Origin of the sequence: Thermosulfurimonas marina, from assembly GCF_012317585.1 — a bacterium.
Classification (GTDB): Bacteria; Desulfobacterota; Thermodesulfobacteria; order Thermodesulfobacteriales; family Thermodesulfobacteriaceae; genus Thermosulfurimonas_A; species Thermosulfurimonas_A marina.
In genome coordinates this window covers 1,325,183-1,380,800 of sequence record NZ_CP042909.1, presented here as the reverse complement: position 1 = coordinate 1,380,800, position 55,618 = coordinate 1,325,183, and the positions used below count along the sequence as shown (strand labels likewise).

53 protein-coding genes, 2 tRNA genes and 1 pseudogene (2 of these 56 cut by a window edge) are annotated in these 55,618 nt (G+C 60.4%); 25 read left to right on the top strand and 31 right to left on the bottom strand.

From position 1 onward, the window contains the following. The 4 genes in view from FVE67_RS07225 to FVE67_RS07210 are tightly spaced (at most 56 nt apart) and all read right to left on the bottom strand, a layout consistent with a single transcriptional unit that may run on beyond the window. On the bottom strand, positions 1–320 hold the start of the coding sequence (locus FVE67_RS07225) for a PD-(D/E)XK nuclease family protein (protein ID WP_168719943.1). 2,500 nt of this gene lie to the left of the window's left edge; only the first 320 of its 2,820 coding nucleotides appear in the window; the start codon lies at positions 318–320; the stop codon falls past the left edge of the window. Next, positions 317–838 carry a PD-(D/E)XK nuclease family protein gene (locus FVE67_RS07220; RefSeq protein WP_168719942.1) on the bottom strand — a complete coding sequence of 174 codons (522 nt, stop codon included), beginning with the start codon at positions 836–838 and terminating at the stop codon, positions 317–319. Before FVE67_RS07220 ends, FVE67_RS07225 begins: the two co-directional genes overlap by 4 nt. Beyond that, on the bottom strand, positions 835–3,345 hold the full coding sequence (locus FVE67_RS07215; protein WP_168719941.1) for a UvrD-helicase domain-containing protein: 2,511 nt from the start codon (positions 3,343–3,345) through the stop codon (positions 835–837). The genes FVE67_RS07220 and FVE67_RS07215 overlap by 4 nt, the downstream gene beginning before the upstream one ends. A gap of 56 nt (positions 3,346–3,401) precedes the next feature. Next, the gene (locus FVE67_RS07210) at positions 3,402–4,658 is read right to left on the bottom strand and encodes a cation:proton antiporter (RefSeq protein WP_168719940.1); all 1,257 of its coding nucleotides are present in this window, start codon (positions 4,656–4,658) and stop codon (positions 3,402–3,404) included. Between the two features lie 80 nt (positions 4,659–4,738). Between FVE67_RS07210 and FVE67_RS07205 the strand changes: the two genes are divergently transcribed. From FVE67_RS07205 to FVE67_RS07195, 3 genes are all read left to right on the top strand, one after another. After that, the gene (locus FVE67_RS07205; RefSeq protein ID WP_168719939.1) at positions 4,739–5,545 is read left to right on the top strand and encodes a hypothetical protein; all 807 of its coding nucleotides are present in this window, start codon (positions 4,739–4,741) and stop codon (positions 5,543–5,545) included. A gap of 57 nt (positions 5,546–5,602) precedes the next feature. Then, positions 5,603–6,256, top strand: a complete 654-nt coding sequence (locus FVE67_RS07200) for a hypothetical protein (RefSeq protein ID WP_168719938.1) — start codon at positions 5,603–5,605, stop codon at positions 6,254–6,256. A 94-nt stretch (positions 6,257–6,350) separates the two neighbouring features. Further along, positions 6,351–6,854 (top strand): rubrerythrin family protein, encoded by a 504-nt coding sequence (locus tag FVE67_RS07195; protein WP_168719937.1) that lies wholly within the window; start codon positions 6,351–6,353, stop codon positions 6,852–6,854. On the opposite strand, the gene FVE67_RS07190 is transcribed toward FVE67_RS07195, so the two are convergent. Further along, entirely contained in the window at positions 6,831–8,258 is a 1,428-nt protein-coding gene (locus FVE67_RS07190; protein ID WP_168719936.1) for a cobyric acid synthase, read from the bottom strand. The two genes, FVE67_RS07195 and FVE67_RS07190, sit on opposite strands and share 24 nt — an antisense overlap. Before the next feature lie 116 nt (positions 8,259–8,374). On the opposite strand from FVE67_RS07190, the gene FVE67_RS07185 reads away from it, so the two are divergent. Together FVE67_RS07185 and FVE67_RS07180 are read left to right on the top strand one after the other, a co-directional pair. Further along, a complete protein-coding gene (locus FVE67_RS07185; protein WP_168719935.1) occupies positions 8,375–10,060 on the top strand; it encodes a phosphoheptose isomerase in 1,686 nt (561 codons plus the stop codon). A gap of 4 nt (positions 10,061–10,064) precedes the next feature. Beyond that, complete coding sequence (locus tag FVE67_RS07180; protein WP_168719934.1) at positions 10,065–11,078, top strand: potassium channel family protein; 1,014 nt, start codon at positions 10,065–10,067, stop codon at positions 11,076–11,078. Here FVE67_RS07180 and FVE67_RS07175 read toward each other — a convergent pair. Then, the gene (locus FVE67_RS07175) at positions 10,960–11,637 is read right to left on the bottom strand and encodes a 5-formyltetrahydrofolate cyclo-ligase (protein WP_168719933.1); all 678 of its coding nucleotides are present in this window, start codon (positions 11,635–11,637) and stop codon (positions 10,960–10,962) included. The two genes, FVE67_RS07180 and FVE67_RS07175, sit on opposite strands and share 119 nt — an antisense overlap. A gap of 55 nt (positions 11,638–11,692) precedes the next feature. On the opposite strand from FVE67_RS07175, the gene argF reads away from it, so the two are divergent. Further along, positions 11,693–12,598 carry an ornithine carbamoyltransferase gene (gene argF, locus FVE67_RS07170; protein WP_168719932.1) on the top strand — a complete coding sequence of 302 codons (906 nt, stop codon included), beginning with the start codon at positions 11,693–11,695 and terminating at the stop codon, positions 12,596–12,598. On the opposite strand, the gene pnp is transcribed toward argF, so the two are convergent. The 13 genes from pnp to FVE67_RS07105 all read right to left on the bottom strand — a co-directional run bounded on the left by pnp (position 12,587) and on the right by FVE67_RS07105 (position 25,005). Continuing rightward, positions 12,587–14,716, bottom strand: coding sequence for a polyribonucleotide nucleotidyltransferase (gene pnp / locus FVE67_RS07165; protein WP_168719931.1), 2,130 nt, complete (start codon positions 14,714–14,716; stop codon positions 12,587–12,589). The genes argF and pnp overlap by 12 nt on opposite strands. Positions 14,717–14,728: 12 nt before the next feature. Further along, a complete protein-coding gene (gene rpsO, locus FVE67_RS07160; protein WP_168719930.1) occupies positions 14,729–14,998 on the bottom strand; it encodes a 30S ribosomal protein S15 in 270 nt (89 codons plus the stop codon). 73 nt (positions 14,999–15,071) lie between these two features. Beyond that, positions 15,072–16,004, bottom strand: coding sequence for a tRNA pseudouridine(55) synthase TruB (gene truB / locus FVE67_RS07155; RefSeq protein ID WP_168719929.1), 933 nt, complete (start codon positions 16,002–16,004; stop codon positions 15,072–15,074). Then, complete coding sequence (locus tag FVE67_RS07150) at positions 16,001–16,987, bottom strand: DHH family phosphoesterase (protein ID WP_168719928.1); 987 nt, start codon at positions 16,985–16,987, stop codon at positions 16,001–16,003. The genes truB and FVE67_RS07150 overlap by 4 nt, the downstream gene beginning before the upstream one ends. Continuing rightward, positions 16,947–17,309 carry a 30S ribosome-binding factor RbfA gene (gene rbfA, locus FVE67_RS07145; RefSeq protein ID WP_168719927.1) on the bottom strand — a complete coding sequence of 121 codons (363 nt, stop codon included), beginning with the start codon at positions 17,307–17,309 and terminating at the stop codon, positions 16,947–16,949. Before rbfA ends, FVE67_RS07150 begins: the two co-directional genes overlap by 41 nt. A 7-nt stretch (positions 17,310–17,316) precedes the next feature. Further along, complete coding sequence (locus tag FVE67_RS07140) at positions 17,317–17,607, bottom strand: DUF503 domain-containing protein (protein ID WP_168719926.1); 291 nt, start codon at positions 17,605–17,607, stop codon at positions 17,317–17,319. A gap of 1 nt (position 17,608) precedes the next feature. Beyond that, positions 17,609–20,167 carry a translation initiation factor IF-2 gene (gene infB / locus FVE67_RS07135; RefSeq protein WP_168719925.1) on the bottom strand — a complete coding sequence of 853 codons (2,559 nt, stop codon included), beginning with the start codon at positions 20,165–20,167 and terminating at the stop codon, positions 17,609–17,611. Further along, positions 20,160–20,456 (bottom strand): YlxR family protein, encoded by a 297-nt coding sequence (locus tag FVE67_RS07130; RefSeq protein WP_210534578.1) that lies wholly within the window; start codon positions 20,454–20,456, stop codon positions 20,160–20,162. The genes infB and FVE67_RS07130 overlap by 8 nt, the downstream gene beginning before the upstream one ends. Continuing rightward, complete coding sequence (gene nusA, locus FVE67_RS07125; RefSeq protein WP_168719924.1) at positions 20,443–21,693, bottom strand: transcription termination factor NusA; 1,251 nt, start codon at positions 21,691–21,693, stop codon at positions 20,443–20,445. Before nusA ends, FVE67_RS07130 begins: the two co-directional genes overlap by 14 nt. Positions 21,694–21,704: 11 nt before the next feature. After that, on the bottom strand, positions 21,705–22,172 hold the full coding sequence (locus FVE67_RS07120; RefSeq protein ID WP_168719923.1) for a ribosome maturation factor RimP: 468 nt from the start codon (positions 22,170–22,172) through the stop codon (positions 21,705–21,707). A 56-nt stretch (positions 22,173–22,228) separates the two neighbouring features. After that, positions 22,229–22,303: transfer RNA gene (locus FVE67_RS07115), tRNA-Gly, on the bottom strand. A gap of 25 nt (positions 22,304–22,328) precedes the next feature. Then, on the bottom strand, positions 22,329–23,480 hold the full coding sequence (gene hemW, locus FVE67_RS07110) for a radical SAM family heme chaperone HemW (RefSeq protein ID WP_168719922.1): 1,152 nt from the start codon (positions 23,478–23,480) through the stop codon (positions 22,329–22,331). Further along, positions 23,458–25,005, bottom strand: a complete 1,548-nt coding sequence (locus FVE67_RS07105; RefSeq protein WP_168719921.1) for a hydantoinase B/oxoprolinase family protein — start codon at positions 25,003–25,005, stop codon at positions 23,458–23,460. Before FVE67_RS07105 ends, hemW begins: the two co-directional genes overlap by 23 nt. Before the next feature lie 16 nt (positions 25,006–25,021). Between FVE67_RS07105 and FVE67_RS07100 the strand changes: the two genes are divergently transcribed. The 12 genes from FVE67_RS07100 to FVE67_RS07045 all read left to right on the top strand — a co-directional run bounded on the left by FVE67_RS07100 (position 25,022) and on the right by FVE67_RS07045 (position 38,185). Beyond that, positions 25,022–26,104: an LptF/LptG family permease gene (locus tag FVE67_RS07100; RefSeq protein WP_168719920.1), complete on the top strand. Its 1,083-nt coding sequence runs from the start codon at positions 25,022–25,024 to the stop codon at positions 26,102–26,104. Then, positions 26,101–27,171 carry an LptF/LptG family permease gene (locus tag FVE67_RS07095; protein ID WP_168719919.1) on the top strand — a complete coding sequence of 357 codons (1,071 nt, stop codon included), beginning with the start codon at positions 26,101–26,103 and terminating at the stop codon, positions 27,169–27,171. The genes FVE67_RS07100 and FVE67_RS07095 overlap by 4 nt, the downstream gene beginning before the upstream one ends. Positions 27,172–27,181: 10 nt before the next feature. Further along, a complete protein-coding gene (locus FVE67_RS07090) occupies positions 27,182–28,768 on the top strand; it encodes an AsmA family protein (protein ID WP_168719918.1) in 1,587 nt (528 codons plus the stop codon). 129 nt (positions 28,769–28,897) lie between these two features. Then, complete coding sequence (gene flgF, locus FVE67_RS07085; protein WP_246167865.1) at positions 28,898–29,665, top strand: flagellar basal-body rod protein FlgF; 768 nt, start codon at positions 28,898–28,900, stop codon at positions 29,663–29,665. 11 nt (positions 29,666–29,676) lie between these two features. Next, entirely contained in the window at positions 29,677–30,459 is a 783-nt protein-coding gene (gene flgG / locus FVE67_RS07080; protein WP_168719916.1) for a flagellar basal-body rod protein FlgG, read from the top strand. 4 nt (positions 30,460–30,463) lie between these two features. Beyond that, positions 30,464–31,210, top strand: coding sequence for a flagellar basal body P-ring formation chaperone FlgA (gene flgA / locus FVE67_RS07075; protein ID WP_168719915.1), 747 nt, complete (start codon positions 30,464–30,466; stop codon positions 31,208–31,210). Beyond that, complete coding sequence (locus FVE67_RS07070; RefSeq protein ID WP_168719914.1) at positions 31,210–31,899, top strand: flagellar basal body L-ring protein FlgH; 690 nt, start codon at positions 31,210–31,212, stop codon at positions 31,897–31,899. The genes flgA and FVE67_RS07070 overlap by 1 nt, the downstream gene beginning before the upstream one ends. 10 nt (positions 31,900–31,909) lie before the next feature. Next, positions 31,910–33,001 (top strand): flagellar basal body P-ring protein FlgI, encoded by a 1,092-nt coding sequence (locus tag FVE67_RS07065; RefSeq protein ID WP_168719913.1) that lies wholly within the window; start codon positions 31,910–31,912, stop codon positions 32,999–33,001. 10 nt (positions 33,002–33,011) lie between these two features. Continuing rightward, on the top strand, positions 33,012–33,356 hold the full coding sequence (locus FVE67_RS07060) for a rod-binding protein (protein WP_168719912.1): 345 nt from the start codon (positions 33,012–33,014) through the stop codon (positions 33,354–33,356). Next, positions 33,349–33,675 carry a hypothetical protein gene (locus tag FVE67_RS07055; protein WP_168719911.1) on the top strand — a complete coding sequence of 109 codons (327 nt, stop codon included), beginning with the start codon at positions 33,349–33,351 and terminating at the stop codon, positions 33,673–33,675. The genes FVE67_RS07060 and FVE67_RS07055 overlap by 8 nt, the downstream gene beginning before the upstream one ends. 3 nt (positions 33,676–33,678) lie before the next feature. After that, a complete protein-coding gene (gene flgK, locus FVE67_RS07050; RefSeq protein ID WP_168719910.1) occupies positions 33,679–37,230 on the top strand; it encodes a flagellar hook-associated protein FlgK in 3,552 nt (1,183 codons plus the stop codon). Between the two features lie 13 nt (positions 37,231–37,243). Then, positions 37,244–38,185, top strand: a complete 942-nt coding sequence (locus FVE67_RS07045) for a flagellin N-terminal helical domain-containing protein (protein WP_168719909.1) — start codon at positions 37,244–37,246, stop codon at positions 38,183–38,185. A 5-nt stretch (positions 38,186–38,190) separates the two neighbouring features. Here FVE67_RS07045 and FVE67_RS07040 read toward each other — a convergent pair whose 3' ends face one another. The 5 genes from FVE67_RS07040 to FVE67_RS07020 all read right to left on the bottom strand — a co-directional run bounded on the left by FVE67_RS07040 (position 38,191) and on the right by FVE67_RS07020 (position 42,497). Then, entirely contained in the window at positions 38,191–38,472 is a 282-nt protein-coding gene (locus FVE67_RS07040) for a hypothetical protein (protein ID WP_168719908.1), read from the bottom strand. After that, on the bottom strand, positions 38,438–38,887 hold the full coding sequence (locus tag FVE67_RS07035) for a flagellar export chaperone FliS (RefSeq protein WP_168719907.1): 450 nt from the start codon (positions 38,885–38,887) through the stop codon (positions 38,438–38,440). Before FVE67_RS07035 ends, FVE67_RS07040 begins: the two co-directional genes overlap by 35 nt. Next, positions 38,884–40,215, bottom strand: coding sequence for a flagellar filament capping protein FliD (fliD, locus tag FVE67_RS07030; protein WP_168719906.1), 1,332 nt, complete (start codon positions 40,213–40,215; stop codon positions 38,884–38,886). The genes FVE67_RS07035 and fliD overlap by 4 nt, the downstream gene beginning before the upstream one ends. Before the next feature lie 135 nt (positions 40,216–40,350). After that, complete coding sequence (locus FVE67_RS07025; protein WP_168719905.1) at positions 40,351–40,761, bottom strand: flagellar protein FlaG; 411 nt, start codon at positions 40,759–40,761, stop codon at positions 40,351–40,353. Positions 40,762–40,826: 65 nt separating this feature from the next. After that, positions 40,827–42,497, bottom strand: a complete 1,671-nt coding sequence (locus FVE67_RS07020; RefSeq protein ID WP_168719904.1) for a flagellin N-terminal helical domain-containing protein — start codon at positions 42,495–42,497, stop codon at positions 40,827–40,829. Between the two features lie 195 nt (positions 42,498–42,692). On the opposite strand from FVE67_RS07020, the gene FVE67_RS07015 reads away from it, so the two are divergent. Further along, positions 42,693–44,837: a methyltransferase domain-containing protein gene (locus FVE67_RS07015; protein WP_246167864.1), complete on the top strand. Its 2,145-nt coding sequence runs from the start codon at positions 42,693–42,695 to the stop codon at positions 44,835–44,837. Between the two features lies 1 nt (position 44,838). Here the strand turns inward: FVE67_RS07015 and FVE67_RS07010 are convergent, their stop codons facing one another. Both FVE67_RS07010 and FVE67_RS07005 read right to left on the bottom strand, forming a co-directional pair. Next, positions 44,839–45,540 carry a SapC family protein gene (locus FVE67_RS07010; RefSeq protein WP_168719903.1) on the bottom strand — a complete coding sequence of 234 codons (702 nt, stop codon included), beginning with the start codon at positions 45,538–45,540 and terminating at the stop codon, positions 44,839–44,841. Between the two features lie 11 nt (positions 45,541–45,551). Next, positions 45,552–46,379, bottom strand: a complete 828-nt coding sequence (locus tag FVE67_RS07005; RefSeq protein WP_168719902.1) for a sulfotransferase domain-containing protein — start codon at positions 46,377–46,379, stop codon at positions 45,552–45,554. Between the two features lie 519 nt (positions 46,380–46,898). On the opposite strand from FVE67_RS07005, the gene FVE67_RS07000 reads away from it, so the two are divergent. Next, positions 46,899–46,993: transfer RNA gene (locus FVE67_RS07000), tRNA-Ser, on the top strand. A gap of 29 nt (positions 46,994–47,022) precedes the next feature. Then, positions 47,023–47,556, top strand: coding sequence for a (Fe-S)-binding protein (locus FVE67_RS06995; RefSeq protein ID WP_168719901.1), 534 nt, complete (start codon positions 47,023–47,025; stop codon positions 47,554–47,556). Here the strand turns inward: FVE67_RS06995 and FVE67_RS06990 are convergent. Beyond that, positions 47,553–47,984: a desulfoferrodoxin family protein gene (locus tag FVE67_RS06990; RefSeq protein ID WP_168719900.1), complete on the bottom strand. Its 432-nt coding sequence runs from the start codon at positions 47,982–47,984 to the stop codon at positions 47,553–47,555. The two genes, FVE67_RS06995 and FVE67_RS06990, sit on opposite strands and share 4 nt — an antisense overlap. A gap of 257 nt (positions 47,985–48,241) precedes the next feature. On the opposite strand from FVE67_RS06990, the gene FVE67_RS06985 reads away from it, so the two are divergent. Then, complete coding sequence (locus FVE67_RS06985) at positions 48,242–49,390, top strand: IS256 family transposase (protein WP_425505381.1); 1,149 nt, start codon at positions 48,242–48,244, stop codon at positions 49,388–49,390. Positions 49,391–49,415: 25 nt separating this feature from the next. Here FVE67_RS06985 and FVE67_RS09625 read toward each other — a convergent pair. Beyond that, positions 49,416–49,805: pseudogene (locus FVE67_RS09625) on the bottom strand (IS256 family transposase); the annotation flags it as partial. Positions 49,806–49,978: 173 nt separating this feature from the next. On the opposite strand from FVE67_RS09625, the gene FVE67_RS06975 reads away from it, so the two are divergent. Further along, positions 49,979–51,016, top strand: coding sequence for a bis-aminopropyl spermidine synthase family protein (locus FVE67_RS06975; protein ID WP_168719898.1), 1,038 nt, complete (start codon positions 49,979–49,981; stop codon positions 51,014–51,016). Here FVE67_RS06975 and hisD read toward each other — a convergent pair. Next, positions 51,003–52,361: a histidinol dehydrogenase gene (hisD, locus tag FVE67_RS06970; protein WP_168719897.1), complete on the bottom strand. Its 1,359-nt coding sequence runs from the start codon at positions 52,359–52,361 to the stop codon at positions 51,003–51,005. The two genes, FVE67_RS06975 and hisD, sit on opposite strands and share 14 nt — an antisense overlap. A gap of 12 nt (positions 52,362–52,373) precedes the next feature. On the opposite strand from hisD, the gene FVE67_RS06965 reads away from it, so the two are divergent. After that, the gene (locus FVE67_RS06965; protein WP_168719896.1) at positions 52,374–53,081 is read left to right on the top strand and encodes a lysophospholipid acyltransferase family protein; all 708 of its coding nucleotides are present in this window, start codon (positions 52,374–52,376) and stop codon (positions 53,079–53,081) included. Here FVE67_RS06965 and FVE67_RS06960 read toward each other — a convergent pair. Both FVE67_RS06960 and FVE67_RS06955 read right to left on the bottom strand, forming a co-directional pair. Further along, positions 53,070–53,984: a D-alanine--D-alanine ligase family protein gene (locus FVE67_RS06960; protein ID WP_168719895.1), complete on the bottom strand. Its 915-nt coding sequence runs from the start codon at positions 53,982–53,984 to the stop codon at positions 53,070–53,072. The two genes, FVE67_RS06965 and FVE67_RS06960, sit on opposite strands and share 12 nt — an antisense overlap. Then, positions 53,960–54,541, bottom strand: coding sequence for an HD domain-containing protein (locus FVE67_RS06955; protein ID WP_168719894.1), 582 nt, complete (start codon positions 54,539–54,541; stop codon positions 53,960–53,962). Before FVE67_RS06955 ends, FVE67_RS06960 begins: the two co-directional genes overlap by 25 nt. 422 nt (positions 54,542–54,963) lie before the next feature. Here FVE67_RS06955 and dnaA point away from each other — a divergent pair, with 422 nt between their 5' ends. Continuing rightward, on the top strand, positions 54,964–55,618 hold the 5' portion of the coding sequence (gene dnaA, locus FVE67_RS06950) for a chromosomal replication initiator protein DnaA (RefSeq protein ID WP_168719893.1). Its footprint extends 719 nt past the window's final position; 655 of the gene's 1,374 nt are visible here — the first part of the coding sequence; the start codon lies at positions 54,964–54,966; its stop codon lies beyond the right edge, outside the window.

Genomic DNA, 55,618 nt, shown 5'->3' with positions numbered 1-55,618 from the left:
TCCGGGGTCACCTTCTCGAAACCGGGACGCCCCCGCAGAATACGGAAAAGATGCCAGGCCCTCTCGGCGGCCGGAGCTAGGGGCCGGGGCTCAAGGGCTACCGCCAGCTCCGCCACCAGATCCGCAAGAGTAAGCAGGCGGGGAGGAAAAAGTATGCGGCCCCCGGATTCCTGATGGAGATAGTAGCGCAGGAATTGCACCGCCCGACGGGTGGGCAAAAGGACCGTGACCCGGAAAAGATCCTCCCCGTGGCGGGCCAGGAGAAGCCGGGCCAGGGTGCGCAGAAAACCCGCCTGGGGCGGAATAAGGCCGGCCCTCAAGGAGACACCTCCTCCACCTCCGGAGGCTCGAGAAAAACGAGAACCCCCCGCACCCGGCCCGGAAAGACCTCCCTTAAGCCCTCAAGATATTCCTTAAGTTGCTTCTGGTAGTCTTCGTAAAGCCTTTTTTCTTTCGGGCGGTGGAGCTTGTATTCCAGGACCAGAACCTCGTCTTTTTTTAGAAGGATCCGGTCGGGCCGAAGGCTCTCGAGCCCTTTCTTTCCCTTTTTCAGAAACTCCCGCTCCCGGAGGTCCTCCCCCTCGGAGGAAAAGTATTCGGCCATTCGGGGATGGGAAAGGGCCCGGGAGAGGACCTCCCGCAGGCGAGAACGCAAGGCTTCTCTTTCCGGAAAGGGCTCGGGGTAAAGGGCCAGGGCCCGGGAGAGGGGGCCTTCCAGATCCCGGGGGTCTTTCAGGAAATAGAGGGTGAGGTGGGCCAGCTCCCCGAGGAGGGTCTCCCGATCGCGCTCCCCGAGGAGTCTGAGCGGACGCCGCAGTTGCCGCAAACGGATCTTCATTCCGAAAGCCCCTCCAGGATCTGGGTCACCGCAAGGTCTTGGAGCACGGAGGCCACGGTGTAATACCTGGTCTTTTTCGGGACAAAGAGATGGAGTTCTTCCCGGGCCCGGGTGAGGGCCACATAGAGGAGGTTGAGGCTCTCGAAGACCTCCCGGGCCTTTTCCTCCAAATAGATCCGGCGCAGATCCTCCGGGGCCTCCTTGCGCACCCGGAGGAGCCCCTCCTCTCCGGCTACCAGCTCCACCCTCCCTCGGGGACCCCAGGTGAGAAGGGGCAAGACCACGGCGTCAAACTCCAGGCCCTTGGCCGCATGGATGGTAAAGACCCGCACCGCCTGGATCTCCCGGGGAAGCCCCACCTTCTCCTCTACCCCCAACTCCTCCCAGCGGGCCAAGAATTCCGAAAGGGAAAGGGCTTCTTCCTCGTAAGCCAAGACCGCCGAAAGAAAGCGCATAAGATAAAGACGGGCCTCCGGAAAACGCTCAAAGAGCCCGAATTTCTTCACTGCGGCCTGCACCGTCTCGTAGAGGGTGCGCCGGTGGAGATTTTCGGAAAGCTCGGAGAGTTTTCTATGGAGTCCGGGGGCCTCGGAAGAAAGAAACTCCGCCAGAGAAGGGCCGGCCCCCTGCCGGAGATAGCGCTGCAGGATCTCCGGCCCGGAGGAGGTAAGGGGGCTTGCCAGAAAACCGGCCAGCGCCGTCTCATCCCCGGGATAGTCCAGATAACGCAGGAGAGAAAGAAGGCCCTTGATCAGGGGGGAGTTTTCCAGACGCAGGGCCCGCTCCGTGAGTGCCGGAAGACCCATGCCAAAAAGAAAGGCCGCCAATTCTTCGGCCTCGCGATTTTCCCGCACCAGGAGAGCCAGGGTCCGCCCCCCTTCTACGAACCGCCGGTAAAGGCCGGGCATCAGCTCCCGAAGCCCCTGGAAGACCTCCTCCCGAAAGGCCTCCTTGTCCTGATCCGAAGAAGAGATTTCCCTCAAATAGACCCCGCCCTCCGGGGCCCCTTCCTCCGGGACCTGCTCCACCTCCTCATAGACCTCGCGCAGCCGGGCGCAGAGGGCCTCCGTGACCTCACAGTCTCGAAGCCGCAAGGCCTCCGTGCGACCATGAAGGAGGCGGGCCACGATCTGAGGGAGGTTTTCCCGGAGGCGGGAAAAAAGAAGGTTGTTAAAGGTAACAATCCTCCGGGCGGAGCGGCGGTTCCAGGGAAGACTTTCGGCCTGAAGTTCGGCCGGAAGCTGGGTGAGCACTTCGAAGAAGAGTTCCGGATCTCCGCCCCGCCACATATAGATGGCCTGTTTGACGTCCCCCACATAGAAAAAGGAGCCTCCGGTGGCCACCACCTCCTCCACCAGGGGCTGTAAAGCCTCCCACTGGCGCCGGTCGGTGTCCTGGAATTCGTCGATGAGAAAATGCCGCAGGCGGGTGCCCAGTTTGAGGTAAATCAGGGGAAGGTACTGCCGGGCGTAAAGGGCCAGAAGCTCGGTCCAGCTTCCGGCCTGAAGCACTCCCTCTTCCTCCCGCACCTCCGAAAGCTCGCGGACGATCTCCGCAAAGAGTCTTTCGTAGGGAGCTACCTCGGCCCGGGCCTTAAGGCGCAGGTAGAGACCCAGTCTTTCCCGAAGACGAAGATAGAGATCTTCCGGAAGCTCGACCCCTCGGGGAAGGCTCCCTTTACGGACCAGTTGCCGGAGGCTTTCTTTCTGGAAGACCTTGCTCCAGACATAACGCAAGGGGTCCCGCAGGTATTCCTCCCAGCGGGGGTAGGCTGGCTCCGCCCCCAAATCCTCAAAGAGTCTTCGGGAAAGTTCCTCTCCCAGGGAGCGCAGCTCTTCCTCCAGGGCCGCAAGGGCCTCCCGGGAAGGAGGCGGGCCGTTTTTTCCTGGAGTCAGGCGCCGCAGGAGGCGATGCAGGGCCACCATGCGCCTTCGAAAATGGGGCTCAGGGTTGAACCCTCCACGGGCCTCAAGTTCAAGGAAGGTCTCCAGGGCCTCCTCAAAGAGGCCCCTTAAGCGAGGATCTTCGCGCAGACGAAAAAGCAGCCGGTCAAAGGCCTGATTGAGAAAGTGTTCCTCCCGGATCTCCGCCGAAAGGTCCGGTCGCAGGCCCAGTTCCCAGGCCAGACCCCGAATGAGGGTGAAAAGGAGGCTATCGATGGTGCGCACTTGAAAGGCCTGATAGGCCGAAAAGATGGTCTCCAGCCAGCCCTCGGCCTCCCGAGGGCTAAGGCCGGTCTCCTCCGAAAGCCTGCGTCCGGTCTCCGTGGAAAGGGCAATGTGTTTTAGAAAGAGGAGGATGCGCTCCCGCATTTCGGCGGCGGCCTGGTTGGTGAAGGTAAGGGCCACCACCGAGGCCAGGTGGGCCTCCTGCGGTGGGCCCAAGGAGGCCAGGACCCGCAAAAACTGCACCGCCAGGCGATAGGTCTTCCCGGCGCCGGCCGAGGCCGAGACCTGGATAACCCCCCGGGGCTCGGACCAAAAGTTCAGACGGAGTTGATCGGCCACGCCTCTATTTTATCCCGAGGAAGGAGCCACGAGCACCCGGAAATTTCCCCCTAAATCTAACCCGGAATGGGCTTCTTTTGGGCTCGGGCCAGGGCCTCGCAAAGGGAGGTGTAGGCTTCCCCGGTGCAGGCCCTGAAGGCGAAGTAACGCAGGAGGACGGGGGCCAGAAGGGTGGTCACGAAGGCCATGACCACCAGGGCCGAAAACTGTTCCTGAGTAAGGAGGGGGGCCATAAGCCTTCCTTGAGAGAGGAGATCCCGGCTCAGGTTCATCACTACTGCGGCCACCACCAGTTCCACCGCTCCGCGACCGTTCATCCCCGCTCCCACCACCAGGGCCTCGCCCCAGGAAAAACCGAAGGGCTTAAGCCCGGCTCCGGCCCCGAAGAGCTTTCCTACCACCGCCGCCAGGGTAAGGGCCCCACAAAAGAGGAGAAAGGAGGGCTCCAAAGAAAAATGGAGGTGAAAGGCCAGGGTGACGAAGAAAACCGGAAGGAGAAAGCCGTAACTCAAGCCGTAAAAGCGGTCGGAGAGGGCCTCATAGACCTCCTCGGTGAACACCTCCCGGCGCACGAACTGGCCGGCCAGAAAGGCTCCGATTACATGATGGAGTCCCGCCTCTTCGGCCAGCCAGGCCATGGCCAGAGCCATCACCAGGGCGAAGGTCACGGCCTTGCCCCCCTCGTCAGTGATCCGGTGAGCAAAGCGCGGGAGGACCAGCTCCCCCACTAGGATGGTGAACCCGAAAAAGAGCCCCACCTTAAGGAGGATAAGGCCCAGGGTGAAGGGCTGAAAATGCCCTTCCCGCACCAGACCCAGAAGGATGGAAAGGGCGATCAGGGCCAGGATGTCGTCCACCAAGGCCGCGGCCATAAGGATGTGTCCCACCTCGGTGCGGTGGATACGCAGGCTCTGAAGGACCACAGCCTGGATAGCGATGGCCGTAATGGAGCAGCCCAGGCCTACAAAAAGGGATTGATAGAGGGTCCCCCCGAAAAGGTGGGTTACCAGGACCCCCAAGAAAAAGGGCAGGAGAAAGCCCCCCAGGGCCACGGCCAGGGCCGGCCAAAAGTGCTCCACCAGCTCCCGGGGATCCATCTCCAGGCCGGCATAGAACATGGCAAAGAAGATCCCCAGTTCAGCCAGAAGGGCCAGGGCCTCGGAGGGATGGATCAGGCCCAGCACGGGCCCCAGAAGGATCCCGGCCGCAAGTTCTCCCAGCATCACCGGAAGGCCCATCCTCTGAGCCCCGTAGCCCAGAAGCCAGGCCGCGGTAAGGATGGCCAGAAGTTGCAAGAGAAAACCCGTACTCATGGCCCTTTTATACCCCAAGGTCTCCCGGGATTACAAACCCTCTTGGGGAAGGAACGGGTTTGGGTTATCCTGGGAGGGCTATGGAGGCCCTTCTTTACCCCCAGACCTATCTCCGCCGGGATCTGGCGGAACGGGCCTTGCAGGTGGTGGAAAGGTTGGTCCTTCTGCGCCCGGCGGAATATCCTCCGGAAGGAATCGCGGCGGATCTTTCCCGGGAAGGCCGGGTGCGCTTCCTTTATCCGCCCCCGCTGGGCGAGCGCCTTCAGGCCTTTGTTGACCTGGTCTCCGGCTACGAGGAATGGGGGCAGTGGATGCGTGATCCGGAAAATCTTTCTCTTCTCAAGGGGCTTCCGGAGTTCGCCGAAGAGAGTGTTTTGGAGATCAAGCGGGCCCTGGTGGGAGAAGAGGGGGGCCGCCAGGAAGATCCGGTCCTCAAGGCCCGGGTCCTTCTGGCCCTGGCCGAAAGGCTGGATGCCCGGCTGGAGGCCCTGGACGAGGAGAGCTCCCGGCTGGAGGCCCGCAGCCGGGAGCTCTCCTTCCACATTTTAGGGGACGCCATCGGGGTGCGCTTTCCCCGCTGGGTGGCCGAGATTCGAGAGGTCTCCCCGGAACTCCCGGGCTTGAAGGTGCGCCTTCTGGCCTGGGCCCGCCTAGCCCCTCTTCTTTCCGAAATCCCGGAGATCTTCCTTACCGATCAGGCTCCTCTTTTTGAGGAATGGCGGGATGTGCCCTCCGAGGAGCTTTCCGAAAGATCCTTTTCGGGTTTCCGGGTGCAGGAGGTCCTTTATCGGACAGGCCCCCGAAGCCTCCTTTCCCTAGGCGAAGACCCCCGCGCCCCCCTCCTTCCGGGATCTACCCGGGTAGTCTTTCTTCTTCCGGGAAAGTAACCCTCTGCTTTTCTTTCCCTTTTGGTCAAGCTATACTGGAAAAGCAGGAGAAAACTCATGGAGCGTCTCGAAAGGCTCGAAAAGCTGGTAAAGGAGCTCTATCCCGAATGCCAATGGGCCAAAAGCGACCTGGAGCTCCTTAAGGATATCACCTCGGATCTGGTCATGAGTGCCCTTGAGGATCGACAAAATCTGAAGGAATTGCACGCCGCTCTGGATCGTCCGGAAAAAATGATGGAGGAAGACCGGCGGAGGGCGGAAAAGGATCGGGAGTGGATGCGGAAAAAGTGGGGGGAGATGGCCCAAAGGCTCGGAACCCTTACCGAAGACATCTTCGCCCCGGGAATCCCCTATCTGGTAAAACGCCTGGGATACAAGATCAAAAAGAGAATGCTCGATGTAGAGTACAAAAAAGACGGCCGCTGCAACCAGTATGACGCCATCGTGGTGGCCGAGGATAAGGCCGGAAAAGAGGTGGTCTTCGTGGCCGAGGTAAAGAGTCAGCTCCGGGCAGGCCACTTTGAAGAATTCCGGAAAAAACTAAAAAACCTCCCCTTCTATGAGCCGGAGTATGCGGGAAAGATCGTCCCGGTCCTGGCGGCCTTTAAGATCCCGGAAAGCCTCATCGCCCCGGCCAACCGGCGAGGGGTCCTTTTGGTCCGCATGGGTGGCGAGTACCTGGAGCCCTTAAATCCGGAAGTCCTGAAATAGTCCTCCCCCCAGAGATTGATCCTTCATGAAAGGCTTGACAGGTGGCTTTTAAATTTTAAAATTAATCTACAAAATCAAGAAAAGGAGGAAGGGTATGGGTCAGACCAAGGAGAAATTGCAGGAAGCCTTTGCCGGAGAGTCTCAGGCCAATCGGCGCTACCTGGCCTTTGCCAAAAAGGCTGAAGAGGAGGGCTTTCCGGGAGTAGCCCGGCTTTTCAGGGCTGCAGCCGAGGCCGAAACCATCCACGCCCTCAATCACCTCCGGGCCATGGGGGGCATCGGCTCCACCGTGGAAAACGTTCAGGCCGCCATTCATGGAGAGACCTATGAATTCAAGACCATGTATCCGGAGATGATCGAGATCGCCGAAAAGGAAGGGGAGACCGAGGCCAAGCAGAGTTTCTTTTTCGCCAACGAGGCCGAAAAGATGCATGCGGCCATCTTCGAGCGGGCCCTCATGTACGTGAAAGAGGGTAAGGATGTGCCGGTGGACAGGCTCTATGTCTGTCCGGTCTGCGGCTACACCCTGGAGGGTGAACGTCCGGACAAGTGCCGGGTCTGCGGCACCGAGGGGTCAAAATTTATCGAGATCACCTAAGGCCTCAAAGAAGGCGGAAAAGGCCGGGTGCTCCAGGACTCGGTCCAGGGCCCCGGCCACCTTCTCCTGGTAAGCTTGCGGGGGTTGGGGAGCTAAACCCCGTCTTTCCCTGAGGAAGTTCAGAAAGGCGGTACGGAAGGCGTCGTCAAAGAAGACTCCGTGGAGATAGGTCCCCAGGACCTCTCCTTGGGCCAGGCTCAGGATCTCTTCTCCGGCCCAAAAGCTCCGTCCGTAACGGATCTCAAAGCCGGAAAGGGGTCCTTTCCAGAAGGGAAAATCCGGCCGGTCCTGAAGAGGGCCCCTTCTTTTGGGCCTGCGGAAAAGGGTCTCGTGGGGGAGAAGGCCCAGCCCCTCCACCTCCCCTCCGAACTCCAGCCCCTCCGGGTCCCGAAGGGTCCTTCCCAGGAGCTGAAAGCCTCCGCAGAGTCCGAAAAGGACCTTTTTCCCCGCCAATTTTTTTAAGGTTTCCGCCAGACCCCTTTCCCTGAGCCAGGCCATACTCCGGGCTACATTCCTTGAGCCCGGCAGAATCACCGCCTCGGCCTCCTCCAGGGCCCGGGGATCCTGGGTGAAGATCAACTCCACGTCCTCTTCGTGGCGCAAGGGATCCAGATCGAGAAAATTGGAAAGATAAGGATAGGCCAAGACGGCCACCTTAAGGGGTCGCTCGGTGACAAAGCCCGAAAACCGCACCAGCGAGGCGCTGTCTTCCTCCAAAAAATGGACCTCCTGGTAGGGTAAAAGCCCCAAAAGGGGCTTTCCCGAGCGCGCCGAAAGGATGCGGCCCCCCTCCTCGAAGAGTTCCACCGCCCCCCGGAATTTGTTGACCACCAGGCCCACGCAGAGATCCCGGATCTCGGGAAGAAGCTCCAGGGTCCCCAGAAGCTGGGCAAAGACCCCGCCCCGGTCGATATCTCCGATGAGGACAAAGGGAAGGCGAAAGGTCCGGAGGAGTTCGTAGTTGGCCAGATCTCCCTCAAGGAGGTTCAGCTCGGCAAGCCCTCCCGCCCCCTCTACGATCACCAGATCGTTTTCCGCAAGGACCTCTTCCAAGACCGCAAAGACCCTCTGCCGATAGGCCCGACGGAATTCCCGAAAGCGGCCGGCCGGAAGCACCCCCTCGGGATTTCCTAAAAAGATGATCTCCGCCTGATGCTCGGCCAGAGGTTTCAGAAGCAGGGGATTCATGCGCACCGAGGGCTTACGCCCCGCAACCAGGGCCTGATAGGCCTGGGCCCAGGCCATCTCCCCCTCCTCCGTGGCCAGGGCGTTGAGGCTCATGTTTTGGGCCTTGAAGGGAAAGACCCGCAGGCCCTTTTTGGCAAACCAACGGCAGGCCAGGGCCGCAAGGAAGGTCTTGCCCACTGAAGACATACTTCCCATAAAGGCCAGCGCCCGCCCCATGGCTTCTCACCATACCTTCTCCGAAAAATCTTTCCAAGAGAGGCCTCGGGCATAGCCCTTTGGACAACTCTGTGTTAGGTAATTAGGAAAAAAGCTTCTCCCGAAAGGAGGCCCTCATGAAAAAACCCCCTCTGCGGCGGCCCACTTCCCTGAGTCCTGAGGAAAAACAGGCCCTGGTGGCTGGCCTTTTCGCTCAGGATCCCTCCATCTTCACCCCGGAGCCCGAAATCCAGGCCCGGATTGCCCAGCGCTTGGGCTGGATCAAGGCCGTGGAGCGCATGGAGCCCAAACTTCCGGAGCTCAAGGCCTTTGCCGAAGAGGTGCGCGGGGAATTTGAAGAGGTCCTCTGGTGCGGAATGGGGGGCTCGAGTCTCTTTCCCCTGGCCCTGTCCCTCATCTTCGGCCCCCAGGAAGGCTACCCCCGTTTCACCGTGCTGGACACCAACGATCCGGAGACCATCGCCGAACTTGAGGCCCATCTTCCCTGGGAAAAGACTCTGTTTGTCATCGCTAGCAAATCCGGCACCACTGTGGAGACCCTGGCCCACTACCGCTATTTCTGGAAGGCCCTGGAGGATCGGGGGCTTTCCCCAGGGCCCCGGTTCGTGGCCCTCACCGACCCGGGCTCCCCGCTGGAGGCCGAGGCCAAGGAGAAGGGTTTTCGCCGGGTCTTTCATCATCCCCAAGACGTGGGGGGACGTTACGCGGCCCTCACCGAGGTGGGTTTTCTCCCGGCGGCCCTCATGGGACTTGATCTTGAACGGGCGCTGGGGGCCGCCCGGGAAATGTTTGAGGCCTCCTCTCCGGAGCTTCCCTGGGAGTACAATCTCTCCGCCTGGCTGGCCCAGTACATGGTGGAGCATTTCGTCCATGGCAAAGACAAGCTCACCATCCTCACCGATCCCCTGCTGCGTCCCTTTGCCTGGTGGTTGGAACAGCTCATAGCCGAAAGCCTGGGCAAAAACTTCACCGGGATCATTCCCATTGTGGGAGAGGCTCCGGGCTCTCCCACCGTCTACGGCCCGGATCGCTATTTCGTCTATCTGGGGCTCCGGGGGCGAGAAAATCTCTACCGCCGGCTATTTTCCGACCTGCGGGAGGCGGACTTCGAGCTCAAGACCTATTTCTTGGAGGACCGCTACGAGATCTTTGCCGAATGTGTGCGTTGGGAAATCGCCGTAGCCCTCTCCGGGGCCCTCATGGGGCTCAACCCCTTTGATGAGCCGGATGTGGTCCGCACCAAGCAGAAGACCCGGGAACTAGTAGAAAAATTCCGGCGCACCGGAGAGTTCCCGGTGGAATTCTACCTGGATGAGGACACGGGAATCGGTTTTCTTTACGCGGAAACCGCCAAGGTGGAGTATCCCCGCCTCAAGGCCCTGATCAAAAAATTCTTCCAGGAGATGTCCCCTTGGGGATATCTGGGACTTCTGGCCTATCTGCCGCCAGAGCCGGAGATCGAAGAGATCTTTCGGGACCTGCGGACCCTCATCCGCGGCCGACGTCAGTGCAGCACCGTCTTCGGCTTTGGGCCCCGCTATCTCCACTCCACCGGACAGCTTTTCAAGGGGGGAACCATCTCCGGACGCTTCATCATCTTTACCCGTCGAGGGCGCCGACCGGAGCAGGTCATCCCCGGAGAGGGAATCACCTTCTGGGATCTCCAGTTTGCCCAGGCTTACGGAGACTTTCGCGCCCTGGAGGAGGCCGGCCGGCCGGTGATCCACCTCCATCTCACCGAAGACTACCGGGAAGACCTGCGCAAACTCTACCAGATCTTCGAAGAAGCCCTGAGACTTTAAGGCCATGCCCTACTTGAGGCGCCTGGCCCTCGGCTTTGGGATCCTTACCACCCTCATAGGGGCAGGAGTTCTGGGCTTTGCTTTCCTGGAACACCTGCCCCTTTTTGAGGCCTTCTACCTTACCGCCGCCACCATCACCACCGTGGGCTACGGGGATATAGTGCCGCACACCACGGCCGGAAGGCTGTTGGCCATCCTCATTGCCTTCGGAGGGGCGGGCCTTTTCTTTTACGCCATAGGCCTGGTGAGTGAACTGATCCTTTCCGAGACTTTTCCCCATCTTTTTGGGAGGAGACAGATGGAGGACAGCATATCCAAACTGCGCCAGCATTACATCATCTGCGGCTACGGCCGCATCGGCAAACACATCTGCCGCCTGATTGTCCGGGAAGTCCCCTTTGTGGTTATCGAAAACGACCCGGAGGTCATCCCCGAGCTGGAAAAGGAGGGCTATCTCTTCCTGGAAGGGGATGCCACCAACGAGGAGGTCCTGCTCAAGGCCGGGGTGGAGCGGGCCCGGGGGCTGGTGACCGTGCTGCGCTCCGATGCGGACAACGTCTATATCACCCTTACCGCCCGCAGCCTCAATCCCCGGATCTTCATCATGGCCCGGGCCGATGACGAACGAGTGGTCAAGCGTCTGCGCCAGGCCGGGGCCAATCAGGTCTTCTCCCCCTACCTCATCGGGGCTCGACGAATGGCCCTGGCCATCCTGCGCCCGGCGGTCACGGACTTCCTAGAACTCACCACCCCGGAGGCCAACCTCGAGCTCCAGCTTGAGGAGGTCCGCCTCCGGCCCGACTCTCCCCTGGTGGGCCGCGACCTCCTTTCCAGCCGCATCCGGGAGGTCTCCGGGGCCATTGTGCTTGCGGTCAAAAAGCTGGCCGGGGAGATGATCTTCAATCCCCCTCCCAGCTATCGTCTGGAGGCCGGAGACGTCCTGGTGGTTCTGGGAGAGAGAAAGGGCCTGGCCCGCCTTGAGGAATTGGCTTCCGGAAAAAAGGCCGAGTCTTCCTGAGACCTTTTTCGGTAAGGATGGCCTCCACCCGGAGGTCGTGGGCCTCGGTGGGCACCCTCTCCACTATCTGACATTCAAAGGCTAGGGCCAGCCGGAAGCCTTGGGTCCGGGAAAGTAAGCGGTCGTAAAATCCCCCACCGTAACCCAGGCGCCTTCCCTGGGGATCGAAGGCCAGGCCCGGCACCAGAACGAGCTGGGCAGCCTCTGGAGGGATTTCCGGATTTTCGGCCGGGGGCTCGAGAATCCCGAAGGGCCCGGGGACCAGCTCCCCCAAGGTGTAAAGCCGATGAAAGCTCAGGGTCCGCTCGCGAAGATGGGTCCGGGGCAAAGCCACCACCTTTCCCTCAAGAAGGGCCCGGCCCAGGGCCTCCCAGGTCTCCACCTCGTCCCCGAAGGAGGCAAAAAAGAAGATCACCCGGGCCTGGCGAAAGAGCTCTAGCTCCAGGAGTCTTTCGGTGATCTTCCGGGAGAGGTGCCGCCGGAGGTCCGGAGAAAGCCCGGCCCGTCTGGCCCGCATCTCCGCCCGCAATCGGGCCTTTTCCTCCCCTATGCTTGACATTTTCTTTCTCCGGAGATTAGCTTCTTAGACTATAATCCTTTTCAGGAGAGTGCTCATGCGGCACTTGCGAAGAATTTTCGATCTGGAGCCGGAGGAGGCCCGCTTCCTCGTCCAGCGGGGCCTGGAGATCAAACGCCGTCTTAAAAGCGGAATCCCGCATCAACCCCTTCTCGGCCGCATCCTGGGCCTCATCTTTGAAAAACCCTCCACCCGCACCCGGGTCTCTTTTGAGGCGGCCATGCTGCGCTTAGGCGGCCAGACCATCTTCCTTTCCTCCCGGGATCTACAACTTTCCCGGGGCGAGCCCCTCAAGGATACCGCCCGGGTACTTTCGCGCTATGTGGACGGACTGGTGGTGCGCACCTTTGGCCAGGAGGTGGTGGAGGAGCTGGCGGCCCACGCCACGGTACCGGTGATCAACGGCCTTTCGGACAAGTTTCACCCCTGCCAGGTGCTTTCCGATGTCCTGACCGTGGTAGAGACCGGGCGCCCCCTTGAAGGCCTTAAAGTGGCCTGGGTGGGGGACGGAAACAATATGGCCAATTCCTGGATCGAGGCCGCGGCCCTTTTCGGGTTTGAATTGCGTCTGGCCTGTCCCGAGGGCTACGATCCTGCCGAAGATGTCCTTTCCGAGGCCCGCTCCCGGGGGGCCAAGATCATCCTTACCCGGGACCCGGTGGAGGCCGTAAGCGGGGCCGAGGTGGTCAACACCGACGTCTGGGCCAGCATGGGGCAGGAAGAAGAAGCCGAGGAAAGGCGGCGGGTCTTCCAGCCCTACCAGGTGAACGCCGAGCTTTTAAAACACGCGGCCCCGGAGGCCATCGTGCTTCACTGTCTTCCCGCCCACCGGGGGGAAGAGATCACGGAGGAGGTGCTGGAAGGACCGCGTTCCGTGGTCTGGGAACAGTCGGAAAACAAGATGTGGCTGCATGCCGCGGTCCTGGAGTGGTTACTGGCCTGAAGACTCTCCGGTATCCTCCTCCACCTCCCGCACGGATTCCTCCAGGGCGGCCTTGCGGGAGAGTTTGATGCGCCCGGCCTTGTCGATATCGATGACCTTGACCAGGACCTCGTCCCCCTCCTGGAGGACATCGGTCACCTTGCGCACCCGGCGGTGATCCAGCTGGGAGATATGGATGAGCCCCACCGTGCCCGGAAAGAGCTCCACGAAGGCCCCGAAGTCCGTGACCCGGGTGACCTTGCCCAGATAGACCTTGCCCACCTCGGCCTCCTGGGCCAGCTCCTCAATCATCTTGGCCGCCTTCTCCGCGGCCTCCAGGTTGGAGGAGTAGATGCGCACCAGGCCGGTCTGGTCCTCAATGTCGATCTTGACCTCTCCTCCACAGGCGGCGATGATTCCTTTGATGGTCTTGCCGCCGGGACCAATGATCTGGCCCACCTTGTCCGGACTGATCTCCAGGGTGATCACCCTGGGGGCGTAAACCGAAAGGGTCTCCCGGGGTCGGTCGATGGTCTGGCGCATGATCTCCAGGATCTTCAGCCGGGCCTTGCGGGCCTGGTCTAAAGCTCGGGCCATAATCTCCCGCGTAATCCCGGCCACCTTTACATCCATCTGAAAGGCGGTGACCCCCTTTTCCGTGCCCGCCACCTTGAAATCCATGTCCCCCATACGGTCCTCATCGCCCAGAATGTCCGTAAGCACCACCACCCGCTCGCCCTCTTTCACCAACCCCATGGCGATCCCGGCCACCATGTCCCGGATGGGGACCCCGGCGTCCATGAGCGAGAGCGTGGCCCCGCAGACCGTGGCCATGGAGGAGGAACCGTTAGACTCAAGCACGTCCGAGACCACCCGGATGGTGTAGGGAAATTCCTCTTCCCCGGGAATGACCGGGGTGAGGGCCCTTTCGGCCAGCATCCCGTGTCCAATCTCCCGGCGCGAAGGCCCACGCAGGGGTTTCACCTCTCCCACACAGAAGGGAGGGAAGTTGTAATGAAGCATGAAATGTTTAAAGATCTCTTCTCCCGGAAGGTCCAGCCGCTGCTCCTCTTCGGAGCTTCCCAGGGTGGTTACCACCAGGACCTGGGTCTCCCCCCGGGTGAAAAGGGCCGAGCCGTGGGTCCGGGGAAGGACGGAGACCTCACAGGAGATGGGCCGGAGGTCTTCCGGGCCGCGGCCGTCGATGCGCCGCCCCTCAGAAAGGACCATCTCCCGCATGCGGGTCCTTTCCAGTTCGTCCAGATACTCCCGTACCTCGGCCTCCCGTCCCGAAGCTTCCTCACCTAGGGCCGCCAGGACTTCCTGAAACAAGGCCTTGCGCCGACGGTTTCTTTCCACTTTGGCCGGAGTCTCCAGGATTTCGCGCACTCCGGCCTCGGCCAGCTCGAAGACCCGGGCCCGCAGGGCCTCGTCTACTGGAGGCTCCTCAAAGGCCATCTTGGGCCGGCCGGCCTTCTCTCGCAACTCCCGTTGCAGGGCCAGGAGGGGTTTCAGGCCCTCGTGGGCGAAAAAGAGGGCCTCCTCCATCACCGCCTCCGGGATCTCCCGGGCCAGGCCCTCTACCATCACGATGGCCTCCTCGCTGCCGGCCACCACCAGGTTGAGGTCGCTTTCCCGAAGCTCGGAGGCCGTGGGATTGAGGACAAACTGGCCGTTCACCCTTCCCACGCGCACCGCGGCAATAGGGCCCTTAAAGGGAAGATGAGAGAGCTCCAGGGCCGCCGAGGCCCCGGTGATGGCCAGGATGTCCGAGTCTACCTCCGGGTCCAGGGAGAGTACGGTGGCGATCACCTGGGTTTCGTAACGCCACTTCTTGGGAAAAAGCGGCCGAATAGGCCGGTCGATGAGCCGGGCGGTAATGACCTCCTTTTCGCTGGGACGGCCCAACTCCCTCCGGAAATAGCCCCCGGGGATGCGCCCGGCGGCGTAATACATCTCGTGATATTCCACGGTCAGGGGTAAAAAGTCCAGATCCCGCTTTTCCTCCGAGGCCACCACCGTGACCAGAACCACGGTGTCCCCGTGACTGACTAGAACGGCCCCATGGGCCTGCCGGGCCACCCGTCCGGTCTCCAGCACAAAGGGGCGGCCCCCGATCTCTGTCTCTACACGATACATCCGGCCCTCCTCTTAGCCCCGCAATCCCAGGGCCCGAATCAGGTTCTGGTAACGCTGGAAATCCGTGCGTCGTAGATAGTTGAGGAGCTTGCGGCGCTGCCCTACCAGCTTGAGAAGCCCTCGCCGGGAGTGATGGTCCTTTTTGTGGACCTTGAAATGCTCCTCGAGTTGCTTGATGCGGGCCGTAAGAAGGGCAATCTGGACCTCCGGCGAGCCCGTGTCGTTCTCGTGACGCTGAAACTTCTTGATGATCTCGGTCTTGATCTCCGGATCAAGCGGCATCTTCCCTCCTCCTTAATATGAATTAAGCCCCCGGGCGGTCTAGACCAACCCCGGAGCTTGCCCTTATCTAACCTCAGGATACGAAAACCCGCAACATTTCCGCCCAGCCTTCTCCGGAAAAACGCTCCGGATAGTAGGTCACCGCCACCAGATCCCCGTCTTCGCTCAGAATACGCAGCCAAGGCACCCGCGGTCGCCGCGCCACCTTCTGAAGCCGCACCAGGCTCCCCAGAACGCTCACCGAAAAGGGGCGTCCCTGCCGGATGCGCCGGGCCATCTCCCGAGAGACGGTAATGGCCGGAATAAAAGAAAGGGCCTCCTCTACCGAAAGGATCTTCTCTTCCAGACGCCCCTCCGCCTGAAGCCTTTCTACTTCTTCCAGGGTGAGGGCCTCCTCGAGGGTAAAAGGCCCCTTGCGCAAACGACGCAGGGCCACCAGGGTGGCCCCGCAGCCTAGCCGAAGCCCCACCTCATGCACCAGGGAACGCACATAGGTCCCCTTGCTGCAATAGACCTCGAATTCCACCCGGGGAAGCTCCACCGCGAGCACCCGAAACTCCAGGACCTCCACCCGCTTGGGCTCCTTTTCCACCTTGACCCCCTTGCGGGCCCAACGATAAAGGGGCTGGCCCCGATACTTGGCCGCGGAATAAGGTGGGGGGACCTGTTCGATCTCTCCCACGAAACCCTGCATGACCTCCTGGATCTCTTCGGCGGAAAGCTCCGGCACCGGACGCCTTTCCACCACCTCTCCCGTAAGATCGTAGGTATCGGTGATGATCCCCAGCTCGAAGGTCCCCTGATAAACCTTGTCGCCCTCCAAGATGAATTGCGCGATTTTGGTGGCCCTTCCCAGGCAAATGGGAAGGACGCCGGTGGCAAAGGGATCCAGAGTTCCTCCGTGGCCGGCCTTGCGGACCCGGAGAAGTCTTTTGATCTTCTCCACGGCCTCGGTGGAACTCAGGTCCTTGGGTTTGTCGAGTACCAGCACCCCTTCGACTTTCATGCCCTCACCTCCAGGACGGACGAAAGAAGGCCTCTGACCAGATCCAGCACCTCCGGCAGGGTTTTTTCCCTCTGGCGAAAGCCCGCGGCCCGCACGTGTCCCCCTCCGCCCTGGGAGGCCGCAATCCGGGCCACATCCACCTCTCCCCGGCTGCGCAGGCTTACCCCAATCTCCCCGGGCTTAAGCTCCTTCACCAGGGCGGAGACCTTCACCCCCCGCATGCTCCGCAGGAAGGTGGCAAAATCCTCGGCCTCTCCCGGACGGGCTCCCACCTCCTCAAAGTCCTTGAGGGTGAGCCAGGAGACCACGGCCCGCCCTCCGGCAAAGACCTCCCTCCTTTCGAGCACCCGGCTCAAGAGCTCAAAGCGGGCCGGAGGGTAGTTTTCAAGAAGCCTCTCCCCCACCCAGGCCGGCCGGGCCCCGGCCCGCACCAGGTCCGCCGCGGCCAGGAAGGCCTCCTCCCGGGTATTTTCAAAACGAAACCCTCCGGTATCGCTATAAAGCCCTACATAAAGGTTTTCGGCCACCTCCGGGAGAAGCCCTCCCAGGTCCCGCAGGATTTGATAGACCAGAAAGGCCGTGGCCGGGGCCCGGGGATCCTGGAGTAGAAGGCCGGAAAGAGCCTGGCCGCTTACCGCATGGTGATCCAGGATCACCCGCTCGCGGGCGGCCAGGACCAGCTCCGCAAGCCCTCCCAGCCTCTGGGCCTCGGAAAGGTCAAAGACCAGGGCCACACACTCCTGCGGCCTTCGCGGAAGGGCCTCGGGGCGCAGAAGATCCCCGAAGCCGTGAAGAAAGTCCAAAAATTCGGGGGGATCGTCTTCTATCAAGGGGTAGCTTTCCACCCCCCGGGCCTTGAAAAAGAGATGCACCGCCAGCACACAACTCAGGCCGTCGGCATCGGGCTGAACGTGAGTGGCCAGGAGGAAGGGCCCGGGCCCTTCAAAGATTTCCCGAATCTTTTCCCTGCTTGAGTCTTTCAAAAAGCTCCTCCAGCCTTTCGGTCTCCTCGGGCCGGTGGTCCGGGTGAAATTCCAGTTCCGGAATGTACTTGAGATAGACGTGTTCGGCCAGAAGGGACCGGATGTAACCCCGGGCCCGGCGAAAGCCCCGTTCCGCCCGGGCCCAGTCCTCGGCCTCTCCGTGGACCCGATAATACACCCGGGCCCGGCGGAGGTCCGGGCTGACCTCCACCTCGGAGACGGTGATAAAACCCTGGAGATCCGGGTCGCGCACCTCCTCGGAAAGGATGACCGCCAGGGCCTCCCGGATGAGTTCCGCCACCCGGAGATGTCGGTAGTGCATGAGAACCTCAAAAGGAAAGAAATTCGATCTCCGCCGAAATAAGCTCCATCCCGTCCAGGTCCTCCACGAAGGAGAGGACCTGGTTGAGATAGCGATCGGCCACCTTTTGATCGGAGGCCACGGTGGAGACCCCGATCACCGCCCGCTGCCAGAGGTCCTGATCTCCCACCTCGGCCACGGAGAGCTTCTTAAAGCGGGCCTCCAGCCGGTGGATAAGACTCTTTACCCGCTGACGTTTGCCCTTGAGCGAGCCGTTTCCCGGAAGATAAAACTCCATGCGGGCGATGCCCACCACCATCTCAAACTTCCCGGCGGATCTCCACCATCTCGAAGGCCTCGATCACATCCCCTTCTTTGATGTCCTGGAAGTTCTCCAGGCCCACGCCGCACTCGTAGCCCGCGGCCACTTCTTTAACGTCCTCCTTGAAACGCTTGAGGGAGACGATCTTTCCGTTATAGACTACCACGCCCTCCCGCAGGAGGCGCACGCTCCCTCCGCGCACCAGCTTGCCCTCCTTCACGTAACAGCCCGCCACGGTGCCCACCCGCGGCACCCGGAAGGTGGCCCGCACCTCGGCCACCCCCACGATGCGCTCCTCATACTCCGGCTCAAGCATTCCGGAGAGGGCCTTTTTCACTTCGTCGATGGCCTGATAGATTACGTCATAAAACCGGATATCCACCTTTTCCTGTTTGGCAATCTCCTTGGCCTTACCTGTGGGACGCACGTTAAAGCCGATAACCACCGCATCCGAAGCCGCGGCCAGCATGACGTCGCTTTCACTGATGGCCCCGATTCCGGCCCGGATGATATTCACCCGCACCTCGTCGGTGGAAAGCTTTTGCAGGGCGTCCCGCAGGGCCTCGAGAGTCCCCTGCACATCGGCCTTGAGCACGATCTTGAGCTCCTTGACCTCGCCCTCCTTGAGTTTTTCAAAGACCCTCTCCAGGGAAAGCCGGGCCTCGCGGGCGGCCTCGGCCTCCCGGGCCTTGCGCTGCCGGTATTCGGCCACCCGCCGGGCGGCGGTCTCGTCGGGCATGACGATGAAATCGTCTCCGGCCTGAGGCACCTCCTCAAAGCCTAGGACCTCCACCGGGGTGGCCGGAGGGGCCTCCTTGAGGCGCTCGCCCCGCTCGTTGAGCATGGCCCGCACCCGACCAAAGGTCATCCCGGCCACGAAGGGATCCCCTTCACGCAGGGTTCCCTCCTGAACGATGACCGTGGCCACCGGCCCCTTTCCCTTGTCCAGCCGGCTTTCGATGATCCGGCCTCGGGCCGGCCGATCCGGAGCGGCCTTGAGATCCAGCATCTCCGCCTGAAGCAGCACCAGCTCCAAAAGGTCTTCGATCCCTTGGCGTTTCTTGGCCGAGACCTCCGCCATCAGGGTCTCCCCACCCCAGTCCTCAGGGACCAGACCCAGCTCCGCCAGCTCACTCTTGACCCTTTCCGGATTGGCGTCCGGTTTGTCGATCTTGTTAATGGCCACCACGATGGGCACTCCGGCGGCCCGGGCGTGGTCGATGGCCTCCCGGGTCTGATCCATGACCCCGTCGTCGGCGGCCACCACCAGGATCACCAGGTCGGTAACCTGAGCCCCCCGGGCCCGCATGGAGGTAAAGGCCTCGTGCCCCGGGGTATCAATGAAGGTGATCTCCCGACCATCGGGAAGGCGCACCTTGTAGGCTCCGATATGCTGGGTAATGCCTCCGGCCTCGCGCGCGGCCACATCGGTGTGCCGAATGGCGTCCAGGAGGGTGGTCTTTCCGTGATCCACGTGTCCCATCACGGTCACGATGGGCGGCCGGGGCTTGAGTTCCTCCGGGGAGGGGGGCACATACTCCAGCAGGGCCTCCTCCTCCACCGTGGCCGCTTCTACCTCGTAGCCGAACTCTGAGGCCACGATGGCCGCGGTCTCCGCATCGATGGACTGGTTAATGGTCACCATGGTCCCCATTTCCATAAACTTGCGGATGACGTCCGCGGCCTTAACCCCCATCTCCTTGGCCAGCTCGCCCACCTGGATGGTCCCATGGATCTTGATCTTTTTCTTCTTGGGAGGAAGGGTAGGTGGCCTTTCCGGCGCCTTTTCCTTGGCCTGAGGCTTGCGAGAAGGAACCTTTTCGGCCTCTTCTTCCCCTTCCGGAAGCATCTCCAGCCCCTCGGGGCCCTTTTCCAGCTCCTCCATCAACTCCAGTTCCTCGAGGATCTCCTCCCGCTCGCTCTTGGGCCCGGCGGCCACCTTCTTCTTGCCCTTCTTGGGCTTTTCCTCGGTCTCCGGGCGTTCCTTCTTCTTTTTGGCGACCTTCTTTTCCTCTTTGGGTTCTGGAGGAGGCGGAGGAGCCGGAGCCGCCCGCCGGGGTTTGAAATCTTTGACCACCCGTTTTTTGGGCTTGGGAGAAATAGCCTCGGTGTCTACCCGGGTGATGATCCGGGCCTTGAGTTCCAGGGCCTCCTCCGGCTTCTCTTCGGTGGGAGTCTCCGCAGAGGGAGCCTCCGGCGGGACCTCCGCCTTGGGAGGCCCTTCCTCCAGAGGCTTAGCCTCCTCCGGCTTCTCCTCGGTCTCCTTTTCCGGTTTAGGACGCCGGATCTTGAGCTTGATGCGTTTGGGACGGGCCTCTTTTTCCTCCCGGCGCCGGAAAATTACCGCCTGGGGTTCCTCGGAGGGCCCCTTTTCCGCAGAAGTTTCCTCCGTCGGCCTTTCCTGAGCCAGGGACTGGCGCACCCGTTCCGCTTCCTCCTCAGAGATGGTGGAGGAATGCGATTTGATCTCGATCCCCATGGCCTTTACCTTTTCGGCCAGTTCCTTGGGACCGAGGTCCAGTTCTTTGGCCAGGTCATAAATACGGATCTTACTCATGACCCTTCAAGCCTCCTCGCTTTGCCAGATTGTCCAGGAGATCCGGGGAGATTTCCCGGGCCCGTCCCCGAAAGGCCGAGATAAGCCGCCGTCTCCCCTTGAGGGTAAGGGCCCGGCGGAAACAGGCCTCCTCGCCACAGAGATAGGCCCCCCGTCCGGGACGCCTCTGCTCCGGATCGGCCACCACCCGCCCGGCCTCGTCCAGGGCCAGCCGCAAAAGGGCCCCCTTAGGAAGACGCCTTCCGCAAAAGATACACATCCGGATCGGAACATGCTTACCTCGGCTCACCTTCTCCGGAGCTAAGTTTTTCTCGGGCCCGGGCCACCACCTCTTCGGCCTCCGAAAGCTTGAGGCGGGCGATCTCGGCCACCTTTTCCGGCTCCGTCGAAGCCAGGGCCTCCACGCTCTTGATTCCCTGATCGTAAAGCCTTCCGGCAGCTTCCTCCGAAAGCCCCTCTATCTCCAGCATCTTGAGAAATTCCGGATCCTGACGCCGGGCCCACTGGCTCTCGCTATAAACATCGATGCGCCAGCCGAGAAGCTTGGAGGCCAGACGCACATTCTGCCCCTCGCGCCCGATGGCCAACGAGAGTTGATCGTCCGGGACGATGACCTCCAGGGTCTTGGTCTCCTCGTCCACGATGACCTGCGTGCATTCCGCCGGGGAAAGGGCGTGATAGACCAGTTTGGCCGGATCCGGATCCCAGGGAATGATGTCGATCTTTTCCCCTTTGAGCTCCTGGACCACCACCTGCACCCGGGATCCCCGGAGCCCCACACAGGCCCCCACGGGATCCACCTCCGGATCCTTGGAGACTACAGCCATCTTGGCCCTTCGTCCGGGCTCCCGGGCTACGGCCACGATCTTCACGATCCCCTCCCGGATCTCCGGCACCTCGCGCTCGAAGAGTTTTTTCAGAAACTCCGGATGGGTGCGGGAGACCACCAACTGGGGATCCCCGCTCTTGCGTACTTCAATGAGAAGGGCCCGCAGACGCTCTCCCCGGCGATATCTCTCCGTGGGGATCTGTTCCCTTTCCGGAAGCAGGGCCTCGGCCCGCCCCAGAGAAAGGATGACGTCCCGTCGCTGAAAGCGGTGTACAAAACCGCTCACAATCTCCCCGATCTTGTTCTTGTACTCCTCGTAAATGATCTCCCGTTCGGCCCCGCGAATCTTCTGGGTGAGGATCTGCTTGGTGAGCTGGGCGGCGATGCGTCCCAGCCCCCGCACATCCACCGGCTCTCCGATCACGTCCCCCACCCGGGCCGCGGGATTCTTCTTGCGGGCCTCAGAAAGGGCTATCTCCTTTTGGGGATTGCGGACCTCCTCTACCACCTCAAAAAGGCGATAGACCTCAATTTCGCCCTTTTCTTCGTTGTAAACCGCCTCCACCTCCGCCTCGGGCCCCAGGCGCTTCTGGGCCGCGGTCCGCATCCCCTCCACCAGGGCTGAGACAATGACCTCCTTGGGAAGCCCCTTTTCTTTGCTCATCAACTCTACAATCTTGCGTACATCCTCCGCCATGGCGCTCTCCCTCAGAAGGATATTTCAGGCTTGAGATGCGCCTTCTTGATCCCTGCGTAAGGCAACCGCACCTCGCCCTCCTCCAGCTCTACCACCACCTGGTCCCCCTCCAGGCCCCGGAGAATTCCGGTAAAGGTCCTGCGCCCCGAAAAGGGCTCCCGCAGGACGATACGCACCCGATCCCCGGCAAACCGCTCGAAATCCTCCCGCTTGCGCAAGGGACGCTCCAGCCCCGGGGAGGAGACCTCCAGGTGGTAGGAATGGTGAATGAGATCCCGGGCATCCAGGAGATCTCCCACCACCTCGCTCACCTTCACGCAATCTCCCAGGGTGACCCCTCCGGGCTTGTCAATGTAGATCCGGAGGACCCAGCCCCGGGGCTCGCGCTGCCACTCCACCTCCACGAGCTCCAGCCCCCGGGCCAGCACCACCGGCTCCACCAACTCCCACACTTCCTTTATGAGTCTTTCCCTTTCCATGGCCCCATAACAAAAAAGTGGGCGCTCAGGCCCACTTTTACGGCCCTATTTATATTTGGAGCGGGCAACGGGATTCGAACCCGCGACCCTCAGCTTGGGAAGCTGATGCTCTACCCCTGAGCTATGCCCGCTCTTGGGAAAGAATATATACCTGCCTCAAAGAAAATGCAACTGCACCTGATTGGCCAGAAGCACCCCTTTGGGAGTCAATTTGAGGCGCCCTTTTTCCAGGGTCACCAATCCCAGATCCCTCAGGCGGGCGATCTCGGAGGCGAAAAGGCGGGCTGGGTCTCGGCCGAACCTCCGGGAAAGCTCCTCAAGGTCCACCCCTTCCAGGAGACGGAGTCCTACGAAAAGGGCCTCCCTCAGGGCCTCCTCCCCCTCCAGGACCTCTTCCACCACCGTAGGAAGCCTTCCCTCCCGGAGGGCGCGGAGGTATTCTTCCAGGTCCTCCGGATTGCGCAGCCGTTTTCTCTCCCAAAAAGAGGCCGCGGCCGGCCCCAGACCCAGATAGGGCTTAAGGCGCCAGTAGAGTAGATTGTGCCGGCAGAGTCGTCCCCGGTGGGCGTAATTGGAGATCTCGTAGCGTTTAAGTCCTCGGGCTTCAAGCACCTCCGGGACCGTCTCGTGCATGGCCACCAGGAGGTCTTCGGAAGGAAGCGCAAGGCGCCCTTCCTGAAGGAGGCGGTAGAAAGGGGTGCCCTTTTCCACGGTGAGTTCGTAACAGGAAAGATGTTCCGGGGAGAGGGCCAGCGCCGCAGAAAGGTCCTCCTGGAGGTCGGAAAGGCTCTGGCCGGGCCAGCCAAAGATAAGGTCCAGGGAGAGATTTTCAAAGCCGGCCCGACGAGCGGCCTCCACCGCCTGTCGGGTGTCCTCCGGGCCGTGCCTCCGGCCCAGGGCCGAAAGGCCCTTCTCGGAAAAGCTCTGGGCCCCTATACTTAAACGATTGAAACCTATCCCCCGCAGGGCCCGAAGATATTCCAGGCCAAGACCCTCAGGGTTGGCCTCGAGGGTAAGTTCCTCCGGGGCCAGGGGAAGGGCCTCGGCGAGCCCCTCCAGCAACCTTTCGTAAAACCGAGGGGAAAGAAGGGAAGGGGTCCCGCCCCCTACGTAAAGGGTCTCTAAAGGAAGGTCCCGAGGCCAGAACTCGCTCCAGAGTTTGGCCTCGGTAAGGAGGGCGGAAAGGAAGGAATCCTCCTCCAGGGGATGGGTTACCGAATAAAAGTCGCAGTAAGGACACTTGGCCCGGCAGAAGGGAATGTGGATATAGAGCCCGGCCCGGGCCTCAGGGTTTGCCGTAGCCCCCACCTCCAGGCGTGCGTATTTCCAGGACCTCCCCGGCCCCGATTTCCCAGACTCCCTTCCCCGGAAGACACCGTCGGCGGCCCTCCCGGTCGAAAAGCAAGTTGAGCCCCCGCTTTCCGGGCTCTCCCCCGAAGAGCCCGTAGGGACAAAGGCGGCGTCTTTCGGTAAGGAGGCTTACGGTCACCGGCGCCAGAAACCGGAAACGCCGCACCAGACCGTCTCCCCCTCGAAACCGCCCCCGGCCCCCGGAGCCGGCCCGCAGGCTGTAGCGCTCCACCACTACGGGATAGGCCAGCTCCAGGGCCTCCACCGGGGTGTTCAGGGTATTGGTCATATGGGTATGGACTCCGGAAAGCCCTGGAGCCCCGGCCCGTCCCCCCATACCCCCTCCCATGGTCTCGTAGTAGGCGAAATCCTTCCCTCCGAAGGCCAAATTGTTCATGGATCCGCAGGAGGCGGCGGGGATCTTTTCCGGAAGGGCCTGGGCCAGGGCTCCAAGGACAGCGTCCACAATGCGCTGCGAGGTCTCCACATTGCCTCCGGCCACCGGAGCGGGCCAGCGGGCGTCCACTACCGTGTGGGGCTCGGTGAGGATCTTGAGAGGCCGAAAGGCCCCCTGATTAGGTGGGACCAATCCCCCGGCCAGCGACAAAAACACGTAAAAGACGGCGGCCCGGGTCACGGAGCGCACGGCGTTGAGCCCGGTAGGAAGTTCCGGGGCCGAACCGCGAAAGTCCACCCTCACCCGGTCTCCTTCGGCCACAAGCCGCACCCGGATGGGGACCGGCTCTTCCGAAAGCCCGTCATCGTCCAGATAATCCTCAAAGAAGTATTCCCCCTGAGGGATCTCGCGCAGAATCTCCCGCATATAGGCCTCGGAGTAGGCCTGAAGCTCCGCGGCCTTTTCCTCGAGCACGGAAAGCCCGTAACGCTTTACCAACTCCCGAAGGCGGGCCTCTCCCCGGGAAAGGGCCGCCAGCTGGGCCCGCAGGTCCCCCTCCCTTTCGGCCCGTCCCCTTACCCGGGAAAGGAAGTCCTCCCAGAATTCCCGGTCGAAACGGCCTTCAGAGACCAATTTACGCGGAGGAATAAGGATTCCCTCTTCCTCGATATGGCGAGCCAGTCCCATGGAGCCGGGATACTTCCCTCCCACATCGGAGTGATGGGCCCTCACGGCCAGCAAAAAGGCCCTTCTTTCCCCCACAAAGACCGGGGCCACTAGGGTAAGGTCCGGAAGATGGGTCCCCCCGCGATAGGGATCATTAGTAAGGACCACATCCCCCGGATGAAGATCCAGCTCTTCCAGGACGGCAGCCACCGTGTCCGGAAGGGCCCCCAGGTGGACCGGAATGTGGGCCGCCTGAGCCAGAAGACGCCCCTGGCTGTCGAAAAGGGCGCAGGAGAAGTCGCGCCTTTCTTTAATGTTGGGAGAGAAGGCCGAGCGCTGGAGCACCACCCCCATCTCCTCGGCCACCGAGGAAAAGAGGCGGTAAAAGACGGATATTTCCGTGGCAGTGAAGGCTCCCATGGGCTAAAATGCAGACGTGCTCACAAGATACCTCCTGCGGGAGATCCTTTCAAACCTCCTCTGGGTCCTTTCTCTGGGCCTCCTTCTCCTCTATCTGGCCCGTATGGCGGATTTTGGCCCGGAGATCTTCGCCCGGGGAGGACAGGTTGCGGATCTTCTGCGCTTTTCCGGCTACCTCCTCCTCTTTCTTTTGCCCTTTGCCCTGCCACTGGCCGGCTTGGCCGGGGTACTTCTGGCCTTCATACGTCTGGCCCACGATCGCGAGATCCTGGCCCTGGCCTCCCTGGGCATCTCTCCTTTACGGCTGACCAGGGCCGTGGCCCTCACCGCCGCGGGGCTCTTTGCCCTGGCCCTGCTTCTGACCCTCCTTCTGGTCCCCCAGGCCAAACGCCGCATGCGGGATACCCTCTGGCAACTGGCGGTCAAGCGCCTGGAAAGGGGGCTTCCGGAAAAGACTCCGGTGGACTGGTTCCCGGGCACCCTGCTTTATGCCCGGAGGGTCAAAGAGGGCTTTCGGCTGAAGGATGTTTACATCCTCCGGGAAGGCCCCGGAGGCAAGAAGGGTTTTCTTTATGCTCGGAGGGGACGGCTGACCCTCTTTCCCGGAGGGGCAGAACTCCTTCTGGAGAAGGGAGAGGGGCACTTCTTTTCTTCCGATCTTCAAAGGGTGGAAAACCTCTACTTTGAAAGTTACCGTTATCGCTTTCCCTTGAGCCCCCCGGAGGAACGGGAGCTTAAGCGAGGGGAGATGGGGCTTTTCGAGCTTCTTTCCCGGGCCCGCTCCTCCAAACTTCCGCCCCACAAGCGCCGGAAATATCTCGCGGAGTTCTACCAGAGGTTTTTCTACCCCCTGGCCGCCCTGGTGCTTCCCTTTCTGGGGCTTCCTCTAGGCTTGAGTCTCAAGGCCTCGGGGCGGGCCCCGGCCCTCATCCTGGGGCTCCTCCTCCATCTCTTCTATTACCTCCTCTTTTCCCTGGGAAGCACCCTGGCGGAGGAAGGGAAACTGGCCCCGCCCCTGGCCCTGGGACTGGCCCCGGCCCTTTTCCTGGCCCTCGGGCTGGTCCTCTGGCGCTTTAGTCTTCGGAGGGAGGGGCTGTGAGGCTCTACCAGCGCTATCTCCTTGGGCCTCTGGCCTTTTTCCTGCCGCTTTTTCTCCTGGCCCTCTCCGGGGTCTATCTCCTGGTGGAGTTCTTTGAGAGACTGGAGGACCTTCTTTCCGCAGGCGGACCTCCGGGGCTTTTCTTTCTTTATCTCCTCTATCGGCTTCCGGAGATCCTCTTTCAGGTCTGGCCCGCCGCGGCGGCCCTGGCAGCCCTGGCCTCTCTGGCCTTCCTTTCCCGGGGAAACGAACTCCTGGCCCTGCGGGCCCTGGGTTTTTCGCCCTGGCGCCTGGTCAAACCCTATCTGGTGACCCTGCTGGCCCTCTCCTTTCTGGTTTCCGGTCTTTTGGCCCTGACCCTTCCGCGGAGCACCTATCAGGCCCTTTACACCTGGGAGGTGAGGATCAAAAGGGCCCAGCCGGCCACCCTCCTGGCCTCGGGACGGCTCTTTTTCTCCGGGCCGGACTTCCTCCTCTGGGCCCGGCCTCTGGAGCCGGGGGGCGAACTCCTGGCCGACCTCCTCCTTATCCGAAAAAAGGGGGATGAGCCTGCGGCTTACCTCTACGCCCGCCGGGCCTGGTTTCTTAAGGGAACCTGGTGGAGGCTAGAGGGCGCCCTTTTTGCGGAAAAAAAGGGAGATTTTGCCCCTCAAAGGATGGAAAATCGGGGTTTTGATCTGGGGTTTTCTCCGGAAATCCTCCTTTCGGTGAAAAGGCCGCTTAAGGCCTTGAGTCTACGGGAACTGCTCGCCCGTTATCGGTTTCTTGAGGCCTCGGGATTCTCTCCGGTGGCCCCGCTCACGGAGATCCTTTACCGCTTCCTTTACCCCTTCCTGAGTCCGCTCCTTGCGGCCCCGGCCCTTCTCGCCTTTCTCACCTTCCGGGGCAAACGGGCCCTGGCCAAGGGCCTTTCGGTGGGCCTCCTCCTTACGGCCTTCTTCTACGGCCTGGTGGTCCTTCTCAGGGTCCTGGCCCTGGGGGGACACCTTCCCGTAGGGCTGGCCCTTTTCCTCCTTTGGACAGGGCCGATCGGTTCGGCTATCCTTTTCCTGAAAAAGACCTATTGAGGAGGAGACCATGCGCCTTATCTATAAGATCCTCATCGGGGTGGGTATCCTTCTGGTCCTGGCGGTGGTGGCCCTTTCCCTTCTGGTAAGGGCCTATCTCAAGCCGGAAAGGATTCGTCCCCTGGTGGTGGAAAGGGTCGAAAAGGCCCTGGGACGGAAGGTGGAGCTAGCCCGGGTGGAGGTGGGGCTTTTCAAAGGGATTCGCCTGGAGGGCCTTTCCGTAAAGGAGGCCGACGGGAAGACCGACTTCGTGCGGGTGAAAGGGCTCCGGGTGAAGTTTGCCCTCTGGCCCCTTCTCCAGAAAAAGGTAGTCCTTACCCGGGCGGAGATCTCCGGTCCCTATCTGCACCTGGTGCGGGACCGCAAGGGGCATTTCAATTGGGAGAGCCTGGGCCCCCCCAAGCCCTCTGCGAAGAAGCCCTCGGCAGAAAAGCCCTCGGCCCAGGGCGGAGCGCCCTTTCTTCTGGTGGTCCCCAAGTTCGAAATCAAAGAAGGACTTCTGGTCTTTGAGGATCAGCTGGGGGAGCTTCCCTCCCTCAAGATCCCCTTCCAGCTTGCGGCCTCCCTTACCGAGGCCGAGGCCCGAGCCCGACTTTCCTTCAGGGTCTTCGACTCTCCCTGGCAGGCCGAAGCCCGGGTAGCGCACTGGACCTCTGCCCCGGACCTCTTTCTTTCCCTTTCCGGAGAGACCCTGGACCTCAATCCTTTCCTCAAAGAGGGCCCTCAGGCCGGGGAAAAACCCTCGCCTTCTTCGGGGGTGAAAAGAAGGGGGGCTGAAAAGGAAGTCAAGCTCCCCGCCCTCCCCTTCCGGCGGGCTCAAGCCCGGGTGAACATCAAAAAGATCCTTTACCGCAAGCTTGCCGTCTCGGCCCTGGCCCTCAAAGCCTCTTACGCAAAGGGACACCTCACCTCCGAGCTCACCTGTGAGGTGGCCCGCGGAAAGGTAAAGGACCGGATCGAGGCCGAACTCCTCTCGCACCCCCCACACTGGAAGGTCCGGGAGACCGGGGAGGGGGTGGAAATCGCCGAACTTTTGAGTGGCCTCTGGCCGGATCTTCCCGGGCGCCTCCGGGGTCGGGCCTCCTATGACGGCAATTTCACCGCCTCCGGCCTGAGTTTGGCAAAGATGATGGATACCCTTTCGGGCTCCGGGGTCTTTCGCCTCGCACCCCTAGAGCTTTCCGATCTTCCGGCCACCCGGAAACTGGCCTCCCTTCTCGGCCTTCCGGAACTCTCCACTCTTCTTTTTGACCGGGCCTCCGGAATATTCCAGATCGCCCAGAGGAGGGCCACCCTTTCCGCGGCCCTTTCTGGAAAGACGCTTTCGGCCCGCATCGCCCAGGGGGTGGTCACCCTGGACGGGATACTGGATCTTCCCGTGGATCTGGTCTTTTCCCCCGAACTTTCCAAAAAATTGACGGGAAAGTGGCCCCCGGCCCGACACCTGGTAAACGAAAAGGGCGAGGTGGAGCTCACTCTGGAACTCAAAGGGCCCTACCGCAAGCCCCGGGTAATACTCCGCTCCCGCGCGGTGGAAAGAACCATCAAAGAGAAGGTCCAAGAGCAACTCCAGAAGTGGCTCCCCTTCGGTAAGTAGGAAAAATTTTCCGCCCCCGGCGGGAAAGATCTTTCCCACCCCCCTCCCTCTCCGAAGGAGGGGGCCTCTTTTTTCCCCTTCTCAAGGCCTCTTCAGGGTGGCATGGGGCTTGCATTTACTTCCGGTGCTATGGCGGGAATCAAGGTCAATCCGCAGCTGGGAGTGCTCGAGGCCCTGGAGGCCGGGCAACTTCTGGAGAGACGTCTTGCAGTGACCACCCACAACCTGGCCAACGTGGACACCCCGGGCTACAAGCGCGACCGGCTCTCCTTCCGGGAATATCTCCTGCCCAAGATCGGGCCCAACTACCGGCGCATCTTCAAGGAGATCCGCCAGTACACGGATTTCGAGCAGGGGGAGATCCGGCCCACCGGAAACCCCCTGGATCTGGCCCTGGTGGGAGAGGGTTTTTTCAAGGTCCTCACCCCGGAGGGGGTGGCCTACACCCGGGCCGGGAACTTCACCCTGGACCGGGAGGGCCGCCTGGTGACTCCTCAGGGCTGGCCGGTCCTGGCCGACGGGGCCCCGGTGATCCTGGACCCCGGTCTGGCCCGGGGAGGGCTCATCACCCTTCCCCGGGAGCGCATCCTCATTCACGACGACGGGACCATCTCCGTAGACGGAACCACCGTGGCCCGCCTAGACGTGGTGACCTTCGACGACCTCTCCAAGCTTAAAAAGGTGGGACAGAACCTCTTCCGGGCCGAAGGGGCCCAGGAACGGCCGGCGGAAAATTTCCAGGTTCGCCAGGGTTATCTGGAGGGCTCCAATGTCAATCCCCTGACGGAAGTGGTGCACCTCATCGAGATCCATCGGGAATTTGAGGCGGTGCAGAAGGCCATCCGCAGCGCGGACGAGGCCACGGGCCGCCTCATCGAGACCACCGGAAGGGTCTAAAGGAGGGAAAAATGATCCGAGGACTCTGGAGTGCAGCCACGGGCATGCAGGGCCAGCAGTTACAACTGGACACCATCGCCAACAATCTGGCCAACGTGAACACCCCGGGGTTTAAGAAGTCGCGGGTGGACTTCGAGGACCTCTTTTATCAGAAGCTCAAGATGGCCGGGGCCCAGACCGCGGAGGGCACCCAGGTGCCGGTGGGCATGGAGATCGGTCTGGGGGTGCGTCCGGTGGCCATCCACAAGCTCTTCACCCAGGGGGAGTACCAGCAGACTAACCAGGAGCTGGACTGGGCCATTGAGGGCCGGGGGTTCTTCAAGGTCCTGGTAAACGGGGAGGAACTTTACACCCGGGCGGGGAACTTCAAGATCGATCGCGACGGCTATATCGTCACCGCCAACGGGGCGCGGCTGCAGCCGGAATTCGTGGTTCCCACCGGGACGGTGCGCATCGAGGTTACCCCGGACGGGATGATCTCCGCCCTGGACGCCAACGGGAACGTCCTGGCCCAGACCCAGCTTCTCATCTACGACTTTCCCAACCCCGCGGGGCTCGACGCCATCGGACGTAATCTCTACCGGGCCACGGATGCCGCCGGCGACCCCATCGAGGGTAATCCCGGAAGTCAGGGCCTGGGGACCATCGCTCAGGGGTATCTCGAGATGTCCAATGTGGACGTGGTGGAGGAGATGGTCAAGATGATCATTACCCAGCGGGCCTACGAGGCCAATTCCAAGGGGATTCTCACCGCGGACCAAATGCTGGAGCTAGCCAACAACCTCAAGAGGTAGGCTTATGGGCGGGCCTAGGGACGTTAAAGAATGGCTGGAGATCCTTGCCTTCTTAGGACTCCTTTTCCTCTGGACCTTTCTGGCCCTCTTCTGGACCGGGAGCCTGGCCCGGGCCCGAACCATCACCGAGGAGCACCTGCGGGAGGTCTTCCGAAAAGAGATAGTCTCGACGCTTCCCTGGCCGGAGGAAGCGGTGGAAATCACCCGCTTTTCCGCCGAGCCCCTGCCCCTCGAGGTCCCGGAGGGGGCGGTGGAGCGGGTGCGGATCTCCGGGGCCCCTCATCCGGGCTCCAACACCCTCCTGGTGGACTATCTGCTTAAAGGGCGTCTCCTAGCCCGGGTGCGGGTCCTGGGGTTCGTGGAGGTGTGGGTGCCGGTGGCCGTCCTCAAAAGGCCCCTTCCGCGGGGAGCCGTACTTTCGGCCACGGATCTGACCCTGGAAAGGCGCCCCCTTACCCGACTCCCCCAGGACGCCCTCTTTGACCTAAAAGAGGCCGTGGGGAAGGAGCTCCGGGTGGGCCTTCCCGCAGGGCGCGTCCTGCGCCGCTCCCAGATAAGGGCTCCGGCCCTGGTGCACCGCAACCAGATCGTGCGCATCGTGGCCCGCAGTGCCCATCTTACGGTCACCGCCCGGGGCCAGGCCCGACAGGACGGCCGCCCCGGAGAGATCATCCGGGTGCGCAATCTTTCGAGCAAAAAGGAAATCTATGCCCGGGTCACGGGCCCGGGGGTGGTGGAGGTGACCTTCTGATGCGGTGGGTGCTTCCGCTCGGCCTTCTGGTCCTGCTTTCGGCCTGCGCCTATCGGCAGCCCGAGGCCATCGTACCTCCTCCGCCGCCGGAGATCAAAGAGGTGGCCAGCGGCCCCACCAAGCCCCTTTCGGAGGGCTCGCTCTTTTCTGGCGGAGGCGTCTATTTCTTTGAGGATCATCGGGCCCGGCGGGTGGGAGACCTGGTGACCATCAAGATCGTAGAAGCCTATCAGAGCAGCCAACAGGTGGCCAATCAGGGGGCCCGTTCCAGCGGCCTCAAGGCCGGGATCGGGAAACTCCTGGGCTTTGAAAAATACGCCGAGGAACACAACCCCCGCTTTTCGGCAAGCCAGATGTTCGATTCCTCCTACCAATACAATCTCAACGCCCAGAGCCAGCAGAGCCGCAAGACGGACATCAAGGCCACCATCACCGCCCGGGTGGTGAAGGTCCTTCCCAACGGGAACCTGGTGGTGCAGGCCAAGCGGGTGGTCAAACAGGACGCGGACCTGGAATACATCGTCCTTACAGGAATCGTGCGCCCGGAGGACATAGATACGGACAACACCGTGCTCTCCACCCAGCTCTCGGACGTGACCCTGGAGTACAGCGGCCGCGGCCCCAACAAGGAGATCATTCGGGGGCCGGGCTGGGTGGCCCAAATCCTCCACTGGATCTGGCTCTTCTGAGGAGGGAGGCATGAAACGCACGGCGGCGATCCTGATCCTCCTCCTTTTCCTTTCCGGGGGCTTAAAGGCCGCCCGTCTCAAGGATCTGGTAAGCGTGGAGGGCGTAAGGGCCAACCAGCTTGTGGGTTACGGGCTGGTGGTGGGCCTCAAGGGCACCGGAGACGGCGACCAGACCAAGTTCACCGTGCAGTCCGTGGTCAACATGCTCCAGCGCTTTGGCATCCAAGTGCCCCGGGCCCAGGTCAAACTCAAGAACGTGGCCGCGGTCATGGTGACCGCCGAGCTTCCGCCCTTTGTTAAGCCCGGACAGCGTCTGGATGTCCTGGTCTCTTCCATCGGGGACGCCAAGAGCCTCCAGGGGGGGACCCTCCTCCTTACGCCCCTCCAGGGGCCGGACGGAAAGGTTTACGCCCTGGCCCAGGGACCGGTCTCCATCGGGGGCTTCGGGGCCGCCGGGGCCGGGGCCGCGGTGCAGGTCAATCATCCCACCGTGGGCCGGGTGCCGGGAGGAGCGGTGGTGGAGCGGGCCGTACCCGTGGACCTCAACGGCCGGGACCATCTCCTGCTTTCCTTCCGGGAGACGGACTTTACCACCGTGGCCCGGGCCGTGGAGGCCATTAACGCCGCCCTCCACGGGCCTTACGCCCAGGCCCTGGACGGCCGCACCCTCAAACTGGTAGTCCCCAAGAGCTATCAGGGCCGGGCCGTGGAGCTCCTGGCCCGGGTGGGAGAGCTGGAGATCGAGCCCGATGTCCCGGCCCGGGTGGTCATCGACGAGCGCACCGGCACGGTGGTCATGGGAGAAAACGTGCGCATCTCCCGGGTGGCCATAGCCCACGGCAATCTCTCCGTGGAGATCACCGAAAGGCCTCAGGTAGTTCAGCCCCAGCCCTTCGCCGGAGGGGAGACCGTGGTGGTGCCGCGCACGGAGATTCGGGCCAAGGAGGAAAAGGCCCGCATCGTGGTGCTGGAGGAGGGAGCCAGTATCGGGGAGCTGGTGAGGGCCCTTAACGCCGTGGGGGCCACTCCGCGGGACCTCATCGCCGTGCTCCAGGCCATCAAGGCCGCCGGAGCCCTGCAGGCCGAACTGGTGATCCTGTGAGGGGGTGGAGATGAAGGTTCGGGGAAGCGGATTCACGGATCTTTACCGGCTGGAGGCCCTGGCCCACAAGGACCCCCGCCGGGCCCTGCGGGAGGCCTGCCGCGAATTCGAGGCCGTCTTTCTGGAGACCGTCCTACGGGGCCTTGACCGCACGGTCCTACGCAGCGGCCTTTTCCCCGAGTCCCTGGAGACCCGTCTTTACCGGGACCTCTACTATCAGGAGCTGGCCCGGGAGCTTTCGGGAAAGGGGCTGGGTCTTTCCGAACTCCTCTACCGAAGGCTCTCCCAGAGTCTGCCCCAGACCCTAAAGGATTCCCAAATTTCTACCGAAAAAGGAGGTAGGAGAAATGGCTAAAAAGAACCTGCTGGAGCTCAAAAAGGCGCTCGAGGAGGAGCGGGAGGCCCTGCTCAAGGGAGCCATTGAAAGCGTCCTCAAGACCGCCTCCTACAAGGCCCGTCTGGTGGAAAAGATCCGCGAAGAGGGTCTTTCCGAGGAAGACCGGGAGCTTCTTGAGGAGGTCCTGCGGCTCAACGAGCGCAACAAGGCCCTGATCGAGGCCGGGCTTTCCTTTGTGGAGGAGGCCTTTCATATCCTTTCCCGGGCCATGCGTCCGGAGACCACCTACGGAGGGGAGGCCCCGGAGGGGGCCCGTTTAATCTCCCGGGAGGCCTGATCGGTGGCCGGAATCTCCAGCGCCCTCAACATCGCCAAAAACGCCCTTCTGGCCTTCCAGACCCAGGTCCATGTAACCAGTCATAATGTGGCCAACGTGGACACCGAGGGCTACAGCCGCCAGAGGGCCATCCTCTCCCCCTTTCCCCCCTCTCCCTCGCCGGTGGGTCCCATAGGAAGCGGGGTCAAAATTGAGGAAATCAAGCGCTATTTTGACGCCTTCCTTGAGGCCAGTCTCAACCTCAAACGCTCGGAACTGGGACTCTTTTCCGCGGAGGAGACCGGACTCAAGCTGGTGGAAAATATCTTCAACGAAACCCAGGACACTGGCCTTTCACGCCTTCTCAACGACTTCTTTTCCGCCTGGCAGACCCTCTCCAACCGGGCCGAAGGTTTTTCGGAAAGGCGCTTGGTGGTGGAAAAGGGGAAGTTGCTCGCCGAAAACCTGCGCACCAAGTTTCAGGCTTTACGGGACCTTGAAAGCAACATCGCCCTCAAGCTCAAAGGGGTGGTGGACCGCATCAACGACCTGGCCCGGGAGATCGCCGAACTCAACCTCCAGATCACGGCCACGGAGACCGGGGGCTTTAAGGCCAACGACCTCCGGGACCAGCGCGACCGCCTCATTGCCGAACTCTCCAAGCTGGCCCCTATCCGCTACTTCGAAAACAAGGACGGGGCCTACAACGTGGTCCTGGGGCGGGGGTTCAACCTGGTGGACGTGGACCGGGCCTGGGAGCTCGAGTTGGCCGGCACCCGGGTCTACTGGGTGGGACACCAGGGAGAGCGGGCCCGCCTTACCGGGCAGGAGGTGGCCGGAGGGGAGCTCGGGGGCTGGCTGCGCCTGATAGAACAAATCTCCGACGAATGGAACCACGAATATGTCTCCGGGACCCGCACGGTAATTCGCCCCGACGGAAAACCCCTTACGGAGGACACCACCTTCGGGGATCTCAATATTCCCACGGGCACGGAATTTCGCTTCCAGGGCCGGGACCATTTCGGAAACCAGGTAAGCGGGGTCTTCCAGGTCACCGACCCCACCACCCAGAACATCCGGAATCTCCTGGACGAGATCGAACGCACCTTCGGCTTCACGGTCACGGCCCAGATCGAAGACGGCCGCCTGGTCCTCATCGATCAGTACCGGGGGCCCGGGGAACTTTCCTTTCAATTTACGCAGAGCGCCCTCGATTTCGGGCGCTTTGACGACCCCACGCAGAATTATCGGGTAGAGGAACTCAATTTGGTGGGGAAACTCTCCCTCTTTGCCGAAGAGCTAATCCGCACCATGAATCAGATCCACTCCCAGGGAGTGGGCCTCAAATTTTTCTCCGGAGAGCTTGAAGGGCTTTATCAGACCGACCGCTACCTCAAGAATCTCCCCTTTTTCCGCGACCTCAACCGCACGGGGAGCCTTTTCCTTTGGGTAAAGGACCCCGAGGGGAAAATCACCCCGGTGAGGGTGGAATTCAATCTTACCGCAGACGCCACCCTGGAGGAGGTAGCCGAGACCATAAATCAGGCCCTTCAAGCCCGGGGCTTTGATACGGCAAGCAGCGTCCGGGCCCTGGTGCGCGAGGGCCGACTGGTCTTTCGGTCCGCCGAGGGCTGGTCCTTTGCCTTCTCCAACGACACCTCGGGTATCCTGGTCTCCGCCGGGATCAATACCTTCTTTTCCGGGCTGGATGCGGCAAGTATTGAGGTCCATCCCCTCCTTTCGGTCCACCCGGAGTATGTGGCCGCGGCCCGGCTGGATCGAGAGGCCTGGCGCAGCGCCCCGGATCTTTTCCGGACCTATCGCAGTCGGGATGCGGTCTCCGCTGCGGATCCGGTGGGGGATTCCGCGGACTACGAGCTTTACGTGCGGTTTTACGACCGCCGGGGACAGATGGTGGAGGAGCAGTCGGTGACCGTGACCTCTAGCGACACCCTGGGGGAGGTAATCTCCAAGCTTGATCAGCTCGAGGGTCTGCGGGCCTATATTGACGGCTCAGGCCATCTGGTCCTAGCGATCGATCCCAACACCTCCAAACCTTACGCCCATTTCGAGCTGGGGGTGACCGATCCCCAAACGCAGGGGACCTTTCTGGCCTACCTGCGGGACCATGGCCTCTGGGCCCCGCAGTACGTAAAAAAGGGGAGCCAGATCTTCTCTGGACTTGAGCCGCTGGTGAAACCCACCCAGTATGTGGCCGATCTGGGAGGACGCGATCCCACCGCCCTTACCTTCTCCGGGACCCTCACCGTGCGCTTTTTCGACCCCGAGGGGAATCCCTTAGGGAGCCAGAGCTTCATCCCCACGGATACCAACGGAAACGGTCGAATAGACTTGGAAGATCTGGTGACCGCTCTCGACGGCTCCTCCAAGTTAAAAGCCTACACCGATAACGGAAAGCTGGTTATCGCCCTGGAAAATCCCCCGACGGGTACGGCCTATTTCGTTCTGGAGGAAGACGATAAAGCGCGCTCCTGGGGGCGGATCTCTCTTGACGACGGGGGTAGCCCCTACGAACTGACCTTCACCGCGGGGACTCTGGAAAATTGGCTCTACGATAAGATCGGAAATCCCCTGGATACCGATCCTCATAACGCCGTGGTGGATCCCTTTCGGGTGGAACTCACCACCGACCAGGGCCTGATCCAGCTGGTCAAGAAGTACAATGCCGTTGAAAACCAGAAATACGGCCTTTCTGCGGAGATCGACACCAACGGACGCCTTCTGGTAAAGACTACCGGACTTTACGATACCGCAAGTTTCGTCCTCACCGAGGCTGGGCCCCAGGCCTTTGCGACAGAAATCTCCTCTGACCGCTACGATCCGGAGTCCGGAACCTTCTTCTTTATCACCGATCTTCCGGTCTCGGGAACGGACACCTTCGACACGCAGACCCTCACCGTGACCTATCGTCGGGCCGACGGCACGGTCCTGACCACCCAGACCATTAACCTCAATGCCGGAGACACCCTCAACGATTTGCTCGCAGCCCTAAACGCACTTGACGCCGATGGAGACGGGGTTTCCGACTTTTCCGCAGGCCTTGATGACTCCGGCCGCTTTTATCTAACCATCAAGGATCCCGATCAGGACGGAGACGGGGCCCCGGACCTTCTGCGCTTCAGCCTCACCTCGGATCTTACCTCCGAAGAAGGAAACCCCGTGGCTTATCTCGGGCAGCGGCGCCTCGCTCCGGCCGGAGGGCTTTTGAACGCCCTTCAGGGTTTCGATCTCCAGCCCGGAGACAACCGCAACGCCCTGCGACTGGCCGATCTCTCTCAGCGCCGGCTGGACTACCTGGGGGAGGCCAGCCTTCCGGACTACTACGCCTCGGTGGTGGCCGAGGTGGGGGTGGCCGGAAAGCGGGTCTCGGAATCCAAGAGCTTTCTCGAAGACCTCCTCAAACAGCTCCAGCTCCTGCGGGATTCGGTCTCCGCGGTCTCGCTGGACGAGGAGATGGCCAACCTCATGAAGTACCAGCAGGCCTTCGCCGCGGCGGCCAAGGTCCTTACGGCCTCGGATGAGATGCTTCACACCCTGATCGAGGCCAAACGTTAGGAGGTGATGCCCCATGCGTCTTAGCCTGCGCACCCTTTACGGGGGGCTCCTTTCGGATCTCGAAAAGCTCACCGATTCCCTTTACCGCTATCAGACCCAGATCGCCACCGGCAAGAAATATCAACTCCCTTCCGAGGCCCCCATCGAACTCAACTACGCCCTGGGTTATCGCCGGGCCCTGGCGGACATCGACCGCTACCGGGAATCCATCCGGGAGACCCGGAGCTTTCTCAAGACCACCGAAGGGGCCCTTGAGGGTTTCAAAAAACTCCTCGAAAGGGCCAAGACCCTGGCCATCCAGGGGGCCAACGACATCCAGAACCCCTCCACCCGTCAGGCCATCGCCCGGGAACTCGAGGGACTCCTTGAGGAGGCCCTGGCCCTGGCCAACACCCAGCACGGAGACCGCTACGTCTTTGCCGGAAACCGTCCCACAGGCTACGCCGAGGGCGAAAAACCCTTCATGCTGGAAAAGGAGACCCTTCCGGACGGCCAGGTGGTGGAAAGGGTGGTCTATCACGGGGGCCAGGAGAACCTTTACACCGGCTACGCCGAAGGGGCCCGCATCCTTGAGGCCCGCAACGGGGAGGAGGCCCTCATGGCCTCGGATCTTTTCGGGGCCCTCATCGCCCTCAAAAACACCCTTGCCCACAACAATGTGGCCGACCCGGCCAAGGAGGTGGAGGACATTCAGACCCAAATCGGGCGCCTGGACCGGGTCCTGAACCACATCCTTGAGGAGCGTTCGGACCTGGGGGCCCGCCTCAACCACCTGGATCTCAAAGACCAACTCTATCAGGACCTCCACACCACCCTCATTGGCAACCTGGGCGAGGTGGAAGAGGTGGACTATCTGGAGGCCGTGACCCGGCTTTCGGCCCGGCGCACAGCCTACGAAGCCGCCCTCAAGGCCGCCACCCAGACCATGGGCCTGAGTCTGGTGAACTTCCTCTAAACCGGCTAACCGAAACGCAGAAGGAGATAGCGGAGCTGGTGGAGAAAGGGCCGCAGGGTCCTTTGGATCTCCTCCACCCCGGAAAGGCCCCGGGCACAGGCCTCCTTCAAGGCCGCGGCCTCGGCCACCAATTCCTCAAGGAGGGTCAGGACCTCCCAGGCCTCGTCCAGGGTAAGCTCCTCCGGGCGCAAGCGGGAGACCCTTTCAAAATCCCGGGAAAGGGCCTCAAAGTCCCGACGGGCCAGGTCCTCCTTACAGCGTAGCAGTAAGGCCCGCAGATCTTCCACCGGACCGCCCTTCCGGGGCGAGTTTCCCCTCTTTCTTCAGGTTGACCTCGGCCTCGGCCCAGGCCTCCCGCAGGTCGGAGAGCACCTTCACCATCCGGCGCACGGTCTCCGGGTCGTCCTGGGCGGTAACCCGCAGGAGTTCGGCCGAAAGGGCCTCGTAGATCTCCCGGAGATTGCGGGCAATCTCGCCCCCGCGATCAAGATCCAGCGTGCCCTCGAGCACGGCCAGGATCTCCCCCGCCCGCCCCAGGGCCTCATACTTGCGGTTGATCTCTTCCGGGGAGGGCTCGGGCTTTTCCATAATCTCCGCCGCCAGCTTCAGGCTGGCCACGGCCTTGTCATAAAGAAGGATCACCAGCCGCAGGGTATTGGCCGTAGAGACCAGATTTTCCAGATAACGTTCACGGTTGATCATTTTTTCCCTCCGTACATTTCCGAAAGGGTTACGATATAGTCCTGAAGCCGCTTGATGGTGTTCTGGGCCTGGTTCATGAAGGCCTCGATCTTGGAATAGGTATAAAGAAGGGCCTGTCTTTCCTGGGCCAGGCGCTCTTCCATCTCCCGGGCCCGCTCGGTGAGATCGTCCAGGTGCTCCTGATACTCGTTGGAAAGCCCCTGAAGAAAGGTGCTCTCCTGAGAAAGATAGCGGGTATAGCCCTGAGTAAGGGTGGAAAGGGCACTTTGGACCTCGGAGGGATCTTCCTCGAGGAGGCGATTGAGGGTCTCGGTGTTTACGGAAATGTGCCCGGCGTCCGGGTCGTAGGTCACCAGACCCTTTTCCCGCAGGGGTTCCAGGAGATCGAAAAGGGTCCCCTCCAGGGTATTCACAAAGCCTTCCCCGAGGAGGATTCCCTTATCCACATCCGTGACCTCCCGGATCTTGTCCATGAGGGCGTTGAAGTTCTGGGCGAAATTGTTGAGGAAAGAGGTCACCTGGTCATAGTCCTCGGTGATCTCCACCCGGGCCGTGCCCGGGGCCTTGGCCGTAAGATCCACCCCGGTCATGAGGTTGGTGAAGGTGTTGGTGGGGCTATAGACCGGGGAGCCGGAGCCGATCTGGATTTCGGCGTTGCGGCCTTCCTGAAGCACGGCGGTATCCAGGGCCCCGAGCTCTGCGGGAAGACTCCCGGAGGCGATCTCTATGGCGTAAGTTCCACCCACGGTGTCGGTCTCCACCGTAGAGGCCCCTTCGTCGGTCTCGGAAAGAAGAAGCCGATAAGAGGATCCATCGTAGTAGACGCTGGCCGTAACCCGGCTCTGAGCAGAATTAATGGCCGCCACCAGATCCTCCAGCGTCCCCCCGCCGAAATCGATGGTGTAGTCCTCGTAGGAGGTGTCGCTCAGGTGGTAGCGCAGGGTGAAGGTGGCCGCGGAAAGGGGAGTGGAAAGGTCGGAGACCCCGGCGGTGGTAAGACGCATCTCCTTGGCCGCCAGGCGGTTGACCGTGACCTCGAAGGACACCTCCGGGGCCTCCTCGGTCACCGAAAGGGTCACCACATCCGGATCGGAGGAGACCCCCTCCCGTCCGGCAAAGAGATCGGGTATGGTCACCCCCTCAAGGCTCCCCTCAAAGGAGTCCACCGCGGAAAGGAGACCATCCACGGCCTCCTTTTGGGCCTGATAGATGGTCTCTTCGTCGGCCAGGGGCTTCAGGGCCTGGGCCTTGAGTTGCATGATGCGGTCCACGAAGGCCGCGGCGTCGAACTGCCCGGTGAGGTTGCTCAGGGTGATTTCTCCGGCCATCTTGCCCCCGCTTCCCTGGTCTCTTTTTTTAATCGGAAGTTCCGGGAAAAACTTTAATCCCCGAGCCCAAAATAAAAAGGAGGGGGCAAGCCCCCTCCAGGGTTTCTCTCATCTCAAGCCCCCGTCCCCTTTCTTCTACACCCTTTCGTTCACCAGGATCCCCGAGAGAAACCGCTCCAGGTTCTTCCAGAGCTTGACCAGGTATTCCGGAGGTATCTGCCGGATGACCTGGTTGGTCTCCTTGTCCACGATCTTGACCACCGGGATATCCAGATCCTGGTCGATCTCAATCTTGAGGTACTTGCTGAAGGGATCCAGGCGCCGCGAAAGCTCCTCCAGGATGCGCTTGAGTTCTTCCGGAGAGGGAGAGCGGGACCGGTTTTCGCCCTCGGCCTCCCTCTGATAGGCCGAAATGATCCGGGAAAGGCCTTTGGGGCTCGTCAGCCAGGCCGTCTGCGCCGCTTCCGGAGCAATCCGCTCGGCCGAAGAGGAGTGGGCTTTCTCGTTCTGGGGGAGAAGGACCCGGATCTCATTAGCCACCCTCATCGTCTAGCCCCCTTCTCTTATTTCCAGGGGGCCCCCTCTTGCGGAGAGGGCCCCCTTGGCCCGGTTTATCGGAGGAGCTGCAGCACCAACTGCGGCAGCTGGTTGGCCTGGGCCAGCATGGCGATACCGCTCTGCATCCGGATCTGGAAGGTAGTGAAGCGGCTCATCTCCTCGGCGTAGTCCACGTTCCGGATGACGTTTTCGGCCTCCTTGGTGTTGTCGTAGGCCGTCTTCTGGGCATCGTAAATGGACTGGAGGTTGTTCATCACCGCCCCGATCTGGGAGCGGGCCTTATCCACCTGCTGTATGGCCTTTTTCACGATGAGGAGAGCCTCTTCCGCGCCCTCATTGGTGGAGACATCAATGGTGTAGAGGTTACTGAAGGTAGCACTAGCCGCGGTGGAAGAAACATCGAGATTCAGACCTTCTGCCGCGGAGGCGGTGGTATCGCTGACCCCGTTGAAGTTTACCTGGAAGGTTTCCACACCCGCAATGCTCAGGGCCCCCACCTTAATAGCCGAGTAGGTGGCTGTCCCGGAAGTGGAGGAAGTAGCGGTTGTAGAAACAGTACCCGTACCAGAGAAGCTCGAAGCACTGCCGATTATCTGATCCAAATTGACCGTATAGTTAAGAGTAGCAGAATAAGTTCCAGTAGCAGAGGAAGCTGAGAGGGACCAATTTACTTCGGCCTGTACAGCGATGGTTTCTCCATGGGAGGTCTTGAGGACCAAGTGCCCGTTATCTGCACTGGCGGTAATAGGAGCACCTACTGCAGCGGCCTGACTGTTGATCTGATTGACCAGGTCCGCGAGGGTGATATTGGGGGAAAGACCGGTAAGGGAGAAGGTGGGTGAGGAAACAGACCGGAGATCATTTTGATCTCCAACAAAGAATTTGAGATCCACGGTAATTGAATCGCTGTAAGTCCCTGAACCACTAGTAGCAACACTACTAGTCACCAGGCCGGTGTAAGTATCTCCGGTGCTGCTGTTGGTGGCCGTGGCCTCGATTCCCGCATTCTGAAGGGTACTATTGGTGTTGATTTGATGGGCAATGTAGGCTGCATCCACCAGATAAGCCGTGGAGCTCGTGTTGCTCAAAACGGTCTGGCCCGCCACACTGAAAGAATCCCCGCTGTCCACGGTAAAATTTGTTCCGGTAAAGTTAGTGCTGGAAAGAGCCCCCGTGTTCGAAGTAACGGCTCCGCTTCCGCTAAGGGTATAAGCCCCCAAGCTTTCGGCCCGCAGGTCGCTTATGGTCACTGTGACCACCTGGTCCTTCCGGGCTCCGTAGTGGATATATTTGTTCTTAAAGGTCCCATCCAAAAGCTTAATCCCGTTATACTCCGTATCCGTGGCGATCTTCTTGATGGCGTCAATGAAGTTGGTGATCTCCTGCTGGAGAGAGGAGCGGGCGTTGGGGTCGTTGATGTCGTTGGCCGCGCTCTCGGCCCGGGTGTAGATGGCCTGAAGCTTGGAAAAGATCTGCCCCGCACTGTTTTCCGCAATGCGCAGGGCCGAAAGACCCGTCTGGATGTTCTGGTTGCCCTGGTAGAGCCCGGCCCCCACCACCGAAAGCTGGTCGGCGATGAAAAGGCCGGCCGCGTCGTCCTGCGCCGAAAGGATGCGCAATCCCGTGGAAAGGCGCAGGAGCGACTGATTCATGAGCCGCTCGTTGGCCTTCAGCGCGGTGTGTGTAGCCGCGCTTTCGTAGTTGAAGTTAATCCTCAGGGCCATGGCTAACCTCCTTTGACCTTATTTTCATTTTCTACTATCCTTATCGGCCCCTGGTTCGAAAACTTTAACCTCCATAAAATGGCACTCCTGTCAATTTGTTGACCTAAAAGGCCCGTCCCTCCGCCTCTTCTCCGGGCTAAAAGAACGGCACGCAACCTGCTATAAATTAAGGAGAGATCCTATAAGGAGGATGCGGTGCAGGTAAGGAAGGCCACGGCTACCTTTTCCATGGACTTTAACGACTACCACCTGGTGCTCCGGGAGGGAGAAAAACTCCTTTTTGCCGACGATGTCTTCGCCCTGGTCCCTCCGGAATACCAGAAGCTTCTGGCCCCGGTCAAGGCCGAACTCCCGCCCTTTTACCGGGGGGAGGACCTGCGGGGGAAGACCCTCCTGGTGGTGGCTCAGGCAGCCATCGGGGATGCCCTTTGCATGACCCCGGCCCTGCGCGAGGTCAAGCGCCGTTTCCCCGACCTGCGCCTCTGGGTGTCTGTCTCCGGAAGGGCCCGTCCGGTGCTGGAAGGCCTTCCTTACATCGATGAGCTCCTTCCCATGCCCGTGCCCTATGCCAAGGTAAAAAAGGCCGACTACCTGGTCAAGTGCATCGAGATGGTGGGAAAACCCCAGTTCGACCAGCTCAATCTGGTGGAATACTTTCTGTGGAAGCTCTACCTTCCCCGGGCCGAGGACGAGACCCCGGATGTACGGGTGGACGAGGAGCCCCTGGCGGAGCTACGCCCGGTCTTTGAGGAAATCCGGCGCCTGGCTCCCGGGAAAAAGGTCCTCCTTTTCCACTACCTGGCCAGCTCCGTCCACCGCACGCTCCCTCCGAAGCTTCTCGCCGAGATAGAAAAACTCACCGCCGAAGAGTATGTCCCCGTGATCTGCTCCCTGCCCCAGGAAGACCTCACTGTAGAGGTCTCCCTGGATGTCTATGGAGTGCGGGCGGCCAATCTGTCTTCTCTTATGAAAGATGTGCGCTATCTCGTGGCCGCAGTCTCTCTGGCCGACGCGGTGATCACCGCCGATACCGCCACCCTGCACATCGCCGCCGGCCTCAAAAAGCCCACGGTGCTGGTCTCCGGCCCTATTAATCCCGAGTTCACCTCCCGAACTTACCCTACGGTGGTTCCAGCCCGGGCTCACTACCGCGGGGAGACCTGCATGGCCCCCTGCGGCCAGCACGCCACCGGTCAGCCCTGCTCCGAGGCCCTCAAAAAGGGCCAGTATTACAGCCCCTGCCTCGAGAGTCTTCCCCCGGAGGTCATCGTTCAGGCCCTGCGGGACGCCTGGAGCCTAGCTCAGGGGGACTATCAAAAACCCTCCAGATGTCCGGTCTGCGAAGGGCCGGGGCCTTTTTCTCTCTTTGAACACCTCAACGGCTTTCCGATCTACGAATGCCCGGCCTGCGGGCTGCAATTCGCCTGGCCTATGAGGTCTGAGGATTACGAAAGAATTTACTCGCAGAGAAAAGCGGGGAATCTTCTAGACTTCGGTGAAACACCTTATGAATCCTATCTTAAGGTGGAAAAAGATCCGGAAAACGAGATTGCCCGCTGGGAAAAAGTGCCCCGACTTAAAGTCCTCCAGCCCCTTTTCAGGGAAATCCCTCCGGGAAAACACCTGGATGTGGGGTGCGGCACGGGGTTCCTCCTCCTCATGACCCAGAAGTTCGGCTTTGAAGCGTATGGTATGGAGGCCTCGGAGGAGGCGGTAAAAATCGCCCGGGAGCACTTTGGACTTCGGGTGGCTCAAGCCTTAACCTTTGAGGAATTGCCTCCCGAATTTCGGGGTCCCTATCGGTTGATAACCGCTCTCGAGGTCCTGGAACATGTGGAAGACCCCCGGGCCTTTCTTTCCGGAATATACGAACTCCTGGAAAAGGACGGTATCCTCATCCTCAGCTGCCCCCCTTTTTACAAGTTTGAAAATTTGAGCTACGGATACAGAAAATACAAATGGTGGGGCAACGACTACCCCCCTAATCACCTCACCCGTTGGAAACCCTGGACACTTTATTACGCCCTCCGAAGGACTGGATTTTCCGAAATCCACCTCTTTACTGAACCTTTCATTCCCGGAACCCTCCTTGAGGGGGCCCGGCCCATTACCCTTAATTTGGAACTTCCCCACGGGGGAAAGGTCACTATCCCCACTGCGGTTTCGGCAAGGATACTGATCGAAAGCCTGCGCTCCCTTTACCTAAACGCCCCCACTTTAGGAAACTTCCAGTATGCCTTGGCCGTAAAAGAAAAAAACCCAGGCCTAGACTTTCGGGAACTTATTTTGAGGGCCATCCGCTTTGCCGGGGCCGAAATAGTCTGGGGGCCTGGAGATTGATCTAGAAAGGAATCTGGCCCTGGTATTCTTTGAAGATCTCAAAAAGGGCAAAATTCCTCAAGCTAAAATTTTGAGTAAAAAGCAAAGGCAAATATCCCTTGGTATTAAAATAATAAAGCTTCTCCGGCTTAATTTTTATAAAAGCATGCATATTGGTTGTCAAAGCATTTTTGAGGTCTAGACTACCGAAAGTGAAGGAATGCTTAACACTAAGAAGGGTAAGCAGCCCTTCTTCAGCCACCTCTTTGAGCATACTTTCTGCCCGGTGTAGATCCTGGGCTATACGGGTTAGTTCGGTTTTGATGTTTTCCAAGTAAGGGGAGGGCTGACCTTTTTCTTCAAAAAGAGGTTCCCCCTTCTCCTCCGTAAGGGCCGACTCGTCCACCAGAATGGTAAAATCTCCCTCCGGAGTGGGGCTGAGAGAAAAAGGATAAGCCCTGACTAGTGAGGGTATAATTCCCGTCTTCCAGGTTCCGTCGGGATTTACGAAGATGTTAGTGTTTCCCGCCCCAAGCATGGCAAAAACCCCATAACGTTCTTCTCGTCGGGCAAAAAAGACCGGATACCACATGCTACAGGGCACAATTTCCGAAAATCCTATAGGAATCAATTCCCAACTCTGGGCGAAGTCATAACCAGAAGGACGCAAAATTCTTTTATGGGCATGGCGTTCGGGATCTAAAGGAACCATATTCGCAAACATTACTGGGCCTCCTACTTTAAGAGATAAGGTTCATAACCCAGGGTTTTCATGAGGGGGAGGTTCAATTCTTCTATGATTTTGATGGCCTGGGGAGTGAGTTCCTTTTTCCATTCCTCAAGGCCCCCCCGACGGAAAAAGCGTCCGTCCTTAAATTTTTCAAAGGCCGTTTTCTGTATGACCTTTTTAACTATTCCGGGACCCGCATCCACTTCCAGGAACTCAAAAAGACGTGCATAGTGGTTTTCGGGATCTTGGCGCAAATCTTCATAGCGTATAATTAAGACCCTTTCGGGATATTTTTTTTGTAAAGAAAGGATAGCCTCAACGTCTCTCTTCCAGATAGCTCCAGAGTCGGCAGCCCAAAGCTCAATGGTTTTCCCCCGGGTTTGACGAAAGTTAGGGTTGATCCGCATATTGAAGTGCCACCCGGAAACTACCACACTACGCGGATCCCTTACCGGAGAAATTATGCGGGCTTCGGGAAACCATTTTTCCACTAAAGGAAGCCAAAAAACGAAGTGGTTGTCTTTAAGACCGTAGCGTTTTACGGAACGCCCTCTGGCTCCCTTAAGAGCTGCTCTTTTAACGGCCACGCTAAAAAGGTATTCCACATCCTCCGAGTCAAATAGAACCGCCCCCTGACGGGCCGTAATTTGGTCTCCATATTCTAACAATTTATTGTAATGCACCAAAAGTAATTGTTTTAAGCCGTTAAGGATGTCTATAAAACAATGCTCCACCGGGCAAGAAAGCTGGGGGTGGGAATTTAAGAGCATCTGGACAAAAGTAGTCCCGGCCTTAGCCGTGCCAAAAACAAAAAACATCTCCTTGCTTTCCATATTTTGGAATGTAGCCCCAGCTTTAAAGGTTTTCAAGATAAAGTTTTTCTGCCTCTCCTTAGCTCCCTTTCCTCAAAAAAGCCAACCCCTTCCAGACAAAAATATCTCCTTCTTGGGCGTTCAACCTCCATGGGCCGGAATTTCCCCATAAGGCCTGGTGCGGGATTGCGCCGGGAGGGAAACCTGGTAGCCTTTGAGGAGGAGGCCCCGAGAGTGCCGGAAGTGAGCCATCTTCGTCCTGGAGGAGTAAAGGACCTCGTCTCCCGTCTCAAAAGGGCGCTTTGCAGGGTCCCGGGAGTTTCCGCGGCGATCCTTTTCGGCTCCTACCTGGAGATGCCGGAGCTTGCCCGGGATGTGGACGGAGCCTACGAAAGGGCCCTGGAAAGGCTTTCGGCCTACTTCATCGAAAACGAGATCGTGCTCAAGGGCCGGGATAAGTATCTCCTCGGAAGACTGCGGGAAAACGGGACAAATCGGCGGGTTGATTTTAGGGGGCAAGCGTTTAGAATAAGGAAGGCCGGAGGGGTGCCCGAGTGGACGAAGGGGTGCGGCTGGAAACCGCATGTGCGGGGCATAACCCCGCACCGAGGGTTCGAATCCCTCCCCCTCCGCCAGGCCTTAAATCCCGGAAAGGACTTAAAACTTGAATACCTCCCTCCTGCGTAAAGATTTTCGGCTGGAACCGGCCTCCTGTTACGTGGACGCCCGTTGTCCCCGTTACAAGGTGGTGGTGCCGGCGGAAAGGGATCTCTCTCCCCTCCTTCCTTATCTCAACGCCGTAGCCAAGGTCCTTTATTACGATCCGGAAGAGCCGGCCCTGGTCTTCCGGCTGGAGGGCTGGAAGGTGGCCGTAAGGAAGGACAACGTGCAGATCGGCCCGGTGCCGGACATGGAGATAGGACGGCGGGCCAAGGAAAAGGTGGAGGCCTTCCTGGAAAAGGTCTGGAGCGAAAGGGATTCCCTCACCCCTCGCTACGAACCCCACACCCTCCCTCCTCCCCTAGAAATCTACAAACTCCTTCCCCGGACCAATTGCGGCCGCTGCGGGGAACTCACCTGTATGGCCTTTGCTGTAAAGCTGGCCTCGCTCGAGGCCGAGCTTTCCGACTGCGCCCCCCTCTACGAAGACCCTCGATTTAAGGAAGCGGCCCAAAAACTGGAGGCCCTTCTTTCTTAGGACACCTCCACTTTTACCGGCTCACTGATCCAGGTCCCGTGGAGATTGCAGTTTTCCACCGCCTCCAATACTGCCGAACGGTTGAGCCGGACGCGGAAAACGGCCACCGGGGAAAGATTTCCACCCCGGGGAAAACGCACCTCCGCCACTTGCTTCCCATTACACAGGAGCTCGATCCGGGTGATCCAGTGTTCCGGCGTGGAGGGATGCTCCACCAGATATCCCACCCGCACCCGCACCTCAAACCATTCCCCGGCCTTAACCTTTGAAGGAGCCTCTACCGCCGGGACGTGCTTTTTCTCCAGAAGGCTGGGATGGGCCGGATCCTTGAGGCGCAGATAGGTCTCCTCTCCGCGGGCCTCCCTTGCCACCAGGGGCCCTCCCACCAGAATCCCGGCCACGGCCTTTAAAAAGGTGCGCCTTTCCATGGGGTCCCTCCAAAAGTGTAATTGTTTTTCAGGTTAGAAAACTTCGGGAGCGCCTGTCAAGTTTTCTGTGTCTGGACTTAGTGGTCATCTTTAGAAAACCTCTCCTCAAAAAGGTACCTCAGGAGATGAGCTACTTCCCGATACTTCCAGTTAGGACGCCGGTAGTGTTTCACAAATTGTGTCCGAGGGGGTAAATAAAGAGGCCTTCCTCCTTGCGATAATAAGTGGGAGTCAAACCAAAGGGAAGGAGGAAGGCCATGCAGGACAGAGAAATTATAGAAAAGCTGGAGGACCTCATCAAGGAGGCCATTAAAAGCGTGATTGAGCGACTGGCTATTGAGGAAAGAAGCCTTTACCTTGAGGAACACCCTGAAACCAAAGGCAATGGTTTCTACTCTCGCTCCCTTCTCACCAAATACGGGCCTATTGAAGGCCTTATGGTTCCCAGAACTCGAGATGGAAACTTTAGAGCTCAGATTCTACCTCCTCCAAGGAGAAGAGCCGGTCTCGACTTGGGAGAAGCTGTATTGGCCTTGTACGCTTCGGGAGCCAGTACCAGGGCGGTTTCAAGATTTATCGAGACCATTTACGGGGCTTACTATTCGCCAGCCAGTATAAGCAGACTAACGGAGGTAGCCGAGGACCAAATTGAGTCCTGGAGAAAGCGAAGGCTTTCGGAGGAATACTTTGCCCTTTATCTGGATGCTACTTTTCTGCCGGTGAGGAGAGGAACTGTGGCCAGGGAGCCGGTGTATCTGGCTTTGGGGATAAGGCGAGATGGGACCAGAGAGATTGTGGGCTTTTGGACCAGTGGAGGGGAAGGTGAGAGCGCTCTGGTTTATCAGGAAATTTTCAACGAACTGCGCGAAAGAGGTCTCAAGAGGATTGAGGTGGTCATAGGGGACGGGCTATCAGGCTTGAAGGAGGCGGTTCTCAGGGTTTATCCTGGGGCCAGGTTTCAGAGATGCGTTCTTCACAGTCTCAAGTATAGCCTGAGGAAGGTTCGGAGGTCTCACCGAGAGGCGCTGGCTCAGGATTTGAGGAAAATTTATCGGGCTGGGAGGAGGTCCGAGGCCCTGGAGGCCTTCAGGGCTTTCAAGGCCCGGTGGCAAGGGAAGTATCCGGAAGTAGTGAAGCACTGGGAGGAGAACCTCGAGGATCTCTTGGTTTTTCTGGAATATCCGGAGCCTATTCGGAATTATATTTACACCACGAATCAGCTTGAAAGGCTGATTAAAGAGGTCAAGCGCAGGACCAAGGTGATAGAGGTTTTCTGTGAGCCTGGGGCACTTTACAAGGTAGTCTATCTGGTGCTTAGGGGTCTAGAGGAGAAATACCGTTCGCGAAAACTGAGAGGTTTTGAGGATCTTATGGAGGAAGGCCTCTTATCCTGCGGACACAGTTGACGAAACACTATGTAGGACGCCTCCAGCGACCCTCTTTAACTTTTTGGCGGATGGATTTGCCGTCCAGGAAAACCGCAGCCAAATCCGAGGGCAGAGGTGAGGAATTGAGGGTGGAGAAAGCCAGATTGAGGTAGTCTTCGGGTAGGTAGCGAGTATGGCCTGGGGGGGAGAAAGAAAGGGCGGAATTTTTCGTAGCGGGTGCGGGCAATTTCTACCGGGAAGGATAGTCCTCCTATTTGGAGATTTCTCTGGTAGAAACCGTTTCCTTTGTCGTGGGGGTGGTTTTTGAGATGGATGGTGCGGTGGGCCAAGCCCAGGTTTCTGAAGAGCCAGGAGAAGAATTCCTGAGGGACAAAGTCTTCCCACTTCTGAAGTTCCTCTAGAAATTTTCGGTAAAGAGGTTATCCTGTTTCATAAGTTTACCTCCTGTTTTAGATTTTTCCTTTTGCTCGGGGAGCCCCTCCGGTAGAAGGGGTTCCCTTTTTTCTCAATACCCGGACACAAAAATTTAAGTACCACCACTTCGGGAGCCTTGTAAGGACCGGAAGTTTTGTTAGGTTTGAGGGAGGTTGGGAGGAGGTCCTTTCCATGAGCGAAACCGAGAGAATAAAAAAACAGATCCTGCGGGCCCTCAAGCTCCGTCCGCAGACCTTCTGGGAACTTATCAATCACCAGGATGGCCACATCGCAGCCTTCTTTGAGGCCCTGAAGTCCCTTCTTCAGGAGGGCCTCATCGTCTACCGGGGGCATCGCTTCCAGCTGGCCCGGGAGGTCCCTCTTCACCCTCTGGCCGATACGGTCTGCGAGGCCTGCGGTCTGGGGGTAACCCTCCGGGGATACTGGGAGGAAATTTACCGGCGTTTCCTGGAGGTCACGGAGAAGCGGCCTCTTCCCACCAGCGACTTTGACCAGGGCTTCGTGCGTCCGGTGGATACCGTGCGCCGGGTGGCCTACATCTACCAGCGCGGAGACCTGGAAGACACGGAGATCTTCATCCTGGGCGACGACGATCTCCTTTCCGTGGCCATGGGGCTTACCCGCATGCCCCGCCGGGTAGTGGTGGTGGAGATCGACGAGCGCATCAACCGTTTCATTAAAGATTTTGCCGAAAAAGAAGGGCTTTCAAACCTTGAAGTCTACGACTACAACGTGATCGAGGCCCTGCCGGAGCCCCTCAAGGGGGCCTTTGACGTCTTCGTGACCGACCCGGTGGAGACCAAAAAGGGGCTCAAGCTCTTTGTGGGCCGGTGCCTTGAGGCCCTGCGTGGTCCGGGAGCTGCGGGCTACATGGGTTTCACCCACCGGGAGGCCTCCCTCAGAAAGTGGTTTGAGTTCGAAAAGTTCATCCTTTCGGCCGGTCTGGTGGTGACGGATATCCTGCGCGATTTCGCCATTTACCCTGAAAAGGAGAACCGGTGGGAGCACTTCTACGAGACTTACGAGATCATGAAAAAGCTCGAGCTTCCGCTTCCGGAGGTGGACTGGTACAAAAGCTCCTTCGTACGGTTCGAGGTGGTGGAGGGCCCGCGGGTGCCGGAATTTGAACCTCCCCGGGACCTGCGCGAACTCTATTTCGACGAGGAGTCCTGGGCCACGCCCCTCCCCTCCTACCTCAAGGACTCTTGAGGCGCACCCGCACGGCCTCGGCATGGGCAAAAAGCCCTTCGGTCTCGGCCAGACGCACCGCCGCCTCCCCTTCCCAGGCCAGGGCCTCGGGCCCGTAGGAAAGAAGGCTTATCCGCCGGAGGAAGACCTCCACCGAAAGGGCGGAAGCAAAGCGGGCTGCCCCCATGGTGGGAAGGACATGGTTGGGCCCGGCCACGTAATCTCCCAGGGCCTCCGGAGTGCCCCCTCCCAGAAAGACCGCGCCGGCATTTTTGACCCGGGGAAGAAGGGCAAAGGGATCGGCCACGGCCAGCTCCAGGTGCTCCGGGGCGATGGCGTTGGCCAGCTCCAGGGCCTCCTCAAGATCCCGGGTCACGAGGATTCCCCCCTGGCCTTTTAGGGCCGCCTCGGCGATCTCCCGGCGGGGAAGCCTTTCCAGGGCCCGGAGAAGGGCCTCCTTCACCTTTCGGGCCAGCCTCCCGGAGGGGGTAAGAAGGAGGGCTGTGGCCAGGGGGTCGTGCTCGGCCTGGGCTAGGAGGTCCCAGGCCAGGTGCTCGGCCGAGGCGGACTCATCGGCCACAATGAGGACCTCGCTGGGGCCGGCCACCAGATCCACCCCCACCTCGCCGTAAAGGAGTTTTTTGGCCACGGTGACGTAGATGTTTCCCGGGCCGGCAATCACCGAGACCGAACGAATGGTTTCCGTGCCGTAGGCCAGCGCGGCAATGGCCCAGGCACTTCCCACCCGATAGATCTCTGTGACCCCACACTCGGCTGCGGCCACCAGAAGGGCGGGATGCAGCCTCCCTTCCCGGTTGGGAGGGGAAACCATGGCCACCCGCGGGACCCCGGCCACTCGGGCCGGTACCGCGGTCATGACCACGGTGGAAATCAAGGGGGTCTCTCCCCCGGCCCCGCCCGGGACATAAAGTCCGGCCGAAGAGACCGGCCTTACCATCTGTCCCAAAAAGACCCCCTCCGGCCGGGTGTAAAACCAGGAGGAACTCAACTGGCGCCGATGGAATTCCTCCACGTTGCGGATGGCCAATCTCAGGGCCGAAAGGATCTCCGGGGAGACCTCCCGATAGGCCTCAAAGATTTCCTCTTCCCTTACCCGGAGTTGCGCAACCTCAAAGTTCGGGCAGTCAAAACGCCGGGTATAATCCACCAGGGCCTCGTCCCCCCTCCGGCGCACCTCGGCCAGGATCCGGCGCACTCCCCGTTCCAGCCGGGCCGGGATCTTCTGGCCCCGCCGTTTGAGCCTTTCGACCAGGCGCTTCCCCGGGACACTTCCCGCCTTGAATATCCTCACCGCACAGCCCTCCTTCTTGACCTTTTCCGGGAATTTCTTACCATTGGAAGGCATCCGGAGCAAACCATGGAGACCTTTTTGCGCAATCTCGCCCTCTGGATCTTTGCCCTGGTCTCCGTGCCCCTTTTCGGCACCGTGGCCATCTTCCTTTCCCTTTTCAACCGCCCCCTGGCCCACAAGGTGGCCTGGCTCTGGTGCCATCTGGTGCTCTCCATCTCCGGGGTGAGGCTGCGGGTAAAGGGCCTGGAACACCTGGAGCCCGGGAAACGTTACGTCTTTTTCGCCAACCATCAAAGTCAGATGGACATTCCCGTTTTAGAGGAGGCCCTGCGGGATTTTGAGATCCGCTTCCTGGCCAAACGCAGCCTTTTCCGCATTCCCTTTTTCGGCTGGGGCATTCAGGCCCTGGGCTACATCCCGGTGGAAAGGGAGGACCCGCGGGAAGGAGTAAAGAGCCTTTTGGCCTGTGTGGAAAGGATCCGGGAGGGCTTCTCGGTGGTGGTCTTTCCGGAGGGGACCCGCAGCCCGAACGGCCGCCTCCTTCCCTTCAAGGTCGCGGGCTTTGTGCTCCCGATAAAGGCCCGGGTCCCGGCGGTCCCGGTGGCCCTCCGGGGAACGCGCCGGATCCTTCCCCGGGGAAGCCTTTACATACGTCCCGGCCTGGTGGAGGTGATCGTGGGGCCACCCATCCCCACCGAAGGCCTCGGCCCCCGCGACCGGGAGGAACTTTCCCGAAAGGTCCGAAGTTTTATAGAAGAGGCCCTAGCCCTCTAGGGCCATCTCCAGGAGACGCTCCACCAGATCCTCAAAGGAAAGCCCGGCCGCCCGGGCCGCCAGAGGCAGGAGACTGGTTTCGGTCATCCCGGGGATGGTGTTGGTCTCAAGAAGATAGATCTCCCCTTCCACCAGGAGGAGATCGGTGCGGCTGTAGTGCCGGAGGCGCAGGGCCTGATGCGCGCGGAGGGCGGCCTCCTGGGCCCGGCGGGCCACCTCCTCCGGAATCTCGGCCGGGCAGATTTCCCGGGCCGCCCCCGGGGTGTACTTGGTGTGGTAATCGAAGTACTCCGCCCCCTGGGGAATGATCTCCACCACCGGCAAGGCCTCCTCCCCCAGCACGGCCACCGTGAGCTCCCTTCCACGCAAAAACTTCTCCACCACCACTTCCCGGTCCAGGGCCAGGGCTCTTTCCAGGGCCGAGGAAAGGTCCTCCGGGCTCTTCACCACCGAAAGTCCGAGGCTTGAACCCTGGGTGGCCGGCTTGACCACCACCGGATAGCCCAATTCCTCACAAAAGGAGGGAATCCGCTCCCGTTCCTTCCGGGAAAAAAGTCCCCCCGGAGGCACAGAAAGACCGGCCTCCCGGTAAAGGAGCCGGGAGAGCCCCTTGTGGATGGCCAGCGCCGAGCCCAGGACCCCGGCCCCTTGATAGGGGAGTCCCAGGGAGTCGAGGAATCCCTGGATGGTCCCGTCTTCTCCGCCCGGGCCGTGGAGAACGAGAAAGGCCGCGTCGAACTCTGCGGCCCTTTCGGCCAGCCGCGGAAGGTCCCGTGGGGGATCAAAACGGACCACCTCGTGGCCCCGGGCCTTGAGAGCCCTTTCCACCGCCGCTCCGCCCCTTAAGGCCACCTCTCTTTCCGGGGAGTCCCCTCCGGCTAGGAGAGCCACGCGGTAAAGCATGCCTTCACATCCTCCACCTGGTTCAGTTCTAGCACCTTTTCCGGCCCGAAGGGAAGTCTCTTAAAAAGGCGCCTTTCCAGAAGCTTGGTGAGCTCCTCCAGACGCCAGATGCGCACCCAGGAGGCCGGTCGACGGCCGTAACGCTCCCGGAGATCCTGAAAACGCTCCTTGAGGGAGACGATTTCTTCGTGCCGCACCCTTTTGTCCGCGTAATAGACCACCTCCTCGGCCCGAAGGGGCGTCCCCGGGGGCCCGGGCTTGAGGAAGATGTGCTGCCCTACCACCTCGGCCACCTCCGGAAAGCCCCGTTCCAGGAGCCTTCGGCGGGCGCTTTCGGCATGGTTCTCTCCGGTCTCAAGGGAACGATGTTTGGTGAGGTCGTGAAGAAGCCCTCCGGCCACCACCAGGGGAAGCGAAAGCGGCTCTCCCAGGTCTCGCAGGTTGCGGGCCAGAAAGGCGGCTACCAGGGCCACCTTTTCCGAATGGCGCAGAATGTGCGGGGGAACCCCTTCCTCCTCCAGGATTCGGTAACACTCCTCAAGCGAGGGCACACGCATGGCCTCTTTTTAACAGATTTGGAGCCCTGGCGAAACTCCCGAGGCCTTTCGGAAAAGCCTTGAGAGACAAAGCCTTTCGGGCTTATTTCTAACCCCCCGAAGGGTCGCCCCAAATTCATCCGCCAGAACCCGGAAGAAATTGCAAGATCGGGCAAGCTCTCCTGCCCAACCTCCGGTGTTTGTAAGGGGTCTTGTTCTAAAAAAATTCCTCTTAATCTGGCCAAAATTTGAAAAACAATTTTCCCTCGACTGACCGAAAATTAAAAAGTCCGATCTATAACCGGTCCTCTTTTTGTTAAAAATATGGCTATGATCCTAGATCCCCCTATTCGGGCGTAATCGCCCCTCGGAAATTTTGCCTTCTTCCGGAAGAGACGTTAAATAAAAGGGAACCCTCGGGAAGTTCACCTCGGAGGAAAGGAATGCCTTCTTTATCCGAAAAAATCAAAGATTATCTTCGCGAAAGGCTTCCTGAGTCCGCATTTCGGGTCTGGATAAGGCCTTTAAGGCTGGAAGAGGAGGGCTCCAGGGTCCGCCTCGTCTTCCCCAACACCTTTAGTAAAGAATGGGTGGAGGAAAACTATGGAAGGCTTCTTGCCGAAGCCCTGGAGTGTCTAGCCCCGGAGAAGGAGGCCGAGTGGGTGGTGGAGGAGGAGACCCCTGCCCCGGTACAGCTAGCCCTTCCCTACGAGCCGGCCCGGGTCCTGGGCCGCCGGCTCTCTCCCCGTTTCACCTTCGAGGAATTCGTGGTGGGGGACTGCAACCGGCTGGCCTACCGGGTCTGCCGCCGGGTGGTGGAGGATCCCCGGGGCCAGATCGTCTACCTTACCGCCGAAAGCGGTCTGGGCAAAAGCCATCTCTCCCAGGCCCTGGGGCATGCCCTCCTTAAAGAAAAGGAGGGCCTTCGTCTCTGCTATCTCACCGCCCGGGACTTCACCACGCGCCTCATGCAGGCCTTAAGAGGGGGCCAGATGGAGGAGTTCAAGGAACGTCTTTGGCGAGGCTGCGACGTCCTGGTACTGGATGAAATCCACCAGATCCCCCCCCGAGACTTTACTCAAGGGGAGTTGGCCCTGG

Excerpts from the sequence above, each read along its gene's own strand:
- FVE67_RS07220 (WP_168719942.1), bottom strand. The coding sequence starts at position 838 with ATGAAGATCCGTTTGCGGCAACTGCGGCGTCCGCTCAGACTCCTCGGG.
- flgF (WP_246167865.1), top strand. The coding sequence starts at position 28,898 with ATGGCGGGAATCAAGGTCAATCCGCAGCTGGGAGTGCTCGAGGCCCTG.
- FVE67_RS07055 (WP_168719911.1), top strand. The coding sequence starts at position 33,349 with ATGGCTAAAAAGAACCTGCTGGAGCTCAAAAAGGCGCTCGAGGAGGAG.
- FVE67_RS07175 (WP_168719933.1), bottom strand. The coding sequence starts at position 11,637 with ATGTCAAGCATAGGGGAGGAAAAGGCCCGATTGCGGGCGGAGATGCGG.
- FVE67_RS06960 (WP_168719895.1), bottom strand. The coding sequence starts at position 53,984 with ATGCTTTACCGCGTGGCTCTCCTAGCCGGAGGGGACTCCCCGGAAAGA.
- FVE67_RS07190 (WP_168719936.1), bottom strand. The coding sequence starts at position 8,258 with ATGGGGCGGGCGCTGGCCTTTATGGGAAGTATGTCTTCAGTGGGCAAG.
- hisD (WP_168719897.1), bottom strand. The coding sequence starts at position 52,361 with ATGCCTTCCAATGGTAAGAAATTCCCGGAAAAGGTCAAGAAGGAGGGC.
- fliD (WP_168719906.1), bottom strand. The coding sequence starts at position 40,215 with ATGGCCGGAGAAATCACCCTGAGCAACCTCACCGGGCAGTTCGACGCC.
- truB (WP_168719929.1), bottom strand. The coding sequence starts at position 16,004 with ATGAAAGTCGAAGGGGTGCTGGTACTCGACAAACCCAAGGACCTGAGT.
- FVE67_RS07005 (WP_168719902.1), bottom strand. The coding sequence starts at position 46,379 with ATGGAAAGCAAGGAGATGTTTTTTGTTTTTGGCACGGCTAAGGCCGGG.
- FVE67_RS07025 (WP_168719905.1), bottom strand. The coding sequence starts at position 40,761 with ATGAGGGTGGCTAATGAGATCCGGGTCCTTCTCCCCCAGAACGAGAAA.
- FVE67_RS06965 (WP_168719896.1), top strand. The coding sequence starts at position 52,374 with ATGGAGACCTTTTTGCGCAATCTCGCCCTCTGGATCTTTGCCCTGGTC.
- FVE67_RS07045 (WP_168719909.1), top strand. The coding sequence starts at position 37,244 with ATGCGTCTTAGCCTGCGCACCCTTTACGGGGGGCTCCTTTCGGATCTC.
- FVE67_RS06955 (WP_168719894.1), bottom strand. The coding sequence starts at position 54,541 with ATGCGTGTGCCCTCGCTTGAGGAGTGTTACCGAATCCTGGAGGAGGAA.
- FVE67_RS07090 (WP_168719918.1), top strand. The coding sequence starts at position 27,182 with ATGCGCCTTATCTATAAGATCCTCATCGGGGTGGGTATCCTTCTGGTC.
- rpsO (WP_168719930.1), bottom strand. The coding sequence starts at position 14,998 with ATGCCGCTTGATCCGGAGATCAAGACCGAGATCATCAAGAAGTTTCAG.
- FVE67_RS07140 (WP_168719926.1), bottom strand. The coding sequence starts at position 17,607 with ATGGTGGTGGGCATCGCCCGCATGGAGTTTTATCTTCCGGGAAACGGC.
- FVE67_RS07195 (WP_168719937.1), top strand. The coding sequence starts at position 6,351 with ATGGGTCAGACCAAGGAGAAATTGCAGGAAGCCTTTGCCGGAGAGTCT.
- FVE67_RS06985 (WP_425505381.1), top strand. The coding sequence starts at position 48,242 with ATGCAGGACAGAGAAATTATAGAAAAGCTGGAGGACCTCATCAAGGAG.
- FVE67_RS07060 (WP_168719912.1), top strand. The coding sequence starts at position 33,012 with ATGAAGGTTCGGGGAAGCGGATTCACGGATCTTTACCGGCTGGAGGCC.
- FVE67_RS07010 (WP_168719903.1), bottom strand. The coding sequence starts at position 45,540 with ATGTTTGCGAATATGGTTCCTTTAGATCCCGAACGCCATGCCCATAAA.
- argF (WP_168719932.1), top strand. The coding sequence starts at position 11,693 with ATGCGGCACTTGCGAAGAATTTTCGATCTGGAGCCGGAGGAGGCCCGC.
- rbfA (WP_168719927.1), bottom strand. The coding sequence starts at position 17,309 with ATGCACTACCGACATCTCCGGGTGGCGGAACTCATCCGGGAGGCCCTG.
- flgA (WP_168719915.1), top strand. The coding sequence starts at position 30,464 with ATGGGCGGGCCTAGGGACGTTAAAGAATGGCTGGAGATCCTTGCCTTC.
- FVE67_RS07035 (WP_168719907.1), bottom strand. The coding sequence starts at position 38,887 with ATGATCAACCGTGAACGTTATCTGGAAAATCTGGTCTCTACGGCCAAT.
- FVE67_RS07065 (WP_168719913.1), top strand. The coding sequence starts at position 31,910 with ATGAAACGCACGGCGGCGATCCTGATCCTCCTCCTTTTCCTTTCCGGG.
- FVE67_RS07185 (WP_168719935.1), top strand. The coding sequence starts at position 8,375 with ATGAAAAAACCCCCTCTGCGGCGGCCCACTTCCCTGAGTCCTGAGGAA.
- FVE67_RS07180 (WP_168719934.1), top strand. The coding sequence starts at position 10,065 with ATGCCCTACTTGAGGCGCCTGGCCCTCGGCTTTGGGATCCTTACCACC.
- FVE67_RS07210 (WP_168719940.1), bottom strand. The coding sequence starts at position 4,658 with ATGAGTACGGGTTTTCTCTTGCAACTTCTGGCCATCCTTACCGCGGCC.
- FVE67_RS07205 (WP_168719939.1), top strand. The coding sequence starts at position 4,739 with ATGGAGGCCCTTCTTTACCCCCAGACCTATCTCCGCCGGGATCTGGCG.
- FVE67_RS07020 (WP_168719904.1), bottom strand. The coding sequence starts at position 42,497 with ATGGCCCTGAGGATTAACTTCAACTACGAAAGCGCGGCTACACACACC.
- FVE67_RS07070 (WP_168719914.1), top strand. The coding sequence starts at position 31,210 with ATGCGGTGGGTGCTTCCGCTCGGCCTTCTGGTCCTGCTTTCGGCCTGC.
- flgG (WP_168719916.1), top strand. The coding sequence starts at position 29,677 with ATGATCCGAGGACTCTGGAGTGCAGCCACGGGCATGCAGGGCCAGCAG.
- infB (WP_168719925.1), bottom strand. The coding sequence starts at position 20,167 with ATGAGTAAGATCCGTATTTATGACCTGGCCAAAGAACTGGACCTCGGT.
- pnp (WP_168719931.1), bottom strand. The coding sequence starts at position 14,716 with ATGTATCGTGTAGAGACAGAGATCGGGGGCCGCCCCTTTGTGCTGGAG.
- nusA (WP_168719924.1), bottom strand. The coding sequence starts at position 21,693 with ATGGCGGAGGATGTACGCAAGATTGTAGAGTTGATGAGCAAAGAAAAG.
- FVE67_RS07105 (WP_168719921.1), bottom strand. The coding sequence starts at position 25,005 with ATGGGAGCCTTCACTGCCACGGAAATATCCGTCTTTTACCGCCTCTTT.
- FVE67_RS06990 (WP_168719900.1), bottom strand. The coding sequence starts at position 47,984 with ATGGAAAGGCGCACCTTTTTAAAGGCCGTGGCCGGGATTCTGGTGGGA.
- FVE67_RS06975 (WP_168719898.1), top strand. The coding sequence starts at position 49,979 with ATGAGCGAAACCGAGAGAATAAAAAAACAGATCCTGCGGGCCCTCAAG.
- FVE67_RS07120 (WP_168719923.1), bottom strand. The coding sequence starts at position 22,172 with ATGGAAAGGGAAAGACTCATAAAGGAAGTGTGGGAGTTGGTGGAGCCG.
- FVE67_RS07200 (WP_168719938.1), top strand. The coding sequence starts at position 5,603 with ATGGAGCGTCTCGAAAGGCTCGAAAAGCTGGTAAAGGAGCTCTATCCC.